Origin of the sequence: Variovorax sp. J31P179, from assembly GCF_030316985.1 — a bacterium.
GTDB lineage: Bacteria > Pseudomonadota > Gammaproteobacteria > Burkholderiales > Burkholderiaceae_C > Variovorax > Variovorax ginsengisoli_B.
The window spans coordinates 1-57,429 of the sequence record NZ_JASZYL010000005.1; the positions used below are offsets into that span (position 1 = coordinate 1).

48 protein-coding genes and 2 pseudogenes (1 of these 50 only partly in view) are annotated in these 57,429 nt (G+C 64.8%); 31 read left to right on the forward strand and 19 right to left on the reverse strand.

All coding sequences use genetic code 11. The features are described from left to right. The first annotated feature begins 96 nt into the window (after positions 1-96). From QTI17_RS13915 to QTI17_RS35225, 9 genes are all read left to right on the forward strand, one after another. Positions 97-1,035, forward strand: coding sequence for an AI-2E family transporter (locus tag QTI17_RS13915; protein WP_286533834.1), 939 nt, complete (start codon positions 97-99; stop codon positions 1,033-1,035). Positions 1,036-1,054: 19 nt separating this feature from the next. After that, entirely contained in the window at positions 1,055-2,605 is a 1,551-nt protein-coding gene (locus tag QTI17_RS13920; RefSeq protein WP_286533835.1) for an efflux transporter outer membrane subunit, read from the forward strand. Next, a complete protein-coding gene (locus tag QTI17_RS13925; RefSeq protein ID WP_286533836.1) occupies positions 2,602-3,753 on the forward strand; it encodes an HlyD family secretion protein in 1,152 nt (383 codons plus the stop codon). Before QTI17_RS13920 ends, QTI17_RS13925 begins: the two co-directional genes overlap by 4 nt. Positions 3,754-3,761: 8 nt before the next feature. Beyond that, the gene (locus QTI17_RS13930; RefSeq protein WP_286533837.1) at positions 3,762-4,814 is read left to right on the forward strand and encodes a DUF2955 domain-containing protein; all 1,053 of its coding nucleotides are present in this window, start codon (positions 3,762-3,764) and stop codon (positions 4,812-4,814) included. 809 nt (positions 4,815-5,623) lie between these two features. Further along, positions 5,624-6,409 (forward strand): TnsA endonuclease N-terminal domain-containing protein, encoded by a 786-nt coding sequence (locus tag QTI17_RS13935; protein ID WP_286533838.1) that lies wholly within the window; start codon positions 5,624-5,626, stop codon positions 6,407-6,409. Continuing rightward, a complete protein-coding gene (locus tag QTI17_RS13940) occupies positions 6,406-8,616 on the forward strand; it encodes a TnsB C-terminal domain-containing protein (protein ID WP_286533839.1) in 2,211 nt (736 codons plus the stop codon). The genes QTI17_RS13935 and QTI17_RS13940 overlap by 4 nt, the downstream gene beginning before the upstream one ends. After that, positions 8,613-10,109 carry an ATP-binding protein gene (locus QTI17_RS13945; protein ID WP_286533841.1) on the forward strand — a complete coding sequence of 499 codons (1,497 nt, stop codon included), beginning with the start codon at positions 8,613-8,615 and terminating at the stop codon, positions 10,107-10,109. Before QTI17_RS13940 ends, QTI17_RS13945 begins: the two co-directional genes overlap by 4 nt. A 12-nt stretch (positions 10,110-10,121) precedes the next feature. After that, the gene (locus tag QTI17_RS13950; RefSeq protein ID WP_286533843.1) at positions 10,122-11,942 is read left to right on the forward strand and encodes a TnsD family Tn7-like transposition protein; all 1,821 of its coding nucleotides are present in this window, start codon (positions 10,122-10,124) and stop codon (positions 11,940-11,942) included. Between the two features lie 22 nt (positions 11,943-11,964). Beyond that, the gene (locus QTI17_RS35225; protein ID WP_503011058.1) at positions 11,965-13,581 is read left to right on the forward strand and encodes a TniQ family protein; all 1,617 of its coding nucleotides are present in this window, start codon (positions 11,965-11,967) and stop codon (positions 13,579-13,581) included. 157 nt (positions 13,582-13,738) lie between these two features. On the opposite strand, the pseudogene QTI17_RS35050 reads toward QTI17_RS35225, so the two are convergent. The 5 genes and pseudogenes from QTI17_RS35050 to QTI17_RS13975 all read right to left on the reverse strand — a co-directional run. Beyond that, positions 13,739-13,840 (reverse strand): annotated as a pseudogene (locus QTI17_RS35050) (metallophosphoesterase); the annotation flags it as partial. A gap of 12 nt (positions 13,841-13,852) precedes the next feature. Then, positions 13,853-14,773: a metallophosphoesterase gene (locus tag QTI17_RS13960; protein ID WP_286533845.1), complete on the reverse strand. Its 921-nt coding sequence runs from the start codon at positions 14,771-14,773 to the stop codon at positions 13,853-13,855. Between the two features lie 10 nt (positions 14,774-14,783). Beyond that, a complete protein-coding gene (locus QTI17_RS13965) occupies positions 14,784-15,101 on the reverse strand; it encodes a hypothetical protein (RefSeq protein WP_286533846.1) in 318 nt (105 codons plus the stop codon). A gap of 131 nt (positions 15,102-15,232) precedes the next feature. Next, positions 15,233-16,531 (reverse strand): AAA family ATPase, encoded by a 1,299-nt coding sequence (locus tag QTI17_RS13970; RefSeq protein ID WP_286533847.1) that lies wholly within the window; start codon positions 16,529-16,531, stop codon positions 15,233-15,235. Beyond that, positions 16,528-17,028 carry a hypothetical protein gene (locus tag QTI17_RS13975; protein WP_286533848.1) on the reverse strand — a complete coding sequence of 167 codons (501 nt, stop codon included), beginning with the start codon at positions 17,026-17,028 and terminating at the stop codon, positions 16,528-16,530. Before QTI17_RS13975 ends, QTI17_RS13970 begins: the two co-directional genes overlap by 4 nt. 366 nt (positions 17,029-17,394) lie before the next feature. Between QTI17_RS13975 and QTI17_RS13980 the strand changes: the two genes are divergently transcribed. Next, positions 17,395-17,682 carry a helix-turn-helix domain-containing protein gene (locus QTI17_RS13980; protein WP_286533849.1) on the forward strand — a complete coding sequence of 96 codons (288 nt, stop codon included), beginning with the start codon at positions 17,395-17,397 and terminating at the stop codon, positions 17,680-17,682. 301 nt (positions 17,683-17,983) lie between these two features. Here QTI17_RS13980 and QTI17_RS13985 read toward each other — a convergent pair whose 3' ends face one another. Further along, complete coding sequence (locus tag QTI17_RS13985; protein WP_286533850.1) at positions 17,984-18,733, reverse strand: PIN domain-containing protein; 750 nt, start codon at positions 18,731-18,733, stop codon at positions 17,984-17,986. Between the two features lie 2 nt (positions 18,734-18,735). After that, complete coding sequence (locus QTI17_RS13990; protein ID WP_286534391.1) at positions 18,736-19,599, reverse strand: restriction endonuclease; 864 nt, start codon at positions 19,597-19,599, stop codon at positions 18,736-18,738. A gap of 576 nt (positions 19,600-20,175) precedes the next feature. Between QTI17_RS13990 and QTI17_RS13995 the strand changes: the two genes are divergently transcribed. From QTI17_RS13995 to QTI17_RS14020, 6 genes and pseudogenes are all read left to right on the forward strand, one after another. Then, complete coding sequence (locus QTI17_RS13995; protein WP_286533852.1) at positions 20,176-21,882, forward strand: ATP-dependent nuclease; 1,707 nt, start codon at positions 20,176-20,178, stop codon at positions 21,880-21,882. Continuing rightward, complete coding sequence (locus tag QTI17_RS14000; protein ID WP_286533853.1) at positions 21,875-23,308, forward strand: UvrD-helicase domain-containing protein; 1,434 nt, start codon at positions 21,875-21,877, stop codon at positions 23,306-23,308. The genes QTI17_RS13995 and QTI17_RS14000 overlap by 8 nt, the downstream gene beginning before the upstream one ends. Positions 23,309-23,350: 42 nt before the next feature. Then, positions 23,351-24,036: pseudogene (locus QTI17_RS14005) on the forward strand (restriction endonuclease). A gap of 98 nt (positions 24,037-24,134) precedes the next feature. Next, a complete protein-coding gene (locus QTI17_RS14010; RefSeq protein WP_286533854.1) occupies positions 24,135-25,010 on the forward strand; it encodes a glycosyltransferase family 32 protein in 876 nt (291 codons plus the stop codon). 17 nt (positions 25,011-25,027) lie between these two features. Then, the gene (locus QTI17_RS14015) at positions 25,028-27,235 is read left to right on the forward strand and encodes a family 16 glycosylhydrolase (protein ID WP_286533855.1); all 2,208 of its coding nucleotides are present in this window, start codon (positions 25,028-25,030) and stop codon (positions 27,233-27,235) included. Further along, positions 27,232-28,857, forward strand: a complete 1,626-nt coding sequence (locus tag QTI17_RS14020) for a carbamoyltransferase C-terminal domain-containing protein (protein ID WP_286533856.1) — start codon at positions 27,232-27,234, stop codon at positions 28,855-28,857. Before QTI17_RS14015 ends, QTI17_RS14020 begins: the two co-directional genes overlap by 4 nt. A gap of 692 nt (positions 28,858-29,549) precedes the next feature. Here the strand turns inward: QTI17_RS14020 and glmS are convergent. Further along, positions 29,550-31,430 carry a glutamine--fructose-6-phosphate transaminase (isomerizing) gene (gene glmS, locus QTI17_RS14025; RefSeq protein ID WP_286533857.1) on the reverse strand — a complete coding sequence of 627 codons (1,881 nt, stop codon included), beginning with the start codon at positions 31,428-31,430 and terminating at the stop codon, positions 29,550-29,552. 134 nt (positions 31,431-31,564) lie between these two features. Between glmS and QTI17_RS14030 the strand changes: the two genes are divergently transcribed. Beyond that, positions 31,565-32,044 carry an Lrp/AsnC family transcriptional regulator gene (locus QTI17_RS14030; RefSeq protein WP_286533858.1) on the forward strand — a complete coding sequence of 160 codons (480 nt, stop codon included), beginning with the start codon at positions 31,565-31,567 and terminating at the stop codon, positions 32,042-32,044. Between the two features lie 13 nt (positions 32,045-32,057). Here the strand turns inward: QTI17_RS14030 and glmU are convergent, their stop codons facing one another. Then, positions 32,058-33,494, reverse strand: a complete 1,437-nt coding sequence (glmU, locus tag QTI17_RS14035; protein ID WP_286533859.1) for a bifunctional UDP-N-acetylglucosamine diphosphorylase/glucosamine-1-phosphate N-acetyltransferase GlmU — start codon at positions 33,492-33,494, stop codon at positions 32,058-32,060. Positions 33,495-33,519: 25 nt separating this feature from the next. On the opposite strand from glmU, the gene QTI17_RS14040 reads away from it, so the two are divergent. Beyond that, a complete protein-coding gene (locus QTI17_RS14040) occupies positions 33,520-34,395 on the forward strand; it encodes a DUF6279 family lipoprotein (RefSeq protein WP_286533860.1) in 876 nt (291 codons plus the stop codon). After that, positions 34,367-35,392: a hypothetical protein gene (locus QTI17_RS14045; RefSeq protein WP_286533861.1), complete on the forward strand. Its 1,026-nt coding sequence runs from the start codon at positions 34,367-34,369 to the stop codon at positions 35,390-35,392. Before QTI17_RS14040 ends, QTI17_RS14045 begins: the two co-directional genes overlap by 29 nt. Before the next feature lie 19 nt (positions 35,393-35,411). Here QTI17_RS14045 and QTI17_RS14050 read toward each other — a convergent pair whose 3' ends face one another. From QTI17_RS14050 to QTI17_RS14080, 7 genes are all read right to left on the reverse strand, one after another. Continuing rightward, positions 35,412-36,503 (reverse strand): NAD-dependent epimerase/dehydratase family protein, encoded by a 1,092-nt coding sequence (locus QTI17_RS14050; protein WP_286534393.1) that lies wholly within the window; start codon positions 36,501-36,503, stop codon positions 35,412-35,414. A 2-nt stretch (positions 36,504-36,505) separates the two neighbouring features. Next, on the reverse strand, positions 36,506-37,606 hold the full coding sequence (locus QTI17_RS14055) for a Gfo/Idh/MocA family protein (protein WP_286533862.1): 1,101 nt from the start codon (positions 37,604-37,606) through the stop codon (positions 36,506-36,508). Continuing rightward, on the reverse strand, positions 37,603-38,475 hold the full coding sequence (locus QTI17_RS14060; protein WP_286533863.1) for a glycosyltransferase: 873 nt from the start codon (positions 38,473-38,475) through the stop codon (positions 37,603-37,605). Before QTI17_RS14060 ends, QTI17_RS14055 begins: the two co-directional genes overlap by 4 nt. Beyond that, a complete protein-coding gene (locus QTI17_RS14065) occupies positions 38,475-39,368 on the reverse strand; it encodes a glycosyltransferase (RefSeq protein ID WP_286533864.1) in 894 nt (297 codons plus the stop codon). Before QTI17_RS14065 ends, QTI17_RS14060 begins: the two co-directional genes overlap by 1 nt. A gap of 3 nt (positions 39,369-39,371) precedes the next feature. Next, the gene (locus QTI17_RS14070) at positions 39,372-40,607 is read right to left on the reverse strand and encodes an ABC transporter ATP-binding protein (RefSeq protein WP_286533865.1); all 1,236 of its coding nucleotides are present in this window, start codon (positions 40,605-40,607) and stop codon (positions 39,372-39,374) included. Then, a complete protein-coding gene (locus tag QTI17_RS14075) occupies positions 40,597-41,364 on the reverse strand; it encodes an ABC transporter permease (protein WP_286533866.1) in 768 nt (255 codons plus the stop codon). The genes QTI17_RS14070 and QTI17_RS14075 overlap by 11 nt, the downstream gene beginning before the upstream one ends. Before the next feature lie 281 nt (positions 41,365-41,645). Beyond that, a complete protein-coding gene (locus QTI17_RS14080; RefSeq protein ID WP_286533867.1) occupies positions 41,646-42,416 on the reverse strand; it encodes a Crp/Fnr family transcriptional regulator in 771 nt (256 codons plus the stop codon). A gap of 91 nt (positions 42,417-42,507) precedes the next feature. Between QTI17_RS14080 and QTI17_RS14085 the strand changes: the two genes are divergently transcribed. After that, complete coding sequence (locus QTI17_RS14085) at positions 42,508-42,903, forward strand: BLUF domain-containing protein (RefSeq protein ID WP_286533868.1); 396 nt, start codon at positions 42,508-42,510, stop codon at positions 42,901-42,903. 18 nt (positions 42,904-42,921) lie between these two features. Here QTI17_RS14085 and QTI17_RS14090 read toward each other — a convergent pair whose 3' ends face one another. Next, the gene (locus QTI17_RS14090; RefSeq protein WP_286523751.1) at positions 42,922-43,233 is read right to left on the reverse strand and encodes a DUF2917 domain-containing protein; all 312 of its coding nucleotides are present in this window, start codon (positions 43,231-43,233) and stop codon (positions 42,922-42,924) included. Between the two features lie 141 nt (positions 43,234-43,374). Between QTI17_RS14090 and QTI17_RS14095 the strand changes: the two genes are divergently transcribed. Continuing rightward, on the forward strand, positions 43,375-44,358 hold the full coding sequence (locus QTI17_RS14095) for a LysR substrate-binding domain-containing protein (RefSeq protein ID WP_286533869.1): 984 nt from the start codon (positions 43,375-43,377) through the stop codon (positions 44,356-44,358). Between the two features lie 21 nt (positions 44,359-44,379). Here the strand turns inward: QTI17_RS14095 and QTI17_RS14100 are convergent, their stop codons facing one another. Then, complete coding sequence (locus QTI17_RS14100; protein WP_286533870.1) at positions 44,380-44,997, reverse strand: 5-formyltetrahydrofolate cyclo-ligase; 618 nt, start codon at positions 44,995-44,997, stop codon at positions 44,380-44,382. Positions 44,998-45,006: 9 nt separating this feature from the next. Here QTI17_RS14100 and QTI17_RS14105 point away from each other — a divergent pair, with 9 nt between their 5' ends. From QTI17_RS14105 to otsA, 8 genes are all read left to right on the forward strand, one after another. Continuing rightward, entirely contained in the window at positions 45,007-47,028 is a 2,022-nt protein-coding gene (locus tag QTI17_RS14105) for a lytic transglycosylase domain-containing protein (RefSeq protein WP_286533872.1), read from the forward strand. A 19-nt stretch (positions 47,029-47,047) separates the two neighbouring features. Further along, the gene (locus QTI17_RS14110) at positions 47,048-47,680 is read left to right on the forward strand and encodes a mechanosensitive ion channel family protein (RefSeq protein ID WP_286533874.1); all 633 of its coding nucleotides are present in this window, start codon (positions 47,048-47,050) and stop codon (positions 47,678-47,680) included. 81 nt (positions 47,681-47,761) lie between these two features. Beyond that, positions 47,762-48,325, forward strand: coding sequence for an MgtC/SapB family protein (locus QTI17_RS14115; RefSeq protein ID WP_286533875.1), 564 nt, complete (start codon positions 47,762-47,764; stop codon positions 48,323-48,325). 32 nt (positions 48,326-48,357) lie between these two features. Further along, on the forward strand, positions 48,358-49,041 hold the full coding sequence (locus QTI17_RS14120; RefSeq protein ID WP_286533876.1) for a glutathione S-transferase family protein: 684 nt from the start codon (positions 48,358-48,360) through the stop codon (positions 49,039-49,041). A 28-nt stretch (positions 49,042-49,069) separates the two neighbouring features. After that, positions 49,070-50,335, forward strand: coding sequence for a multifunctional CCA addition/repair protein (locus QTI17_RS14125; RefSeq protein ID WP_286533877.1), 1,266 nt, complete (start codon positions 49,070-49,072; stop codon positions 50,333-50,335). Positions 50,336-50,397: 62 nt separating this feature from the next. Next, positions 50,398-51,165 carry a trehalose-phosphatase gene (otsB, locus tag QTI17_RS14130; protein WP_286533878.1) on the forward strand — a complete coding sequence of 256 codons (768 nt, stop codon included), beginning with the start codon at positions 50,398-50,400 and terminating at the stop codon, positions 51,163-51,165. Continuing rightward, on the forward strand, positions 51,162-53,030 hold the full coding sequence (locus QTI17_RS14135) for a glycoside hydrolase family 15 protein (protein ID WP_286533879.1): 1,869 nt from the start codon (positions 51,162-51,164) through the stop codon (positions 53,028-53,030). The genes otsB and QTI17_RS14135 overlap by 4 nt, the downstream gene beginning before the upstream one ends. 82 nt (positions 53,031-53,112) lie before the next feature. Continuing rightward, positions 53,113-54,498 (forward strand): alpha,alpha-trehalose-phosphate synthase (UDP-forming), encoded by a 1,386-nt coding sequence (otsA, locus tag QTI17_RS14140; protein ID WP_286533880.1) that lies wholly within the window; start codon positions 53,113-53,115, stop codon positions 54,496-54,498. A gap of 12 nt (positions 54,499-54,510) precedes the next feature. Here the strand turns inward: otsA and QTI17_RS14145 are convergent, their stop codons facing one another. Further along, on the reverse strand, positions 54,511-54,840 hold the full coding sequence (locus QTI17_RS14145; protein WP_286533881.1) for a hypothetical protein: 330 nt from the start codon (positions 54,838-54,840) through the stop codon (positions 54,511-54,513). Between the two features lie 177 nt (positions 54,841-55,017). Between QTI17_RS14145 and QTI17_RS14150 the strand changes: the two genes are divergently transcribed. Next, positions 55,018-56,472: an aminotransferase-like domain-containing protein gene (locus tag QTI17_RS14150; protein ID WP_286533883.1), complete on the forward strand. Its 1,455-nt coding sequence runs from the start codon at positions 55,018-55,020 to the stop codon at positions 56,470-56,472. 44 nt (positions 56,473-56,516) lie between these two features. Then, positions 56,517-57,429 carry the 5' portion of a Cj0069 family protein gene (locus tag QTI17_RS14155; protein WP_286533884.1) on the forward strand. 131 nt of this gene lie beyond the right edge of the window, so 913 of the gene's 1,044 nt are visible here — the first part of the coding sequence; it begins with the start codon at positions 56,517-56,519; its stop codon lies off the right edge, out of view.

Sequence of the window (57,429 nt, forward strand, 5' to 3'; positions counted from 1 at the left end):
GCGCAAAACGCCCGGCGGGCAGACCTCACGGCGCGACGTTGACCGAAATCGCGACCCATCGCGTCGTGATGTCTTCAGATCCGACGACGTCGTTCATTGATCAGCATCTCCCTAGGGGGGAGACAAGGACTCGCGGCCACATTGCTCGTGCTCGCTGGCATCGTGCTGGTCGTTGCACCCACAGGCGTGCTGCTGGCGTCCACCGGCGACTCGGTCCATGACTTCGTCGCCAGCCTGCACAACGACACCCTGCGGATTCCTCCGCCCTCGTCCAGCGTGGCCGAGTGGCCCGTTGTAGGCAAGCGGATTCACGACCTCTGGTCGCAGGCCCACAATGATCTTCCGAGCGTCGTCCGACGGTTGCAGCCGCAGATCGGAGATCTCGCCCGTCACGCACTCGGGATGGTGGCCGGTATCGCCGGCACGGTGCTGCTGTTCCTGGCCTCATTCATCATCGCCGGAATCATCATGGCCTTTGGTCAGTCGGGCACCGCGAGCACCCGGGGCATCTTCGCCCGCATCGTGGGGCCGCTGCGCGGTGAAGAGTTCGCGAGACTCTCGACAGCCACAATTCGCGCGGTGGCGCTCGGTGTCCTCGGGGTCGCCTTCATCCAGGCCATCGTGGTCGGCCTGGTCATGATCGTCGCCGGGGTTCCGTTCGCAGGCGTGCTCGCCATGGTCGTGCTCGTATTGGGCGTCGCGCAGGCGCCCGCGGTCATCGTCACCCTGCCGGTGATCGCGTGGATCTGGATGAGCGGCGAGTACGGCACGGCGTCGGCGGTCCTTTTCAGCGTGCTGCTGTTCGTGGCGGGGATGCTCGACAACGTGCTGAAGCCGCTGCTGCTGGGCCGTGGTGTGGATGCGCCGATGCCCGTGATCCTGTTGGGTGCGCTGGGGGGACTGGCCAGCGCCGGCATCGTGGGTATGTTCGTCGGTGCGACCCTGTTGGCGCTCGGCTACCAGATCTTCATGTGGTGGGTCGCGACCTCGCCGGATTCCGAGCAACCGGAAAGCGCCCCGCGACGTGCCGACTGAGGCCGCAAGCGGCCGGTCGATGGGCAGGTCCGGCCTGTTGGGGTTGGCACTGACGGGCGCTTTCCTGCTCGGAGCCTGCACGACCGTGGGCCCCGATTTCCAGCGGCCCGCGGTGCCCTGGCTTCCCGATTGGAAGGGCGGCTCCCTCGAGGCGGTGGCCGACGGCCCGCGGCCGACAAGCGCCGGACAACTGCAGGCTTGGTGGCGGACCTTCAACGACCCCGTGCTCGACCAGCTCGTCGCCGAGGCGCAGCGCGTGAACCCGAACGTGCGCACTGCCGGCATGCGCATCATGGAAGCGCGGGCGCAGCTCGGCATTGCGGGCAGCACGCTGTACCCCCAGGTCCAGCAGGCCACGGGCGAGCTGCTGAATGTCGGTACGCGCCGGGCGGGCGGGCCGGACAGCAGCGCTGCATCGTTCGGCGTCGGTGCGCGCATCGGCTGGGAACTCGACTTCTGGGGCAAGTTCAGGCGCAGCATCGAGGCCGCGGACGCGGGCTACTTTGCCAGCATCGCGCAATACGACGACGTGCAAGTGCTGATGGCGGCGCAGGTGGCGGGGCTGTACGCCTCGATTCGCACCACGGAGGCACGCCTGCGGATCGCCCGCGAGAACGCCGCGCTCCAGAAGCGCAGCCTGGACATCACGGAACTGCTGTTCAAGAGCGGCAGCGATTCTGAACTCGACGTACAGCAGGCCAGGGCCCAGTACCTGGGCACGCTCGCCACCATTCCTCAGCTGCAGATCGTCCTGCGACAGGCCCAGAACGCGATGAGCACATTGCTGGCCCGTCCTCCCGGTCCGCTGCCAGAGATGGAAGCCGGCCGGGATGTCATCCCGCAAGCCGAACTGGGGGTCATCGTGGACCTGCCGGCTGACCTGCTGCGCCGCCGGCCCGATGTCCGGGCCGTCGAGATGCAACTGGCCGCCCAGTCCGCCTTGATCGGGGTGAGCGCCGCCGACCTGTATCCCGCGATCTCGCTGGTAGGTTCGCTGGGCCTGTCGGCCACGTCCGTGAGCGGCTCGCCCAATGTCCTGAGCTGGGCCGTCGGGCCGAGCCTGGTCTGGAACGTCTTCGATCATGGCCGGCTTACGGACACCGTGCTGGTCCAGGATGCGCGTTTCCAGCAAATCTACGAGCAGTATCAGGGAGTGATCCTGGGCGCGGCGCGCGAAGTCGACGACGCGGCCGTCTCCTTCGCCCGGACGAAGGAGCAGATCGCGCTCCTCGTGGAATCGGTCAAGGCCGCGCGGCGCTCGCTCGACATCGCGACGCTCCAGTATCGCGAAGGACTGACCGACTTCCAGCGCGTCCTCGACTCACAGCGGACCTTCTTCAGCCAGCAGGAGTTGCTCGTGGCCAACCAAGGCAGCCTGACGCAGAGCCTGATCGCCCTCTACAAGGCCATGGGCGGTGGCTGGGAAGAGGCGCGCAGCCGGCCCGTGCTGGACGACGCTACCCGCGAGACCATGGGCCAGCGCAGCGATTGGAAGAGCCTGCTGGCGGCCCCGCTGCCCGCGCCCGCCACCGACACCATTTCCCCCTCTCCTGGAACCCGCCGACCATGAGTTCACAACCCACCTCGCCGGCGCCATCACCTGCCCCGATCGCCGATGCGCCGGCCTCGCCACCGCCGCCCGAAGCCGGCAAGGGGGCCCGTCTTGGTGCCGTGGTCGTGCTGGCGCTGATCCTCCTCAGCCTGGTCTGGTACTTCGTCTCGGACCGACTGACGCCGTACAGCAACCAGGCCCGGGTGCAGGCTTTCGTGGTGCCGGTGGCGACGGAGGTGGCGGGCAAGGTTCTGAAGGTGCACGTGAAGAACAACGACGAGGTTCAAGGCGGCGCACCCCTGTTCGACATCGATCCGACCCAGTATCGGATTGCGCTCCAACGCAGCCGCTCGGACTACGAAACGGTGCGGCGTTCGGTCACGGGCTCCACATCGAGCGTGGAGGCGGCCCGTGCCGGCCTGCAGGCCGCCGTGGCGGGCCATGTCTATGCCCGCCAAGATGCTGCCCGGCTGGAGCAGATCTTCAAGGAGGATCCTGGCGCCATTTCCATCCGACGCGTACAGAGTGCGCGCGCCAGCCTGATTCAGGCCGAGGCAAAGGAAAAGTCGGCCGAGGCCGACCTGCGCCGCGCGCAGGAAGCAGCCGGCGAGAGCGGAGAGAACAACGCGCAACTGATCAGTGCCCGCTCGGCGATCGAGAAGGCCGAGCTCGACCTAAAGCGCACCAGCGTGGTCGCACCGGCCCGCGGCCGCGTGACCGACCTGCGCACGGACGTCGGCCAGTTCGCGCAGGCCGGGACGCCCGCGATGACCCTGATCGCCATGCACGACCTTTGGATCAGCGCCGACATGACCGAGAACAATCTCGGCAACATCAACCCGGGCGACCCCGTAGCGATCGTGCTCGACGTAATGCCGGGTCAGGTGCTGAAGGGGCGCGTCCGCAGCTTGGGCAGCGGCGTGGGCTCGGGCAAGCAGGCCCAGCCTGGCACCCTCCCCACGATCGACAACAGTCGCGACTGGCTGCGCCAGGCCCAGCGCTTCCCGGTGGCGATCGAGTTCGATCAGGCGGAGATCGAGCGATTGCGTGGGGTGCGGATCGGCGGCCAGGCCGAGGTCTTGGTCTACACCGGGGACCATCCCTTCATGAACTGGCTCGCGTCCCTCTACATCCGGCTGATGAGCTACCTGTCCTACCTCTACTGACCGCGACCATGAACCGGGCTGACAAGGCGGTGCTGCGCTTGGCTATCGGCCTCGGCCTGGCCGTTCTGATCGCTTACGGGATGGCGCTGCCGGCACCCTTCGTTGTCTGCGTGATGACGGTGCTGCTGCTGTGCAAGCCCGGGCCGCCGATCCCCTTCGTCAAGGGTGCAGTGCTGGCCATCGTCATCGGCGCATTGCTGTTGGCCGGCGTGCTCATGGTGCCGATCCTCGAGCACTATGCCCTCGCGGGCATATTGCTCACGGGCGTGTTGCTTTACGCCGTCTTCTGCGCCGGCGCGCGCCGGGCCAGCCCGATGACGATCATTCTGGTGATCGCTTTCACCCTTATTCCCGTGGCGGGCGTGGCGGATCAGGCCCTGGTCTCGATCCTCAGTGTCGCCCTGGCGGTGGGGCTCGGTACCGGAGTCTTCGTGGCCGGCATGTCGCACGCGCTCTTTCCGGATGCTCCGCTTCCCTCCCCTATGCAGCCGGCGCCGGCCCCCGTCAGTCCCGAAACCGCGAACTGGACAGCCTTGCGCGCCACGCTGGTGGTCATGCCCGTGTTCGTACTGGCCCTGAGCAACCCGAGCTTCTACCTCGCGGCCATCATCAAGACGGTGACACTGGGTCAGCAGGCAAGTTCGGCGAACGCCCGCACGGCCGGGCGGGAACTGGTGGGATCGACGCTCATGGGCGCGGCAATGGCAGCGGTTCTCTGGATCGGCCTGACGCTGCGTCCGAATCTTTGGATGCTGATGCTGTGGATGGCCGCCGCCGCGCTCTGGGCTGGTGCGCGACTGTTCGGCCTCAAGGCGACATCGTTTTCGCCATCCTTCTGGAGCAATGCCCTCGTGACTATGCTGATCTTGCTGGGCCCCGCCATCGAGGACAGCGCCAGCGGCAAGGACGTCTACAGCGCTTCCGCTATTCGCGTGGGCCTGTTCATCGCGGTGGCGCTTTATGCCTGCGCCACGGTGTGGGCGCTCGAGCGCTGGCGCAACCTCTGGTACGGGCCCTGCGGCGCACGTGGCGATCCTGCAGCAGTTGATGAAACATTCTGAAGAAAAATCCCACGTGTGCTTCATCGTCGTTCTCAGGTCGGTCTGGCCCATCGGCGTCGCCACGACCGGGCTAGGTAGCCACTCGCCGCTGCGCACTACCGCGACGAAAACCAAGAGATCTCATTGAGCCCTACCCACCTTCGCCAACGACCGAGGGAACTGGAGTCGCTGCGGGACCTGTGTCGGCTTTTCCTATCCAGATCACACCGGGACCCATCCAGGGTCAGTCCGTCTCGTTCGAAGAGGTGATCGGTGCCATCAAGGCACCTCAGGACTGGAAAGTTTTCAATCGCACATTGATTGGGGGCTGGCGACTACTTGCTGGAAAGGGGAAGTCCGCGTTTGGGCGACGTGCGGCTCTCTTGCGGCGAGATGGTTCGAGCACCCGATGGAAAGGGTAGGCGATCTGTTCTTCGCTGAATCTCGATCTGTTCATCAGTTCTACTTCCTGCCCTCACGGGCGGTGTCGAAAAAAAACCACCTTACGTCTAGTTCTGAAGAATCCGGAATTCGGGGAGGCGTCACAACAGCAAGACACGTCGATCCACTTGAAACTTGAAGTTCGGGAGCTAAGCTAGGACCATGGACCCGGTGAGGGTGCACCCGACGACTCGATCTGCGAGTTCGCCGAGACACACACCGTCCGGGCCGCTGCATTGCGTCGAGCTGAACGGCTCTGGCTTGCAGCAGTGATGTTGGACCGCATGACTGAGGCCGGCAAACTCGGCTCCACTGGGAGAACTTGTCCCGCAGGTTCGACCGGCTAACTGTGCTCAACCTCCGAGGCAAGGCGCGCCCAGGGTGCGGCTATGGACTGGCCCCACGATCCTTCTTTGTATCCGCCCTACTTGCAGGCCGCCATCCGCAAGGGTATCGGCTTGGGCGAAGGCGCTGCATATGTACCGTGGGTCAAAGTCCCCGACTTCGGTTCACGAGGCACTTGCTCGAACTTCGAAGGGATCAGGATAGATCGACCGTATCACTTCTTGTCGTCCAAAGAGGCAACTTACTTCCTGTTGGAAGAACGCAATCCCGAAAACTCGGATATCCAGGAGCAGTATCCAATCTTGGACATCCAAAGCACGATGCGCCTATGTGCCCAGCTAGGGGTGTCACACCCCTATAATGGAAGGGCCCCAAGGCCATTTACCATTGACTTCGTCATTAGCAGGCGCAATGGCCGAAAGACCACTCCTCTGGCGCGGAGCATCAAGACGCCAAGCGACTTGGCCGACCCGGAAACGGTGCAGCGCCTCAAGGTCGAGCATCAGTGGTGCTCGCAGGTCGGCATCGACTGGGCGAGCGTAGACACCCAACATTTTACCCGGGAACTCCTCAGCAGTCTGCGATTCATCCGTCAATGGTTCGTAGATCGATACACGCCGAGAGAAGAATCTGCGAAACGTTTTGCCGAAGCATTTCAATGCGGCTTCGAGATGGCAACGCCTCTTGAAGAACTCATCCAAAAGGCAGCGCGCAGAAGTCGCCAACGTGACGGAGTAAGCCTGTTCCGGTACTGCGCCTGGTCCAACCTGGTCAAACTGGACCTTCGGCGCCCAGTCAGCTTGGATCATTCCGTGATCCTTCTGCCATGAAACTAGACGGCTTGATCCCTGCAGGCACAAGCACCCTCGCCGAAGGCCTGCTGGTGCGGTACAAGGGCCGCGACGCAGGGCCGCCCCTTCGCATCACCCAAGTCTTCAAGGCTAGCGTCTACGCGATGGCGTATACGACTCCCTCCGGAGCGCGAAACGCCAGGAAGCCACATCATCTGAGTCGACGTGATGTCGAAGCAGACTTGAAGGCTGGCAAGGCCGGGCTCTTCAAGATCGAGCTCCCTGGCGAGTTGCACCGAACGCACCCAACCCCGAACAGTTCGGAGGACCCACGAAGCAGGCATCGGGAAGTTCCTGAACAGACAATCGACGTCGTGTCAGGGTGGATCGCGCCGCTCGTTAGGAAGTTCGACGTCGAAAGCAATCTAGAACGCGTTCAGTTCAAGGCACTGATTCAGAAACGAGCTGACGAGCTCGGGATGAGCTTCACGACGTTGCGTCGGATGCTGCTGCGCTTTTACTACTTCGGAAGGGTTCCCGCGGGGCTGGCACCGCTGGTCTCTGGTCCCGATCCTGGAACGGGAACAACCCGCGGAACGAAGGCCAAATCTCTGCCCCGACGGCGGGGCCGCCAAGAGGTACTGACAGCGCGGCTTGGCAAGAATACTTTTGTCGTCGATGAGGCAGACGTGGACGACATGATCAAGGCCGTCAAGAGGTGCGCCCGGAAGAAGTCGGATCTCGTCTACGCACACGACGAATATATGAAGAGTGAGTTCGCGAAGCGGCATCCAGAAGCCTACGAGGACTACATCAACAAGCGGTGCGTGTTGCCAGTGACTGAGCGTCAGTTCTCCATGTACGCCAAGGCACACGCCGCGTACGAGAAAGAAGTGTCAAACAACATTCCTGCATTGGCAGCGAACGACCCTGGGACATCCGTCCACGCGAGCGGCCCCGGTGAGATCTCCGAAATCGACGCCACCGGAGGACGGGTCGACATCGTCGGAAAAGATGCATCTGGCGAGCCCGTTCTCCTCTACCGGCCATGGATCTACCTCATGATCGATCGATGGAGTCGGTTCATCATGAGCGTGTACGTTACTCTGGGCGCGCCGTCGTGGGAAGAACTCAAGTATGTCCTGCTCCTCGCATTCACCCCCCGGATTGCGCGATTTCGATGTCTGGGGATCGAGGTTGATGAGATCCGTTGGCCCCGCGGCCGCATACCTTTCGCGATCGCGCATGACAGGGGAAGCGACTTTCAATCGATTGCTAACCTGAAAGCCTCGGTAGAGCAGCTGCGCATCGAGTCTCTCACCATGCCGCCGCTGACTCCGAACGCAAGATTGATTGAGCGGGCCATCCGTGAACTCAAGAGGAATATGGCCAGGAGCGGCTTGAGTGGTGTCTTTGCCGAACGTCCTATAGACCCCAAGTCGAAGCGCACGGCCAAAACTGCTCGGAGGGCTGCCGCCAGTTGCCTCCGAGACGTCTACAGGTGCGTGCTAAAGGTCGTAGATGCAGAAAACAACAAGCCCCATACGGCTCTTAAAGACAATCTTCAATTGATCCAAGCCGGCGTTCCGCCCATACCTGTCAAGGCCTATCTGTGGGGGTCCGAACATATCACCGGTGCTCGCGTCTCATCGCTCTCTGAGAAGGATCTGATGCGCATGTTACTTTCCGTCGGAAGGGGATCGATCGCCAAGAGCCGACTGAAGTTTGAGAAGCGCATGTACCAGCCTGTCGATCGAGAGGCACTCGCTCTCGCTAGCAACTCCACAGCTCGGCCAAGAGGCGTAGAGGTTCGATACGACAAGACCTTCTGGGATGAGATCTACGTCGTTACCACGACTGGACAGTGGTCGCTGTGGCGAATGGTTGATGCCGACAGACAGCAGACCAAAGGGGTCCTGAAGGAGGAGGTAGAGGCGCTGGATAAGCAAGGCGCGTTGCTGTGGGCGACGGCCAAGAACGACAGCAAGATCGAACGAGTTTCAGCACGGCCGACGAGAACCGCACCTGCTCGGCATCCCGCGCGACATGGGAGTCGGGAGGAGACCCAGGCGCGACGACGCAGTCAGACACGCGAGATGAAGGAATCCTTGACTGGCCGAGAAACGGCCGAGCTCGAGAGTCCGCATCCCTCGAGGGGGAAGTCATCCAAGCCGAGTTGGAGAGATCTAGAAAAGGCGGAGCGCCTCAAGATCATTGCCAGGACAAGCAGCCGGAGAGCGTCATGATTATCTATCAGTCTACCCCTGCCGAATACAAACCAACAGGCGTGCGAAAGTATGACGGTAACGCCTACATAGAGGCACTTCCATTGTTGGAGGAGACGAAGGACGAGATCTTGGACCGCATCGCGTACTACCCGCCCGAGTTCACGGAGGCGGACAGGAGGAAAGGTGATCTGGTCCGGATCGCCGAACTGGCACGGATTGGATCGTTAATCTATGCCTTCGCCGAGTACCGCCGTGCGGCTACCGCCGCGACGATCAGTATCCGTGACGCATATTTGTGCCGGAATCCATTTACCGTCGAAGGTCAGCGACGCCGCACGATGATCGCGACCCTGAACGGTCCAGATGCATTCGATGCGATGGCCTTCAAGTCGAGTGCGAAGGGCCAGTTGATCATGGCCGTTACCGGAAGCGGAAAAACGACGCTCGGCGGAGGAATCTTTGCACCTTACTGCCACGTGATCGAGCACGCGGAGTATAGAGGACACCCGTTCAGATGCAGGCAAATTCCCGTCATCCCGATGGCGGTGATGCACGACGCATCGCTGCTGAGCTTTTGCGTTCAATTCTTCGAGACGATCGACAGAATCCTTGGAAACACCCATTACGCAAAGGAAGCCAAGGCCGTTCGCACGATTGCATTGATGGCTCTCCTGATCCACAAGGTCGCCAATGCCGTATCTCTTGGATTGATCTTCATCGATGACGTCCATCACCTCAGGGCCGCTAAGGGGAAGCAGGCAGATATGGTCCTCAATCTACTTAGTCAGATTCTTGAGATCGCCGGCGTTTCGCTGATGCTATCTGCAACTCCAGCGCTCGAACCGGTGATCGCCCAAAGCGTAAGGAACATCAGGAAGCTTGCCTCGGGCGGTACGAGCAAGTTTCCTGTCATGCGTCGCAACGATCCGCAATGGATCGCGCTAGCCACCGCCCTGTGGAGATACCTGATTGTGCGACGTCCTGGTCCGCTCACGGAAGACATCCTCGATGCATGGCACAACTGCAGCGGCGGCAACCCGGCTTTCACTGCGATGAGCTTCACGTTTGCACAGATACAAGAGATCGGAGACCGGGAGTTCATCGACGAGCTTTCTTTCCAAAGGGTAGCTGAAACAGAGATGATCCTCCTGAAGCCCGCGATCAAGGCGCTGCTTTCGGGAAAGGCCGAGGATCTGCAGAGGTTCGACGACCTGGTTCCCAAGAGCGGTCTATTGGAGCTGCAGGATCAGCTCGGATGGGCACACGAAGCTCCGGAGACCGCTGAAAATGAACCTGAGTTCCCAGAATTGGATGAAGCGGAAGGACCGCCTGCTGCACGGAAGTCGAAGGCGCGCACGACGCAGTCAAAGGCAAAGGCAAAGGCAAAGGCGAAGCCGAGGACGAAGGGGAAAGCCATAGCGAAGCCCGGCGCCAAGACAGAGCCAGGTTCGAAGTCAAGACGTAGGCCGCCCAATTCCGGAGGCCTCCCAACAGTCCAGCCTTCGTTCTGACAGCCACCGACCATGAACTCGCCGAACCCCCTGCCCTATGCGACCCAGCATATGGATGACGAGACCCTCTATGGCTACCTGGGCCGCGTCAACGCGTACAACTGCGCGGGTTCCAGTGGACGGTTTTTGCGGGCCATCTTTGGAGACTCAAAGGCCGTCTCCAGTGCGGATCTTCCTTCAAGGCTCATCGCGATGTTGGAACGCTGGCCCGAAGTCAGCCCCTACCCGTCGGTTGCCGAGGTCATCGAAAACGCGACCCAGTATCCGTACCATCGTCCGTTCATTCCCACCGAGCGTTGGAATGAGTTGGTTCGACGCGCGACGGACGGGCCCGGAAGCTCACTGAAAACCTGGCTCGGGCTGGTGGCTCAACGGTTCTCCGCCACGACGACTTTTCGCTCTTGCGTTGAATGCGACCGGCTATCCTGGGACGCCGAAGGCGTCCTTTACTGGCACCGCTCCCACTTACTGCCGGGCGTGGTCATCTGCCCCGTCCATCACACCCCGCTCGTGGAGCATTTCATCCAAAGCAAGGACAGTGCACGCAGCGCGCTTCGACTTCCGCCGTTGTCCGGATCGCCCGTTGTGATTGCTCGTTCGGCGCTCGGCCCTTTGACCAACTTCGCCGTTACGTCCTACGATGTTCTGCGCTCATCATCAGAGCCCATGGGAGACCAATGCACCCCGACCTATCTCGCAAAGCTGAGGGATATGGGGCTTTGCAACGGCGCAGGACGCATAAGGTGGCCGGAGCTTTCATCACTTGTCGTGGAAGCGAATCGCGGCTTCCACACCTGGGCCCTAGGAGGACGAATCACAGAGCGCACGGGCACTGTCCTGAGATGGATCTACGCGCTTCTTCGAGGCCGGCCGGAGAAGCTATCTCATCCGGCGACGCACATTGTTCTCATCAACCTTCTCTTCGGGTCGTTCGACGCCTATCAGGCGGCCGCGGGCGTTGTCGCCGCTGAAGCCGTCGATGACCCGCCGAGGCGACCGCTTGGCCCCGGTCCTGTCGCCCGTCTTGACAGCGGCGACTGCAACGTAAGTTGTCGGAAGGCGGCGACCGCACTCGGTGTTTCTGTGACCACGGTAGTCAAACGCCGACGCGCCCTCGGCCTTCCGATTGCGGAACGTCGCAAAACACTGACACCTGATCGGATCGCGTTCGTCCGGCGGCAACTCGGCTCCGGAGCCCTTCCTGCGATAGTTGCTCAGGAAGCGCATCTTTCCCCGAGCTCGGTGTACCGGATTCGCTCTTCGATGGTTCTAAACCCTCCGGCAGGCGCGAGGTTCCCCCGTGCCGAGATGGTTCGCGTGTATCGCAAGAGGTGGACAAACACGGGGCTGATGTCGTCGGCCGTCAAGCAGCGCCGCATGATTGACGGCGCGGCCTATGCGTGGCTCTATCGTCACGACCACGAGTGGCTTACGGTCGGACCGGGACATCCACCGCCGCCACCTAGCCGCAATGTGCGGCGCTTCAGGATTGACTGGGAAGAGCGCGACGAGAGTTACGCGCGGCGTATCGCCGCTGTATCGGGGGAGGAGCGCGCCCGGGAACCCAGGATCAGACTATCCGTTTCGGCGCTGATTCGGGTGACGGGGCCACAGAGCTCGATACGAGCCCACTTGTGTCTCCTTCCGCGCACCAAGGAAGCGCTCCGAATCAATTCGGAAAGCATTCGCGACTTCCAGAAGCTTCGCTATTTCCGAGCCGCAGCGAGTCTGGCCAATCATGACGGCGCATTCCCGCAATGGAAGGCTCTGAAGTTGGCCGGCCTGCACCAGCCGCCGCCAGCCGACGACGTCAAGCCTGAAAGGACGGGGTAGATGCATGCTAGCCTTCCCGCAGATGCCCGAGTCGGATACGGATGAACTTGCGGGCAGCTACTTTTCTCGCATAGCAAATGAGAACGCCGTGCGATCCAGGCTCGCGTTTCTGAGGTGGCTCGGGTGCGCAAAAAACCTCAGCGAGGCCCAGATCATGGACGTCAGCGACTTGACTCCGACTTGGATCGCGCTAGCGGAAACGTTGGAGATCGGCCTTGACGACCTCGTTCGGCGGTTCAGCACAAAGCCTTACTGGGCTTGCTTCTATAGAAGAAATCCCCACCCAAGGTCAGATATCGGGATCCTGTCGCGGCCGCCCACGGACCAATCTCTTCTCCTAGCGATATCGCACACACGATTGCATCTCAGAATCTGCCCTGAGTGTCTTGTCAAGGATTGGGAGAGCCCCAGGGGCGTACCGATTCTTCGTCGAAGTCACCAGCTTCCAAGCTCGCTGGTTTGTTGCATACACGGCGCGAGACTTCTCCATCAATGTCCTGGCTGCAGGAAAGTACTCGTCCCAAGGTTGGAGCTAGTCCATCTTCCGCAGCGTTGCGAGAGCTGTGGATACGACCTACGGAGCCACCGCGAGCAGCGGCTGGGTGACCTCTCGCCCTTCCTCAGGCTAGCGCTCTTTGAGCGGGAATGCCTGCACTCGACGTTCGCACCCAGACTTGCAAGCGATGCCGCGGCGTTTATTACGATGGTCTGTCATGAACGAAACCTCACTCCGATCGATATGCTCCGTGAGAACTTCGGAACCCAGATCAGTTCTTGGCGGCGCAGATCTGAGATAGCCGAATTGAGACGAATAAACCTCTGGGAGGCAACCATGCCGACTCTCTGCGCCTGCCTAGTAGCTCTCGGATTCACTCACGAATCCGCACAGAAGGCGATCAACCAATCTGCACCCGAAACGCTCGCGCCGAGCAAAGCGACCGGCAGAATCGAGAGCATCTCACAGGCGCGCAATATCGTGCTCGCAAAGATTCGTTCCGGAGGACGCGTTACCTGGACCAGCCTCCAGCACGGATCGCGGTATCTTTTTTGGTTTCTTTTGTTGGCCGATCGTGCATGGATAGAAGGGAAGCTCGGACCGCGCCCTCGCGCGGGTCGGCGAGTGCCGTCGGTGCGCAAGGACCGAAAAGAAATCCTCAGTTCCTCTTCGGAAGAGAGGCGTCGAGCAGCATCTGCGAGAGCAAGCTATCGAGATCGAGAGTGGTTGCAAGCCATCCTTGCGAACCGTCGCGACGAGCAGAGCAAACAGCGCCCTCTTGCTCGGGACGCGGTGCTCAGGGCTTCGATCAGTAAGGCAATGACTGAACTATTCGCAAGATCAGGTCGCCCGATCAAGTTCACTATCCAACGGGCGGCCGCGGCAGTCGGCATGAACAGAAACAGTATCAGGACCCTGAATCGGCGAGACCCGCAACCTCGCGACACGCTATTTGAGTCACCCAGCCACTATCGTCTGCGCGTCCTGTTGTGGATGATGAACGAACTGGCCCAACTGGAACGGCACGTGATGCCTAATCGCCTCCTCAAAAAGGCGCGGGTGAACGCCGGTCCGACAGAACGCTTCTGGGCTGCAAGCATTGTCTACCTCTTCGGCCCCCCAAGCAGCAGCGAGACGACGTAGCCAGTCGTTCTCCAAATTTCGCCGACGGCGTGGGAGAGGATTGCGTCTACTATGAGGCACGACACACCTGCGGATCAACTTCGAGCATCTCAGCCGGGGGATCGCTTTCGAACACGGTCCTCTCACACGGGCGGAGCCTGCTCAGTGGCAGCTCGCGTCATACAAGGCCTCCATGCTTGATTGATCGAAGAATGTTCTGCACTCGTTCTAGGCCACCGGCACTGGTAAACTCTGCCGGCGTTTGACCTCCCAGGAGGACATGCGGCTTGCGTTACCAAGCGTCGGCTCCGTTTCCGAAGACCTCTCTGGCGAGATCGAGCAGCTCCTTATTGCCATGACCTCCCCCGACGCCCGACGACGAGTCGACCTCGACCAACAGTCTTGGGTTGAAGGCCTTGTTCTCGAACTCTCCGTGCCAGTTCAAATAGCCACGCGGGTTTGAGATCACCCGGCAGTTCCCCACCTGGTAATCGAAGCTGTCGTGCGTATGCCCGTGCACCCACAGCAAGGGCACCTCAAAAAACTCCGACCGCATCTCGCTGACGAAGCCGCCGGAGCACCAATCCTCAGCATACCGCGCTGCCAGCGAATTGCGATGGGGTGCATGGTGTGTCACCACCACCGTTGGCCCTTCGAACGGCTCGGCGAGCTTCCTGCGAAGCCACGAGCGATGCCGCCGATGAATCAGCAAGGTATCCGTCGGCACCAGACGCCGGGACCCACGCGAGTTTGATGCGTGCAGGTCATCAATTCGGATCGCTGAATAGTCGGCCAGGTAGCGCAGGCTTTCCATCATCGAGCGATGCCGATCAGACAGCAACCGCACTGGTTGTCCCGGAAAGCCCGGGCTATCGATCCGCAAGCGAAAGTCGGTCCACAACGTGCAGCCCAGGAAGCGGACGCCTGCGATCACCACCTCGTCGCAGTCGAGGAAATGAATGCCCTGCGCTTTCGCTTGGCGCCGCATCTCCGCTGCCTCTTGAGCGAGCACGGACTCGTAGTACTCATGATTACCGGCGATCTGCACGACAGGCTTGTCACCAAAACGCGCCGGGTCTCGCAGCCAACGCGCGACCGCCCGACCAGGCGCGACGATGTCTCCCGCCAATATGGCCACGTCGTAGTCCAGACCCTTCGGTGCCTCGAATGTCTCGAATTCGGCGTGAAGGTCAGACAGGATGAGCAGCTTCATGTCCGTTACCTCAATGAGCATGGGTGACAGCAGCCGCCAGCACTCGCCCCGTAAGCAGGCCGCGCTCCAAGGCAGTACGCGGCGTCAGTCCTGCGAGAGATTCGGCGGGGCTTTCCAGAAAGGAGAGGAGCTGCCAGCTGTCTGTGGTGCCAAGTGCTTCCAGAAGATCTTCGAGGACAAGCCATATTTCCGGCTGAAACTGCCACTTCGGCAATCGGAGCACGCCCTTGGCGTCTACCACCCCGATGCACTGACTGCGCCTAGACCAACTTAGAACGTCCAAAGGATTGACATCCAGCAGCTTCGCAGCCTGGTCTACCGTTAGCATGTCCGCCGCTGCTAGCCGGACAGCTCGGGCCTGAGCTCCAGCTTTCAGGAGGTCCTTTGTCGTACGAACCGCTGCATAGGGGCCGTATGGCCTGCCTCGGGATCCAGGTGGTTTCATGGCGCCTCCCCGGCTCAGTGCAACACCACCTTCGGCCCGTCTTCGTCGAGGACGTCCGCAGGCAAATCCGAGGTCTTCAGATACCTCCGGTCGTTGACGATGGCGCGCGCCACGGCGCCCTGTACCGCCTTTCGGATGGCGCGAGGCGTGAGGTGAGCGAGCCGATACGCCAACCGCGGCTCCGGCGGAAGGAAACCCGGCACCGAGAGCTTTTCGACAGTTCGCGCGGCCACGACCTGCGCAATCTGGATGGCGTGTGCTCCGCGGGGAAGTGGGATCTCGAACTCCGTGAACCTTGATCGCAGCGATTCCGGGATCCTATTTGGATCGTTCGAGGCCGCAATGTAGATGGCCAAGCTGGCATCAAACGTGATGTCCAGCGCGGCATCGCGAGCGGTCGCCGCTGTGAACGGCTCCAACAGGGAGTGGAGCGGTTTGAGCGGGTCATACGCCGAGTTCGCCGGAGCTTTGTCCAGTTCGTCGATCAGAAAGACCGGGTTCGCGTACCTCCCCAGGACGATTTCCTCGAACACCGCGCCTGGGCATGCGGTACTCCAATGACGTTCAGTGCCGAGGAGCAAGGATGTCGTTTGGGCGTTCTCCATGGTTTGGCGCCGCAGCGAAGTCCCCAAGGCAAGCGCCAGATCGTTTGCATAGTGGGATTTCCCGATCCCAGGCGGCCCCCATAAATGAAGCGGAGGGATCCAGAGAGGCCCCTTACTGCTCATCGAAAGCGCCACGTGTTCGACAACGAAGTCGGTGACAACCAGAAAGTGTGGGTGGCATGCACGCAAGTTCGCTACCGCCCGGGCCCACCGATCTGGATTACGAGCGGGATTGGCAACCTCTCTGAGCGCGCCGAGCGACTTCACCCTCTCCATGAGCTCAAGCTCGCGCTTGTGTTCGTCTCTGTTTCGCACGGTGGCCGTCTTGGCGAGCACACGCAGGACCTCTTCAGCTTTCAGTACGGGGTGGCGTCGCGTCCGGTCGCGGCGCGCCATCCCGCGCTCAAACTGCTTGATGAAGGAGAGTTGGTCGCCTGGTCCTGCAGGCAACTGGGCGGTACGTGCGACAGCGGCCCTCGTTGCGTCCCGGTCGGCCCGCAATCGTTCCAGGGTCGGGACGCGCCTATCCTCCTCGCGAGCTCGGGCCAGTCTTCGACGCTCCTCGAGCAGGCGCCATTGCAGCGCGATAGGGAGCAAGAGCTCCACGCCCTGATACGAGTCCTCAAATGCCTCGGTGCGATACAAGGCGAAGCCCTCCGGATTGTCGGAATCGCCCCCTCCGGACGTTCTTCGGCGAATCGTGTTCACGATGGATTCGCCTCCCACTCGATCGCCTCCCTCCAAAAGCCTTCGAGGCCTTCTTCACCACAGCGCGCCAGGGCCCTCGGCCCGTGCAGGCTGCACAACGTGAGCTCAGTTCCAAAATAGTTGGCGGCTTCGGCGCGCCGCCCGCATACCATGCAAGCAGTGCTCGTCACACGTTCGGCCTCGAGTACGACGCGATCCACCTCGGGCGCTAGGTCGGCGGCAACATCGTAGGCTGCAAACAGCATGGCTCGGCGGGAATCGCCCTCGAGGTTGACCACGAACGTTCGAAATTCGCCCAACACATACAAGAAGAGCCCGCAGCCTTGGTCGGCTCGAAGCTGGACCCAGCGAAAGCCAAGTTTGCCGGGAGGTAGGAGCCGGTCGATCTGCTCGCACGCGCGGCCCAGAATCGGCGTCCAGCCGCGATAGAAGGTCAGGCCTACGTGGTCGCCTTCGAACATGTACGGAAAGCGCGCTTTCAAAAGAGCACCGTTCATGCTGGTCACTCCTTCGCGGCCGTGCAGGCGATCAAACCTCCGACGACGCCGTGAGCCCGACAGCTCGGGGGACGTCGTCGTTGCTCCAATACTCAGGCGCGTCGGTCCGCGTTGCGTCGCGCGAGACTCGAAACCCCGCTGCGATCTGCCGATGTCGTCGACTACGACGCGTTTGTCCCTCGCACCGACCGCCATGCACCTTGTATCTTATACGCTGGTGCCTAAAAGCTCAAGAATTTGTGGTAACGGACTGGGCTTCAACAGCATCCGGTTCACCGACCATGCCCAAGCATCTGCACACGTGCCCTAGCATTTTGAACCCGATAGGCTGGTGCGCAAAAGCACGCAAGAGGCGAGATTCGTCTCATGCGTTCCGACCAGGATCCGGCGTTGCTCCGGGCATTTGCAGCCGAGCTGAAAGCTCGCAGGTTGGCGCTCGGACTCAGCCAGGACAAATTCGCTCTCATGGCGGAGATCCATCGGACCTTTGTGGCGAAAGTGGAGCGAGCTGTGGCGATGCCCTCGCTGTCGAGCGTCTATCGCATCGCCGAGGGGCTCGATGTCGATCCGGCCGAGTTGATCACCGCCGTTTCAAAAAGGTACATGAAGGAACTTCGCAGCGCCGCATCGGTGGTACCCACTCGTACATCGTAGGAAGGGTCGCGCGAGATAACGCTGCGAGAGGCCGGATTACAGGTCGCTGGGCCCGCATCACCATGGCGGCTCCCCCATGGATTCGTCCAATCCACCGAGGCGGTGCCTCACGAAACTCGCTACGTCTCGAGCAAGCTGAAGCGGCTCTCGGTTCGCGCTCCTACGCAACATCGGTAAGCGAACGATCATCGCCGCCTTCAATCCGCGCCAATAGTCCGTTACGAAATCAGCCTTTCGTCAAATTGTTCAGGAATTTGCCGCACAGGCAAGGCGGGACGACGTAGCGGACCACCGACTTGCATCAAGCTTGCGGGCTCCCGTAGCGCAGCTTTCCATCTACCACGCTGATCACGTCGCTGGTTTGCAGTCGGTCTATGAGCAACTGCACTTTTTGAGGCACGGGCGCGGGGCCGAACTTCGTTTGAATATGGCGCTTCAAGGCCGTCAAGCTCTTGGGCCGGTTTGGAGCCTTGAAGTCTTTGAGAAGGGCTCGATACATTGCGATCGGGAGCTTCTCCGCAGACTTTACGCTCGCGGGCAACCGCTGTGCGCCGGGCCCTTGGTGCGTTGCCGAAGAATTCTGACTTTGCGTGGCCTGGGCGTTCGCGATGACCTTCTTCTTAGGAGCCGCTGTAGATTTCGGCTTCTTCCCTGGTCCAGGCACATTCTCCTTTGAGAAGCTGCTGACCAGCTTGGTCACAACCGGCAGTGAGTTCATGCGGCGCACAGAAAATGCAAGCGTTCGTGCATGGGCAATCGGCGGGTCGTAGCCGGTGTCCTTGGCAAGAACGACAAAGCGGCACGATGGGTGTTTGGCCGCCAGATAGCCGAGGTAGAACACCAAGTGGAAATCCAGTGAGTTCGAGCCTGTGCGTGAGATTGGGATGAGCGTCGATCGCGGGCTGTCGACTTCGAAGCCCGCCTTGCGTTTGAGCTGGTTCGGGCCATAGAAGACCCATGCTTCTCCGGCATCACCGAGCCAGGCCTCAACCTCCTTTGGGGAAGGCTGGACGTTTTCCAGATCTACCAGCAAGTGGACGCCGGTCGCCATGCCTATGCCGTGCCGCGACAGCGGGGGTAATCCGAACAACCCCAGAATTCCTGTCCGGCGTTGGCGCCCTTCTTCGCGGTACGTCGAACCATCGACTGGGCGCACCTTGGGCACATCGGAGCGACTAGCTTCGCCGCGTTGGGCCGCGGGTCGACAGGTACTCCTGCGGGGTGTTCCCCAGACTGACCAGCGACACCACCACCCTTAGCCTGCCGGAGCAACTGGTGCAGTTTGGGGCCATCGACGAGTCGAACGTTGCGCCCGCGCGCAAACTCCTCCGCCTCGGCGGTGAACCGGCCTGAGGTAACGACGAACCCACCTGCGGCACCTTTCGCTGCCATGACGCCATACAGCTCTCGCACCACGGGTACGCCGACCTTGAAGGCGCGCCATTGCTTGCACTGCACGAGGTACAACTCACCGCCTTGGCGAAGGACCAGATCGATGCCGTCGTCGGGGCCTGGCTTGTGGTTTTCCGCAACGGTGTAGCCCTGCAGGCGGAACCCCTCGCCCACGAGCATCTCGAATTCACGCCAACTCATTCCATCCAAGCCGCCAGCGGCATCGGAACGCGTCGCGCTATCCATCAAAGATTGACGTTTTGCCCGCCGCCAGATCGAAAGCGCAGAACCTGCGATGCAGATGAGTGGCACGATGAATTGCCCGGCCGAGGCAAGGCCGCGCCAAACGGCCCCGACCATGGCACTGCTCACGTCACCCGGCTTGAGCGCAACCAACGGCGCTGCCGCTATGTGGCGAAGCACTATGTAGCTGACGATAGCGAGGAACACCCCGGCGTACCAAGGCATCAGCGCGACTAGGTCGATCAGGTTTTCAGCGGGGCCGGCTTTTCTTCGACGGGGCATCGGCAATTCTTTGAGCCATTCGGCCCGCAAGCTGCGGGGAGACATATCCGGCTCCGCAATTTTGAGGAGGACTGCACAGTTGGTTGTTGGCTATTTGCCACGACACATACTTTCGCCTTAGTCGGAGATCCGATGCATGGAGGCTGGCGTTCAACCATTGAGTACGGCACCGGCGGCTGCTACGCAGCGAAGGCGGCCGATCAGCGAGTCGGCTCCCTGAGGCAGGTGACCTCCAGATTGCGGAAGTCCAGCGGCCGGCGACGGCCGATGCAGTGCCTGTCATGCCGCAGCTTGCATGGGACCTTGAAGGAGGGCGCTGAGGGAACAACACTCCACGCGCCAGCTGAATCTTGGTCCGTCCGACACGGACGCATGCGTCTGCACCACTTGACTGTCAGGTTAGGAACTGCGACTCCGCAACATTGATGACCTCCCATGCTTCACCTCACCTCGCCGTGACAATTTGTATCTATGATGGTCGTCGCGCAGATGGCTTATTTCGTCGGTTGAACCTGCCGAAAAAATGTAGGCAGAATCGCCTGTGGTGCTGAGTAATGGTCTAAGGAATATTGTTCGGTGAAGATCAGAAAAATAAAGATTACAAACTTCCGCGGTGTTAGAGAGCTCAATTGGAATCTCCCGGCTGCAGAGATCTTCTGCTTAATTGGCAAGGGCGACTCCTCAAAGTCGACCATTCTGGATGCGATCAGAATAGCCTTCCATCCGCAATGGAACCTTGCCCTGAGCGACTCCGACTTCTACCAAGGCAAGGCGGAGAACTCGATCGCCATTGAGATCACCATTGGCGAGCTGATCGAGGATTTCTGCTCGCTCACCAAGTACGGGAGCATCCTCAGGGGTTGGGACGCCGCGGCCCAAAAGCTCGTCGACGAACCCGAAGACAACCTGGAGCGTGTTCTGACCGTGCGGCTCACGGTCGAGAAGGATCTGGAACCAAAGTGGGTTGCAGTTTGTGATCGGACCCCTGAGGGCGTGCTATTCAAGACGGCCGACAGGAACAAGGTCAGCGTGGGCCTCATCGGTATCTACAGCGAGAAGCAACTGTCCTGGGCGACCGGCACGGCGCTGGCGAAGCTCACCGAGGCCCAGAGCCTCACGGAGCTTCTTGCCAACGCCTCCAGGACGGCCCGGGCCTCGCTGGACGCCGACAGGCTAGTTTCGCTCAAGAACTTCGATGCGGCGGCAGGCAAGTCGCAGGAAGCCGCAAAGATCCTGGGGGTGCCGGTCGCGGACGGCTATAAGGCCCACCTCGATCTGAACGCCATCAACCTGAAAGTGGGTGGTCTCGCCCTGCACGACGGCGAGATTCCTTTGCGCCAGCTAGGCCTCGGGTCACGCCGGATGCTGCTGTGCGGTATCCAGCGGATGGGACTGGAGGAGGGACACATCACCCTGTTTGACGAGGTCGAGATCGGCCTGGAACCCCATCGCATAACCCGGCTGATCAAACATGTCCGTGAAGACCGGCGCGGGCAGTACTTCCTCACGACGCACTCCCCCATGGTGCTGCGTGAACTGACGGTCAATGAGCTCTATGTCGTTCACAACAAAGCCGGCGTGGTCGAGATCATCTCAGCGGCCAAAGACGGTTTGCAGGAGCACGAACTGCAGGGCAAGATCCGCTCGAGTGCCGAGGCCTTCTTGGCGAAGAAGGTGGTGGTGTGCGAAGGCGCAACCGAAGTCGGTTTTCTGAGGGGATTCGACGACCACCAAGTACAGACAGGAAAGGATTCGCTCTCCTACCACGGCGTGGCACTTGTCAACGCCGGCAGTGGAAGCCAGGTGAAGCGAATGGCGAAGGCTTTCAAGTCGCTTTGCTACGAGGTTTCGGTGCTCGCCGATGCGGATGCGCCGGACCAGTTCTCCGACGCCGATGCTACCGATCTCGTGAAGCACGGCATTCCAGTGCATGCCTGGAGCGAGAAGCTGTCGCTGGAGGAAAGGGCATTCCGGGACCTACCGTGGGAGATAGCACTTGCTAGCGTGAAGCTCGCTCAGGAGAAGCTCGGCTACCCAACGCGCGATCAAGTGCACACCCAGTTCAAGGACGCGCTGGACCAGGACATCAGTACTTGGCCGGAAAGCGTCAAGCTGCGGGTGGCCATTGGCGTGGCCGCGAAGAAGGCTGGCTGGTTCAAGGACATCACGCGGGGCGATCTCTGGTTTAAGGCAATTAGCCCGAGCTATGGCAGTGCGGATTTCCTGAAGAAGGATCTGGCCGTCAAGCTGGAGGTGCTCTGGGCTTGGGCGGCCCATGTCTGAGGAATTGGCGCTCAAGCTCAACAGCTTCGGGGACAAGGGCTATGTGATTGCGCCTGCCGGATACGGAAAGACCTACCTGATCGCGCTCGCCGTCAAGGCTAGCGCCAAACGGCAGCTCGTCCTGACCCACACCTTCGCGGGCGTGACCTCGATCAAGACCAAGATGACGGCTCTCGGCGTACCCGCCGGCAACTACCAGATCGACACAATAGCAAGCTGGTCGCTTCGGCTTTGTCTGGCCTACCCAAAGAGTTCGGGCTGGAACGCGCAACACCCGACGGGCAAGCAATGGAGCAAGCTCTACGCGTCATGCTCCGGTCTTCTCGGCAAACAGTTCATCCGTCATGTCGTCAAGGCAAGCTACGCCGGCGTCTATGTGGACGAGTACCAAGACTGCTCCGAGCAGCAGCATGCGCTGGTGTGCGCATTGGGCGAGTTTTTGCCCTGTCGGATCTTGGGTGACCCCATGCAGGCCATCTTCGACTTCGATGAGGGCAAGCCTGTCGAATGGGCGACAAGTGTCTATCCCGCCTTCGCACTGCTCGGGAAGCTGGAGATTCCACGGCGCTGGGAGAAGTCGGGCGTTCCGGAGCTTGGGGCTTGGCTGAAGACGGCCAGAGAGACGTTAGAGCAGGGGCGCAAGATCGATCTGTCGAAGGAATTGCCGGTTTGCGTGCAGCGGCTCCGGACGGAACCGCAGTACCTCTCGGCGAAGCAGTATTCCGCGTTGTGCAAACTGCTGGACCACAACGAGAGCGTGATCGCGCTGCACGGAGGCGACCAACCGTCCAAGAACAAGACCCACCTGTTGGCGCGGACCATGTCTGGCCGTTTTTCTTCGATCGAGGAAGTCGAGGGCAAGGCGCTCCACTCGTTCGTCAAGAAGCTCGTCGCGGCAAAGACGGTCCAGGCAGGCTTCCTTCTCGTGCTCGAGTTTTCCAAGAACTGCTTCACGGGCGTCCCCGATGTCTTGACGGCAGGAACCAAGAGGGGCGAGGTGGCCAAGCAAAGCAAGGGCACCAAACACCCCTTGGTCTTGCACGCCGCGAATGCCTATCTCAACAAGCCCACGAGTTCGCACTTGCGATCGTTCCTCGTGACGCTGAAAGCGACCAAGGGCGTCTCAGCCTACCGGCGCGACCTGCTATACCGCTTCCTCAACGTGTTGAGGATGCACATCGATGGCGACGGCCCGAGCCTTGCAGACGCCGCAAATCTGTACCAGCGCGACATGCGGCATACGGGTCGGCCCCTCAAACACCAAAAACTGATTGGGACGACATTGCTCGTGAAGGGACTGGAGTATGACCATGCGGTAATCCTCGACGCCGATGCGCTCGACGCCAAGGACCTGTATGTCGCCATGACCCGCGGTTCGAAGTCCCTCACCATCATTAGCAGTCTCGCAAGCTTGCCAGGGCGATAGGCGAACATGAAGAAACGGGCATCGGCCGAAGCGCTCAGTGGGATGAACTGGCGCGAGTTCGAGTTGCTGGTCGGCGAGGGCTTTAGACAGGAGGGCTTCCAGGTAGAAGAGCTTGGCGGGCGCGGCGCTGATGGTGGCGTGGATCTCGTGGTGCGTAAGAACCGGGAAAAGTTCCTCGTCCAGTGCAAGCATGGCGCGCACAGCGAGTCGGCATGACTGTTGTTCGCGAGCTGTATGGCGTCATGGCTGCAACCGGCGCTGTCGGTGGCTTTGTCGTCACCTCAGGGCGCTTCACCGAAGAAGCACAAGCCTTTGCGAAGGGGCGCAATGTCCAGTTGCTGGACGGGAAGGCACTGTTTCAGCTGCTGCGTGCCGCCCGCGATCGCGCCTCAACGGCTCCGGCCCCAACACGCTCTTCCCGGTTGCCGCAACTTCGACGTCAACGCTCGCCCCGCCCTCTCCGCGGTGCGCTGGACCCATGGTGCGGCGAGAGGCTAAGAAGGGAGCGAATGCGGGCATCGCATTCTGGGGCTGCGGTTCCTTCCAAAGTGCCGCGATGTCGCGTAGATGTTGTTGTCTTGCGATACAGCGACAGTCTACGGCGCCCCAGTGAGTTTGCTGCGTGGCGAGCGCCAGTCACCTCAAGAGCGTCGCGACGTATCAGCTTCAGGCGACCGAGCAAGTACCTCACTGCCCCGCACCGCGATGCGCTGCGGTCTGCTCAATAGTGGCATGCCTGCGGCTTCGAAGGCCGCGACCAGTCCGCAGCGGCCAATCCCAAATATCGACTACAACAATTTTCACAATCCAAGGGGCTAACGCAAAGATGCTCGAAGCAAAAGTCATCAACGACACCGTCCAAGTCGATTCACTCGGGTCTGCCGAGCGCGCGCGATCCAAATTCGTGCGCGACATGGTGCAGCGACCTCATGACTCAACACCAGCCTCAAAGGCGTGGTCCACCCCGACTCCCCGGCGCATCGTCCAGTTCTGGAACGACCTGGACCGATTGCCCGAGGACGTCAAAGCCTGCATGGACTCATGGAAGCAACTCAAACAGATCGGATTCGAAATCGAGGTGTTCGACGAGAGCTCAGCGAGAACGTTCATCCGAAACCGCTTGGGGGCCCGCCATGAGAGCGCTTTCGACAAGTGCTACCACCCTTCGATGATGTCGGACTACTTTCGATACTCGTACGTGCTCGTGGAAGGAGGCTTCTATATCGATGCCGACGACGTCTACCACGGCACACCGATCGAGCAATTGTTCGCGGACGGGCGGCTGAAGCTCCAGCCGTTCTGCTACGACATTGCAACGTCTCAGATGGTTGCACCACCCCTATTCACTGAGCCGGGCGCCAACCAGCCGGGGTGGATCTTCTACTTCAACACGACGCCCCTGATCGCGTCGCCCGGTCACCCCATCGTTGAAAGAGCATTGCTCAACGCCACTCGATCCCTTGAAGCGAATCTCGCGAGCGGGTTGCCCGAGGTCCAAGCGACTACGGGTCCTGGCAACCTCACCCGCTCGGTGTTCGAAGTACTGAACGAAGGATGCTCGCCCGACGCGCTGATGGTTGCGCACGATTGGGAACTGACATCCACCAGCCAGTGGCCCCTCAGCTACAGAAACGACTCGCGGAACTGGAGACTGTCCAATCAGCGGGCGTACCGTGCATCTTCGCTTTCGGACGCGCTGTGAATCCGGCACGTTCCCCCATGGCCGCACTTCGCCTGGCGTTTCGTCTGGGACACGGCCTTCGCAAGATGCTTCCGATTCAGACCTCGCGTGCCTTCGGCGTTCATCGCGCGTCACACGGCCAGAGTATTGAAAGAATCTACGTCATCAATCTCGACCGCCAGCCAACCCGTTGGTCGCGCATCAAGCAGGAGCTTCGACGCATACGGGATAGATACGGGAACGATCTTCTCAGCCTCGCGGAACGGCATGCCGCTGTGGATGCGAGGGGGTTCTCTCAGGATCCTCCCAAAGATGCAGACGTCGATCCCTACTACACCTTGGCAGATCAACTTTTTGTTGAACCTCAACCGCGGGCACTTCCGACTCGCTTTGAGCTTGACGCGCCGATCCGAATGAGCAGGGCGGAGGTGGCGGTGGCCAGGTCACACATTGAGGTTTGGAGGCGAGTTGCGCAGGGTGCCCAGGGGCATGCTCTCATCCTTGAGGACGACGTGTGGTTTCATCCCAGCTTTGCCCGTCATCTGGACCAGGCTTGGAAAGACGTCGCGAGCGAAAGCGCAAAGCATAAGGGATTTGACATCCTCTACGTTTCGTTTATGGAGGCGACGCATGGCGCTCCGAAAACGTTCGTATCGAGCCATGTGTTCCGGCCGGTGCGCGGGCTGTGGTTCTTGTCAGGCTACATCCTGTCCCGACAAGGCGCAGAAAAGCTTCTTGGTCTACTACCTTGTCGCGGCCCGGTCGATCTTTGGATCAATCACCAGTTCAACGTTCTGAACGTACGAGCGACCAGGCACTCACTTGTCCGCCAAAGAAGGGACACGGCCTCCACCAATTCGTACTCGATCCTACCCAGCCTCTCCAAGATTGGGGCGATCAACAGCGAGGGTGCAGCCCTGTTCAACATTCGTCCGACTCAGCTGCCTGTCTTTGCGTTTGGCCCGCCGAACTCAGGTCAGACTTCCCTGGCGATGGCGTTGTCAATGCTTGGGTACCGATGCTGCAGCGATCTGGAGGAACTGCCATTGCTGGAGATGTCGCGGCTTCGTCAAGGCAGTGTTCAACGGGTGTTCGACGCGTACGCCAATATCGGGTGTCTGGAATCAATGATCGGTGACCTGCGACGCGCCTATCCACAAGCCAAGTTCATCGTGACGGTTCCCACAGCGCAAGCTGCTGTCCAAACTGCTTGGCATATTCCATCCGGCCTCGAAGGCGCAGATGTCGTCGAGCTTGATTCAGGCGACCCCAACGCTTGGCGGACGCTTTGCGAGCACCTCAGGTGTGCACCTCCTTCGTGTTCGTTCCCAAAGCTGGACGACTCGGGGCAACGGTCCATCCTCGATGCACACGGCCAGCCTGAGCTTGCTCGCCGACGCACAACGCCTCAGCGAGATCGGTCGCCGTGGGTCATTGAGTCTGAGAACCGCGGCTGGTCAGGCATTCGGCTCGCACCCACGAGCCACGCGGGCGAAGGCAAGTGGGTCGATGTCGAGGATGGCTTGGAGCGCCTGGACTCGCTGCGCTGGTCTGCAAGGTCCGACACCTTCACTGGCAATCTGGCGTTGTTCCGTCCACTGAACGTTGAATTCGACGGCGGCGACGGCGCGATGTTTCACGTGCGACGGGAAGAGTTGGGGGTTCGACAGTACAGCGCAGGCGCCCTCAGCAGCCGCGCCAGCTACCTTTACGGGAGATTCGAGTCAACCTTCCGGGCGTCCAACGTGCCAGGGGTGATCACTGGATTTTTTCTTCACCGTAACTCACCGCATCAGGAGATCGACATCGAGATTGCCGGCAACATGCCAAGCCGCCTCCTTGTCAACGTGTTCTACAACCCGGGAGGAGAAGGTGCTCAGTTCGACTACGGCTACCGAGGTGCCCCAAGCCACATTGAGCTGGGCTTCGATGCATCGAAGGGAATGCATCGCTATGCCATCGAATGGACCCCGTGCGAGATCCGGTGGTGGGTGGATGACCGGCTTGTCCATCGACGTGTGCTTTGGGATCCAACCCCGATTCCCCATCTGCCCATGAAACTGCATGCCAACACCTGGCCGACTCGATCCGCTGACCTCGCGGGTCGACTTCGTACCCGTCGGCTTCCGGCCATCACCCACGTGCAGTCGATTCGCGCGAAACCGCAGGACCCATCCTCGCACGAGACTCGCGCTGCGATTGAGCCCATCCCGGCCGTACCCGATACCAACGAAGTTGCCACATGAAGATACTCTCTTATAACCCTGGGCACGACGGCGCATTTGCGTATGTCGAGGACGGCCGTTTGATATTCTCCGTCGAGGCCGAGAAGGGCTCGAAGTACAGACATTCGCCGCTGTCGGTCCCAGATGTCTTCGACGTCCTGTCCGAACTCCAGAGCGTTCCCGACGTGCTATGCAAAGGGGGCTGGTGGCCCGGTGACTCTCCACGCAATCAGGACGTCATGGCCGGCTACCGCGGAAGCCACCATGACCAGGTAGTTGTGACCCAGCAGCGATTGTTGGGCAAGAGCGTGCACTACTTTTCATCGTCTCACGAACGCTCCCACCTTCTGTGCGCGTTCGCAATGTCTGAGATGCCAAAGGGAACCCCCTGCTACGCGCTGCTTTGGGAAGGCGTCATCGGGGCGTTCTACGAGATCGATGCAGAGTTGAATGTGACGAAGATTGGTGATGTGATGCCCGAGCCTGGCCATCGCTACGCCATGCTCTATGCACTGGCAGATCCGACCTTCGACAAAAGCACGGCCGAATTCTCCCGACTTTCTGATGCCGGAAAACTGATGGCCCTCGCTTCATTCTCCAGAAGAAGCCAAGCCTCGGACGAGGAGGAGAAAATCACGGCGTTCCTCTTGCAGGATTGCCAGCACCTCAAGCCCCAGCAGTGTGAAGCCTTGAAGGAGTTTCGCCACTACAACGTGGGCCTGGACGATCCGCAGTTCAGAGACTTCGCCGGAATCTTCAGTGACCGCCTGTTCGATCGCTTTCATCGGTTTGCTACCGCAAAGCTGAGACGGGACATGCCGCTGTTGATCGCTGGCGGGTGTGGACTCAACTGCGACTGGAACACGAAGTGGACACAGACAGGGTTATTTAGCGACGTCTTCGTTCCTCCGGTCGCCAACGATTCGGGTTCTGCGATTGGCACCGCCGTCGACGCGCAGTTCCATTTCACCGGAGATCCCAAGCTCGCGTGGAATGTCTATTCGGGGCTGGATTTTGTGGCGGACGAAGCGGTCGATCCCGCTCACTTCGACGAGTGGGAGCCGAGCGTTCAAAGCGTCGCTGCGATGTTGGCTGGTGGCTTGATCTTGGGGTGGGCGAACGGCCGGTACGAGATCGGACCGCGCGCGCTTGGCAACCGATCCATCTTGGCTGCCCCATTTGAAGCTAGCACCAGACAGAGGCTGAACGTCATCAAGCAGCGAGAGCAGTTCCGCCCGATTGCACCCGTGTGTTTGGAGGAGGATGCAGCAAAGTGGTTTGGGTGCGATCACCCAAGCCCATTCATGCTGTACACCCATCGCGCTTGCACAGACACGCTGGCGGCGGTGACCCACGTCAACCGGACCGCGCGTATTCAAACGGTGTCCGCGTTTAGCAACCGTGCGTTGTTTGAGTTGCTCTCGGCGTTCAAAGCGCTCACCGGCTATGGGGTGCTGTGCAATACATCGCTGAACTTCAAGACCAAGGGCTTCATTAACACAACGTCCGACCTTTCGGCCTACACCTTGGCGCATCAACTGGACGGGTTCGTGGTCGAGGGGCGCATCTACATGTCGAGATCGTCCCAAAGGTACCAACAGTACCTGCATGACGGCAAGCAACCCGTGACAAAGAGATGTTGATCAGTACCGACGTTATCAGTACCGACGTTGCCCTGCCCGAAGCCAACTGGAGTTGCGAATGCCTGTCATCTAAAAAATCAGAGCGGGCAGGAGCGGGGGCTGGAGCGACGAGGGGCAAAGTTTCTTCATGTAGCGCCAGGACGTGGCGGAATTCGAGCTCGGTAGCGGGCCGCTCGGTGCTGTTCGCCAGCTGGCCGGTGCCAGCCGCCTATGCCCTACGTACTCGGCGCACAACTATGAGTCCGTCAGGCATGGACGCCACAGGTCATCGGCGGCAAGGGGGCGCCAAAGCCGACTCCCAGCGCTGCTCGTTCGAGTGAATGCAACCTGTCTGCGGCAGACATAGGCGAAACTCGGTCCGCAACCTGGTGTGGAGCGGTCCTAGTTTTCGAGCAGATCGAAGGACCGCAACCAGTCTAGAGTAGTCAGACGCTGCCCGGACGGCCACGAGGGTTCATTGCCAGGGGGACAACCGACGGAGGGCGGGCTTCACCCAATGGCCGCGTCCGAAGACGACTGAGGGGGACGCCATCTTAGAACGCTGGTGCTCTTCGCCGCATGAGGTTGTTCTCCCCTCCGGCTTTTAGTCGAAAATTCCCGCAACTGGTTTTTTGAGCAAATGAGGCCGCTTGCCTAGGGAAAATTCCCACAACCTTAGTAAACCAAAGCGCGCCGACCAGCACAGCGGGCCTCTATTCCACCGTCACGCTCTTCGCCAGGTTGCGCGGCTTGTCCACGTCGGTCCCGCGCGCGCATGCCGTGTGATAGGCCAGCAGCTGCAGCGGCACGACGTGCAGCAGCGGCGACAGCGCACCGTAGTGCTCCGGCATGCGGATCACGTGGACCCCCTCGCTGTTCTCGATCCGCGTGTCGCCATCGGCCAGCACGTAGAGCACGCCGCCGCGGGCGCGCACTTCCTGCAGGTTGCTCTTGAGCTTCTCGAGCAGCGCGTCGTTCGGCGCCACCGTCACGACCGGCATCTCGCTGGTCACCAGCGCCAGCGGCCCGTGCTTGAGTTCGCCGGCGGCGTAGGCCTCGGCGTGGATGTAGGTCACTTCCTTGAGCTTGAGCGCGCCTTCGAGCGCGATCGGATAGTGCAGGCCGCGGCCGAGGAAGAGCGCGTTCTCCTTGCGGGCGAAATCCTCCGACCAGCTGATGATCTGCGGCTCGAGCGCCAGCACCGACTGCAGCGCCACCGGCAGGTGCCGCATCTCCTTGAGGTAGCGCGCCTCGTCGGCATCGCCGAGCCGGCCCTTGGCCTGCGCCAGCGCCAGCGTGAGCAGGAACAGCCCCGCCAGCTGCGTCGTGAATGCCTTGGTGGATGCGACGCCGATCTCGACCCCGGCACGGGTGATGTAGGCCAGCTTGCATTCGCGCACCATCGCGCTGGTGGCCACGTTGCAGATGGTCAGCGTCTGCTCCATGCCCAGCGACCGCGCATGCCGCAGCGCCGCCAGCGTGTCGGCGGTCTCGCCCGACTGGCTGATGGTCACGACCAGCGTCTTCGGATCGGGCACCGAGTCGCGATAGCGGTATTCGCTGGCGATCTCGACCTGGGTCGGGATCTTCGCGATGCCCTCGAGCCAGTACTTGGCGGTGCAGCCGCTGTAGTAGCTGGTGCCGCAGGCCAGGATCAGCACGCTGTCGATTTCCTTGAAGACGCGCCATGCCGCCGCGCCCGGAGCACCATCGACGCCGACGCCGTCGAACAGCTCGGGCACGATGCCCTCGACGCCTTCGAGCGTGTCGGCGATCGCGCGCGGCTGCTCGAAGATCTCCTTCTGCATGTAGTGCCGGTAGGGGCCGAGCTCGGCGGCGCCGCTGTGGGCGTGCACGGTGCGCACGGTGCGGGTCACCGGCTTGTGCGCCCCGTCCACGATCCAGTATTTGCCGGGCTGGATGTCGACCACGTCGCCCTCCTCGAGGTAGACGATCTGGTCGGTCACGCCGGCCAGGGCCATCGCATCGCTGGCCAGGAAGTTCTCTCCGCCATCCTGGCCGACGCCGAGGATCAGCGGCGAGCCGGCGCGGGCGCCGACCACCCGCTGCGGCTCGTCGCGGCAGATGGCCGCGATCGCATAGGCGCCGTGCAGCTGCTTCACGCTGGTCTTCACGGCCTCGAACAGGTCGCCGTCGTAGTGGCTGTCGATCAGGTGGACGATGACCTCGGTGTCGGTCTGGCTCGCGAACACGTAGCCCTTGGCCTGCAGCGCGGCGCGCAGCGCCTCGTGGTTCTCGATGATGCCGTTGTGCACCAGGGCCACGCGGCCGGGTCGGCCGGTCTCGGCATCGGCGCCCGGGCCGTGGCTGAAATGCGGGTGCGCGTTGTGCACCGCCGGCGCGCCGTGCGTGGCCCAGCGCGTGTGGGCGATGCCGGTGCTGCCCTCGATCTGGTCGTCGCGCACATGGGCCAGCAGGTCGGCGACCCGCGAAGTGGTGCGCGCGCGCTGCAGGCCGTTGGCGTTGACGGCCACGCCGCACGAGTCGTAGCCGCGGTATTCGAGCCGCTGCAGGCCCTGAACCAGGACCGGGACGATATTGCGACCGGAAACGGCGCCGACGATGCCACACATGTGATCTGCTCCTGAGGTTGGAGCCCAGATGCTAGGCTTCGCCGATTGAAATTTGAGATCGAATTATTGGATTTTTTGTTTAAATATTTCATCAATCCAATGACATCAGGTTTTATTTCATAATTCACATTGAAATGAAATCAGAAGACCTGGACGACATCGACCTTCGCCTGCTCGACGCCTTGCAGCGCGACACCTCCGCCAGCAACCAGTCGCTGGCGGAGCGCCTGAACATCTCGCCCCCGACCTGCCTGCGTCGGGTGCGGCGCCTGCGGGCGGGCGGATGGATCGCCAGCGAGGTCGCGATCCTCGACCCGGTGCGGCTCGGCCCGCTGCTCACCGCGGTCATCGAGGTCTCGCTCGACCGGCAGGATGCGGACTCGCTGGAGGCCTTCGAGCGGCGAGTCGCGCCGGACGACGCGGTGCAGCAGTGCTACCGCGTCTCGCCGGGGCCGGACTTCGTGCTGATCGTGACCGTGCGCGACATGCCCACCTACCAGGCGCTCGCGCAGCGGCTTTTCACCAGTGACGCCAACGTGCGCAACGTCAAGGCCTTCTTCAGCCTGCACCGGGCCAAGTTCGCGCCGCGGCTGCCGCTGCCCGCCCCGGCCTGAGGCGCGACGCGGCTCAGGACTTCGGGGCCTTCTGCGGCCGCTGCCAGCCGGCGTAGCTGGCCTGCTTGGCGCGCGAGATCGTCAGGGCGCCGGGCTCGGTGCTCTTGGTGATGGTCGAGCCGCCCCCGATGGTGCCGCCGGCGCCGATCGTGATCGGCGCCACCAGCACGCAGTTGCTGCCCACGTGGACGTCGTCGCCGATGATCGTGCGGTGCTTGTTGGCGCCGTCGTAGTTGGCCGTGATGCTGCCGGCACCGTAGTTGACGCGCTGGCCGACCGTGGCGTCGCCCAGGTAGGCCAGGTGGTTGGCCTTGGCCCCGGCCGCGAGCGTGGAGTTCTTGACCTCCACGAAATTGCCGATATGCACCTCGGCGCCCAGCCGGGCTCCGGGCCGCAGCCGCGCGAACGGCCCGACCAGGGCACCGGCGCCCACCGTCACGCCGGCCTTCTCGCCGTCGATGTGGGTGAACGGATGGATCACGGCGCCGGTCTCGATGCGCGCGTTGGCGATCACGCAGTTGGCGCCGATGCGCACGTCCGCACCGAGCGAAACCGCGCCCTCGAAGACGCAGTTGACGTCGATCTCGACGTCGGATTCGCAGACCAGCGTCCCGCGCAGGTCGAAGCGCGCCGGATCGGCCAGCCGGACGCCCTGCGCCATCAGGGCGTGGGCCTGGCGCAGCTGGTGGGCGCGCTCCAGCGCCGCCAGCTGCGCCGGGCTGTTGACGCCGGCCACCTGCAGGGCATCGTCGGTGCGGTGCGCGACCACCGGGACGCCGTCCACGGCGGCGAAGCCGACGATGTCGGTCAGGTAGTACTCGCCTTGCGCGTTCCTGTTGTCCAGTCGCGCCAGCCAGGTCTTGAGCAGCCGGGCCGGCACCGCCATGACGCCGCTGTAGATCTCGCGGATGGCGCGCTGCGCCTCGGAGGCGTCCTTTTCCTCGACGATCGACTGGACCTCGCCTTCGGCGTCCTGCTGGCCCTGCACCCGGACGATGCGCCCATAGCCCTGCGGGTCGTCGACCTCGATGGTCAGCAGCGCCAGCCGGCGGCCCGCGCTCTCGGCCACCAGCGCGCGCAGTGTGTCGGCACCGATCAACGGCACGTCACCCGACAGCACCAGCACCGTCCCATCGTCGGGCAGCAGCGGCGCCGCCTGCTGCACGGCGTGCCCGGTCCCGAGCTGCGGCATCTGGCGCGCAAATTGCGGCGTCACGCCGGCCACGGTGCCCTCGAGCGCCGTCTCGACATCGGTGGCGCCATGGCCGGTCACGACCACGACATGGCGGGCGCCGATCCCGGCCGCGGTATCGATCACATGGGCGACGAGCGCGCGCCCGCCCAAACGATGCAACACTTTAGGCAGGCTGCTTTTCATGCGCGTGCCCTTTCCGGCCGCCATGATGACGACGTCGACCGGCTCCTGGTTGTCCTTCTGAATCTGATTCATGCCACTTTCCCGAATGCGTTGCGCAATGCTGGCGCGGATTATCGGCGCGCTGATGGCCGCCGCGCTGCTCGCTTCCTGCAGCGCGCTCAAGCTCGCCTACAACAACCTGCCCGAAGTCGGCTACTGGTGGCTCGACGGCTACGTCGACTTCGACGACGCGCAGACGCCGCGGGTGCGCGAAGAACTGCAGCAGCTGCTGGCCTGGCACCGGCGCAACGAGCTGCCGAAGCTTGCCGACCTGCTGCAGCAGGCCCAGTCCCTGGCGCCGGGCGAGATCACGCCGACGCAGGCCTGCGACTTGCTCGACGCCTTCCGGGCGCGCTTGCTGACGGTGGCGCAACGCGGCGCGCCGGCCGGCGCCGAACTCGCGCGCAGCCTGAGCGAGGCGCAGTTGCGGCAGATCGAGCGCAAGTACCAGAAGACCAACGCCACCTACGCCGAAGACTGGCTCGCGCGCAGCCCGGCCCAGCAGCGCGAGAAGCGCTACGACCAGTTCCTCGATCGCAGCGAAGATTTCTACGGTCGGCTCGACGCCGGCCAGCGCGAGCTGCTGCGCCAGCAGGTGGAACGTTCGGCCTTCGATCCGCTGGCGGTCGACGCCGACCGCAAGCGGCGCCAGCAGGACGTGCTGGCCCTGCTGCGCCGGGTCCAGACGCAACAGCTGCCGCCGGGCGAGACGCAGGCGCAGATCCAGGCCTACGTGCGCCAAGTGGCCGAGCCGGCGCCAGGCCCCGCCGCCGCGCGGCAGGCGGCGATGATGCAGGAGGCCTGCGACACGATGGCGGTGCTGCACAACCGCACGACCGCGGCTCAGCGCGAGAAGGCGGCGCGGCGCTTGCAAGCCTACGCCAACGACCTGCGCCAGCTGGCGGATGCGCAAGGCGGCGCCGACACACCCTGAACGCGCCCTGAACCCTACCTTTAGAACGTTTGTTTACAATCAGGCCCAAATCGTAACCAGATCCATGACCATCACGCTCTGCACTCTGTTCGAAGGCAACTACCACTACGGCGTTGCCGCCCTGTCGAATTCGCTGATCGCCTCGGGCTTCGTGGGCGACTTCTGGGTCGGTTACCGCGGTGAACTGCCGGCGTGGATCGCGGACTCCCCCGACTTTGACCGGGCCAGCGGCGAATTGCGGGTCGCGCCGACGCTGAAGCTGCACATGGTGGAAATCGACACCCCGCTGCACTTCGCGTACTACAAGCCGACCTTCCTGCGCCAGGTCTTGGAGCACCACGCACCCGAGGCGACGCGGGTCGCCTACCTGGATCCGGACATCGTCCTCAAGTGCACGTGGCCAGCATTCGCCGCCTGGTTCACGGACGACGGGATCTCGCTGTGCGAGGACGTCAACCCCAACTTTCCCGAGCGGCACCCGAAGCGCCTGCAGTGGCAGCGCTTTTTCGCGGCGCACGGCGTCACCTCGCAGCGCAGCATCGGGCGCTACTACAACTCCGGCTTCATCGCCGTCCCGCGCGCGCACATCGAGTTCCTGGGTCTGTGGGGCCACTTGTGCGACCTGGTGGTCGACCACAACAAGGGCGTCAAGCACTTGAAGGCGGGCGATGCGAACTCCATCTTCCATTCCACGGATCAGGACGCGCTCAATTTCGCCCTCACCGTGAGCGAGGTGCCGCTCAACACGGCCGGGCCCGAAGCGATGGACTTCTTGCCGGGCGGCTACTACCTGTCGCATGCCATCGGCTGGCTCAAGCCGTGGGACGGCAAACACATCCTGCAGGCACTGCGCGGACAACCGCCGCGGCTCGCGGCCAAGGCGTACTACCAGTTCGCGAATGCGCCGATCAAGGTGTGGGGGGACGGCGATCTCGCGTGGCGGCGGATCAAACTGAAGATCGCCACCGCCATCGGCCGCGTCTACCGCTCGGCCTGACCCGGCCGGACTCGCGGCCTCACCGCTTCGCCTGGGGCTCGGTGACCCACAGGCCCGCGAGCCAGCGCGCGCTGCGGTCCAGCCCTTGCGCAGCGCTCAGCGGCGGCGCATAGCCGAGCACCTCGACCGCGCGATCCATCGGCAATCGCGTCGCGCAAGTGTGCAACTGGCTGATCTCGTAGTCCGCCGATGGCGAAGGCGCCTGCGGCAGCAGGAAGCCACTCGCGATCGGGGGTGCCGTGTAGCGCTCGAGACCGGCCTTCACCGCATCCTTCAGCCGCCGGCTGAACATCGGAAGGATCATCCGTGACGCCGGCACCTGCTTGGCCCACGCCACGCGGTCGCGCAGCGAGCGCGTCGGCATGCCCGCCGCCGGCACCTCGCGGAAGTCCGACATGTCGAAGCCGAGCGCCTGCGCCAGCGGCTGGTAGAACTCGCGCCACGTCATGCAGGTGCTGTCCGCGACATAGAAGGCGCCCTCGGTCGCGCGCGCATGCGTGAGGCCCAGCTCGATCGCATGAATCAGGTTGTCGACGTAGATGTGGTTGCAGAACCCATGGCCGCCCTCGACCAGGAACGCCTGCTTCGAATGCAGCGCGCGCGGCAGGCCGCCGAACCACTGGCAGCGCGGCCCGTAGACGATACCCGGCCTCAGGATGCAGACCTCCACGCCCGAGGCTTCGCGCAGCACGCGCTCGGCCCGCACTTTGGCGTTGTTGTAGTCGTTGGGCTGGTCGTCCTTGAGCGGCGTCGCATCGTCGGTGCCTGCCGGCGGGTTCTGCCCGTGCACGGAGGCGCTGCTGAGGTAGACGAGCCGGCGTACGCCCGCGGTCTTGCAAGCCTGCACCGCGGCCTGCGCGGCGGCGACGATCTGCGCGGCATCGCCGACGATCGCATGCACCATCGCGTCGCAGCCGCGAACCGCTTCGGCCAGCGAGGCCGCGTCGAAGATGTCGGCCTGCTTCCACGACGGCAACGCAAAACGCGCCATGCGGGCGAGGCTGTAGGGGCTGCGCACGATCGCACGCACATCGTGCGTGCCGCCGAGCACCCACTTCTCCATCAGGCGGGTGCCGACGAATCCGGAACCTCCGAGCACCGCGACTTGCATGGTCACGCCGCCTCCACGAGCTGGTGGGCGCGGACGCACTCTTCCGGATCGAAATAGGGCATGTCCATCAGTCGCTTGCGGGCGTACATGGTTTCGACGAGCGACAGCGCGGCCATGGCAGTGCCGCCGCTGACGCGGGGCTTTCGGTTCTCGCGGACCGCATCCACCACGTCCTTCCACTGCGCGGTGAAGGCGCCGAGGTACCCGTGGGCCGGGGTGGAGTACGTGGCGGTGCTGCCGTATTGCAGGCGGCTCGTTGCCAGCTGCGGGACGGGCACGCCGTCGATCTCGATCAGCAGGTCGGTCGCCTGCCCGGTGCGCCACGTGACGGTCGCGCGTTCGAACTCGACGCGATAGCAGTTGGCCAGCTCCACATCCCAACTGAGGCGGATGTCGGCCTCGGTTCCGCCGGGCCAGCGCAATTTGGCGGCGCTGTTGATCTCCACGCCGCCCATGGCATCGTCGGCATAGTCCACGACCTCGGGCAGGCCGAGCCACGACACCAGGATTTCGAGCATGTGGATGCCGATGTCCAAGGTGACGCCGCCGCCGCCCTCCTGCCGGGTGAAGAAACCCGCCGTCGCGGCCGGCCAGCGGAACATGCCGCCCTCGTCGGCCACGATGCGGCGCACCGGCCCGAACACCCCGGAGGCGATCATGGTGCGGATGGTCTCGATGGCCGGGAAGAAGCGCCGGAAGTGCCCGACCGCGAGCATGAGGCCCAACCGATCCGCTTCGCTGCGCATGCTGCGCGCCTCGGCGACGGTGGCACAGATCGGCTTTTCGACCAGCAGGTTGTAGCCGCGCCCGAGCAGCGACAGCGCGAGATCCGCATGGCTGCGCGCCGGCGTCGCGATCAGCGCGATGTCGGCTTCGCGCGCATGCTCGAGGTCGTTGTAGCACTTGGCCGAGGGGAAGAGGTGCTGGCAACGCGCCAGTCGCTCTTCGCTGCGGTCCACCAGGCCGACCACTTCGAGCCACCCTTGCCGCTCTGCCGCGCGCGCCGCCGGGCCCTGGTATTCCTCCACCACCGCGCCGCAGCCGATGATGAGGACCTTGAGCGGAGCCTCCGCCTTGTTCTCGATTGCGCTCTCGCTATTCATTTCTTGATCCGAAAAACCAGTCGTAGTTGCCGGACCAACAGGACGGGATTGCGCAGCAGGATGCCGGCTGCACGCAACTTGCCGCCGGGTGTGCGGACCACGTCCCGCAGCAGCGGCCGCATCGTCAGCGAGAAGCCGGCGAAGCCGGCACGCCTCGCCTCGCGGCACGCACGGCAGTCCGCATGGGCGGGCGCATTGCGGCCGATGACCCGGCTCCCGGCGCGCCACATCACTTCCACGTTCCTGCTCATGCTGCCCGGCACGATGCGGTAGACGCTGCGCATGTCGCGTGCGAGCCCGAATTTGCCGCCACCCGCGGCGATGCGCAGCCAGAGGTCCCAGTCCTCGCAGGAGCGCAGGCTGACATCGAAGAGACCGACTTGCGAGAGGATCTCGCGGCGTATGACGAAGGTGTTCGGGGGGCCGATGCAGCTCCGCAGCAGCGTGTGCAAGGCATCGACGGAGAGGTCCCGCCCGCCGAACTCGCTGATGACCGTGTCCCCGCCTTCGTCCACCACGTCGGCATAGCCGTGCACCACATCGAGGTCCGGGGACTGCGCGAAGGCGCGCGCCGCCGCGGCGAGCATGCCGGGGCGCAGGAAGTCGTCCGAATCGAGGAACAGCAGATACCGGCCGCTCGAGCGCAGGATGCCGCGATTGCGGGCCGCGCACAGGCCCGCATTCGGCTGGCGGATCACGATCACGCCTTCATAGCGGCTCGCGACTTCGGAGGCGTTGTCGGGCGAACCGTCGTCCACCACGATCACCTCGAGATCCACGTCGCGCGCCTGCGCCAGGGCCGCCTCGATCGCCTTCGGCAGCAGATGCGCCTGCTTGTAGCACGGGATGATGACGCTGAACTCCGGCATCAATGCGACCCTTGCCGCCGCCACAGACTGGAAACACCGTCCCGCAGCACCAGCGGCCAGAAGCACACCGGCAGCCGCGCCACTTCGCGCAGCGCCTCCGAGATCGACGTGCGCGCGCGCTGGCGCAGCATCGGTGCGAAGGCCATGTTGTAGACGTAGCGCGCGCCGCCCTGCAACGCATGGCGCGCAGTGACGCGACGCAAGGTCGGCGAACCGACCGGCAGGCGAGACGCCATTCCGACCACCTGCCGGATGCCTCGCCACATGGCCTGCCCGTTCTTGCTCAGCGAGCCGCCGCGCAGGCGGTACACCGCGAGCGAGTGGTCCATGCGAACCCACTTGTCGGTCGCCGCCGCGATGCGCAGCCAGAGGTCGAGGTCCTCCGCGTGATGAAGCCCGGGCCGGAACAGGCCGGTGCGCGCCAAGACTTCGCGCCGCACGATGACGCCGTTGGTCGGCACCGGTTCTCCGCGCAGGACGCTCAGGAAGGCCGTCGGTTGCAGGCTGGGCGCGCCATGGCGGTCGACCGGACGGCCTTCGTCGTCGACTACCTGCATGCCGCAGACGAACACATCGGCATCCGGATTCGCAGCCAGCGCCGACTCGAACGCTGCGCGGTAGCCCGGCAGAAGCAGATCGTCGCTGTCGAGGAACAGCACGAATTCCGCCCGGCTTTCGAGGATCGCGCGGTTCCGCGCCACCGAAGGGCCGGCATTGCGCTGGCGGATCACGCGCACGCCTTCACAACGCTCGGCGTAGTCGGCCGAGCCGTCGCTGGAGCCGTCGTCCACCAGCAGCACCGGAACACGGTTGTCCCCCCACGCCGAGGCGAGGGTTTCCGACAGCGTCGCGGCAGAGTTGTACGAGGCCGTGAGGGCTTCCAGCGTCGCCATGGCTCACGCCTGTTGCGAAACGATGCTGTGGGCAGACAGGCGGCTCGCGAGCCTCAGCACACCATGGCGGCCTTCATAGGCGCGCGGCGCACCGGGCAGGGCGACGGGATGCACTTCGAGTTGCACGCACTCCGGCGCGGAAAACACTTCCTTGCCCGCCACGTCGTGCATATAGAAATCGATGAAGTAGCGGCCCGGCATCAGGCTCATGCGCTCCAGCGCGAGCCGGAACGTGAAGCGCCCGTCGTAGCGCTGGAAATCCACCGATTCCTCGGGTCCCCAGACTTCGGAAAGGGTGACGCCGTTGGAGTCGTGCCAGCGGAAGAACGGAATGCACAGCGGCGTCGGTTCGATCGCCTCGAGTTCGAACTCGATCTCCAGGGGCTCCAGGAAATCGATGTCGCCCACGGCCGTCTGCGCGCCGTTGATCAGCAGGTCCACCAGTTGCAGCTTCGACGACTTGCCGTACCGCGCCTGCACCGCAACCGGCGCCCGCGTCGCGTATTCGGCCAGCACCTCGTCGACCGAGCCCTGGCGCTTCAGCTTGCCGCCCTGGAGCAGCAGGCCCTTGTTGCACAGCGCCTTCACCGCGGCGATGTTGTGGCTCACGAAGAGCACCGTCTTGCCTTCCTGGCTGCTGACGTCCTTCATCTTGCCCAGGCACTTCTGCTGGAACTGCGTGTCGCCGACCGCGAGCACCTCGTCGACGATCAGGATCTCGGGGTTCAGGTGCGCGGCCACCGCGAACGCGAGGCGCACGTACATGCCGCTCGAATAGCGCTTGACCGGCGTGTCGAGAAAGCGCTCGACCTCGGCGAAATCGACGATGGCGTCGAACTGCCGGTCGATGTCGCGCTCGCGCATCCCGAGGATCGAGCCGTTGAGGTAGATGTTCTCGCGCCCGGTGAGCTCGGGATGAAAGCCCGTCCCGACCTCCAGCAGCGAGCCGACCTTGCCGTACAGGCGCACTTCGCCCGCCGTCGGCTCGGTGATTCGGCTCAGCACCTTCAGCAGCGTGCTCTTGCCCGCGCCATTGCGGCCGACGACGCCGACCACGTCGCCCTTCTTGACGTCGAACGACACGTCGTCGAGCGCCCTGAAGGTCTCGTACTCCTGGCGGCGGAAGACGTTCTTGAGCGCCGCGAATGCGGCCTCGGTGACCCGGCTGTGCTGGGCCATGTGCGCGATGCGGTACTCCTTGCTGAGTCCACGGACGGAAATCGCCAGATCAGATGACATCGGCAAATCTCCGCTCTGCGCGTTGGAAGATCATGGCGCCCACGGCGAACAGCACCACGGAAACCACGGCGCTCCAGACCACCGAGCCCCAGTTCATCGTCGGCGTGCCGAGCACGGCCCACCGGAACGATTCGAGGATGCCGACCATCGGGTTGATCGCGGCGAGCCATTGCGCCGACTGAGGAATGCTCGATGCAGCGTAGGCCACCGGACTCGCCCACAGCAGGAACTGGCTGAGAACCGGAATGACGTAGCGCACATCGCGATAGCTGACATTGAGCGCCGCGGTCCAGAAACCGAGCCCGAGCGCCAACAGGATCGCCATGAGCATCGAGACCGGCAGGAAGAGCAGCGCGAAAGTCGGCGGAATGCGGTAGATCACGAGCAGCACCGACATGACGACCGCGCCGACCCCGAAGTCCAGCAGCACGCCGCGCACCGTCGACAGCGGCAGCACGATGCGCGGGAAGTAGATCTTGCTGACCAGCCCCGAATTGCCGACCAGCGAATCGCTGGCCTTCTGGAAGATCTGAAGGAACGTGTTCCAGATCAGCAGGCCGGCAAAACCGAAGACGAAGTATGGAATGCGCGCGTCGCCGGTCGGCAGGTTGGCTACCGCCCCGAAAACGAAGGCAAACAGCGCCGCACCGATGAGCGGCTGCAGCACCACCCAGAGCACGCCGACCGCCGTCTGCCTGTAACGCAGCCGCACGTCGCGCAGCGCGAGGATGCGCAGCAGGTCGCGGTACTCCAGCACATCCCGCCAGGGGAAGAAAGCCGCACGACGCTGCGGCTTGATAACAAGGTGAGGTTCACCTGCATTCGACATTGACGAGAGACCTTCCGAGCCTGAGAGAGCACCGAGGAGTCCTGCGAGACAGCCTCAGAGACATTAGTTGCACGATGATACACGTCAAGATTAACTCTTAACTACTAACATTCGGCCGACTGTGCGAAACGACACGGTGTTATGCATCTCGCAGTATCTGCCGAAGGCGGTGTTGACTGCAGCGCGCGCCGAAACATCACGGCGACGGCTCAGATCAGCGGCAATGGCTGCATCGGCCGTTCGAAATAGTCGCCCAGCGTCTCCAGGGCGTGCGGCTCCAGGATGCGCAGCCAGCCGCTGTCGAGCTTGTAGAGCCCCAGGCGCTGCAGGCGCCGCAGCGTCTTGTTGGTGTGCACCAGCGACAGGCCCAGCGCATCGGCGATGTGCTGCTGGTTGAAGGGGAACTCGGTCCAGCCGTCGCGCACCATGCCGGCGCGCTCGGCACGCCGGTACAGGTGCATCAGCAGCATCGCGACCCTTTCGCTTGCATTGCGCCGGCCGGCCGTCACGAGGTTGTCGTCGACCAGCTTCTCTTCGCGCGCCGCCAGCCAGGTGATGTGATAGCCGAGCTTGGGACGGGCATGGAACAAGTTCCACAAAGTGTCGCGCTCGAAGCTGCACATCGTCGTATCGGTCACGGCCTCCACACCGTGCGTGTGGCCGTCGGCGAATTCGTCCTGCAGGCCGATGAAATCGCCCGGCAGCAGGAAGCCGAGGATCTGGCGCCGGCCGTCGCTCAGCGTCTTGTAGCGAAAGGCCCAACCCGAATACAGCGTGAAGAGCTGGGGCGAGGGCCGGTCCTCGCTGACGATGACGCCGCCGGCCTCGACCACCCGGGTGCCGCTGCGGAACGACTGGATGGTGCGCACCTCGTCGGAGCCGACCGCGAGAAACGTGGGGTTCGCGCGCAGCGTGCATTCCTCGCAAGGGTGGGCACACCGCGGGGGGTGGGATGGCGCGGGATAGTCCTCGAACTTCACTCGAACACTATAGGGCAGAGCGCTGTGTCTTTTGACGTTTTCTAGGGGCGGGACGACTCCTACACTTCGGGCGCCCTCCCTCGGACAAAGAATGCCGGAACTCGAAGAAATCCTCTATTGCAGCCTGTTGGCAGCCGATCAACCCACCCATGTCGTCGGCCGTATCGTGACCCAGGCCCGTTCGCGCAACGCCAGCGCGGGCATCACGGGCATCCTGGTGTTCGACGGCATGCGGTTCTGCGAGCATATCGAGGGGCCGGCGGAGCCGCTGCGCGCGCTGTGGGCGAGGCTTCAAGCCGACCCGCGCCATACCGACGTGCGCGTCCTGCACCAGGGCAGCGTGGCCGCCCGGCGCTACCAGCGTTTCGAAATGGGGCTGGCCGAGGTCGAGTTCGAGGACGACCTGGCCGGCATCGCGCAACTGCAGGGCGGTGAAGCCCTGCAGCGGTTCCTCGCGCTGCGGCCACGCTTCGACATCGGCGGCTGAGCCTCGGGCGCTCGAGGCTCAGGCGGCGTCCCAGCTGTAGGTGGCGCCGTGGCTGTCCCACGGTTCCATCACGATCCGCTCGCCGGCGGCCACCGCCAGCGACTCGCCGGGCGCCAGCACCAGGTCTTCGCTGCCGGCATGGGCGGTGGCGTCGCGGGTCACCCAGACCCGGCCCTGGCGGATGCGCAGCACGCTCGCGCCCGACGCCTTGAGGCTCATGGCGTGGCCGGCATCGAGCTGCCAGGCACCGCGGCGCACGGCCGGCGGCACGGCAGCCGGGCGGGCCAGGGTGGCGGACGAAAGCGAGGGCGAGGTGTAGACGGCGGACATGGGGGACTCCTGAGGTGACTGTGCGCAAAGGCGCGCTTCGGGAATGAATGATCTTCCTCGGCTCGTTGGCGGTCCAATGAAAACGCGGTAGCCTACTGATTCCGGTTTCGCATCAATCCACCTTCGGCCGAGGCCCGTCCCGTGCTCCATTCCCAGACCCATCTGCGTTCCAGGCCGATCTCGGCCGGCCACCTGCGCGCCTTCGAGGCGGTCGCCCGGCACCTGAACTTCCGCGCCGCCGCCGAGGAAATGGCCCTGACCCAGTCGGCCGTCAGCCGCCAGATCCAGTCGCTCGAAGAAGAGGTCGGCGTCAGCCTGTTCCTGCGCCATACGCGGGCGGTGGAGCTCACCGGCGCCGGGGCCCAGCTGCTGCTGGCGGTGCAGCAGTCGCTGCCGCGCATCGACGGCGCGGTGCGCCAGATCCGCCAGAACGCGGGCCGCAAGAGCGTCTCGCTCACCACCTTCGCCTCGTTCGCGTCGATGTGGCTGATCCCGCGCCTCGAGGCCTTCCAGCGCGACAACCCCGAGATCGACATCCGCATCGACGCCAGCGACGTCGCGCTCGACATGGACATCGCCGACGTCGACATCGCGCTGCGCTACGGGCCGCGCGAGCACATGCCGCCGGGCGCGCACCGGCTGTTCGGCGAAACCATCACGCCAGTGGCCAGCCCCTGGCTGATCAAGAGCAACCCGGCGATCAAGGCGCCGGCCGACATCGCCCGCTTCACCTTGATCGAGGCCGGCGACGCCCATCGCACGCACCTCGAATGGCTGACCTGGCGCCGCTGGTTCGAGGTCAACGACATGCTTCGGGCCCAGCCGCGGCGCTGGCTGTACTTCAACTACGCCTACCAGATGGTGCAGGCCGCGCTGACCGGCCAGGGGGTGGTGCTGGCCCGCAGTTCGCTGATCGCCGAAAGCCTGGCCAACGGCGACCTGGTCGAGGTGCTGCCGCACCACCGCATGGATTCGCCGATGGCCTACTGGCTGATCACCGGCCCGCGCAGCGCGCCCCGGCCCGAGATCCAGGCCTTTTGCGAGTGGCTGCAGGCCCAGGCCGAGACGACCCGGGAAACGATCGGCGAGGTGCCCGACCCCGACACCGTCGACCAATTGGACTGAAAAGCGTGGCCCGGCCTGAGATCAGCCGATCGGCCAGACGACGCCGTTGTCGTTCAGGATGGCGTCCAGCGGGAGATCGTGCGCTTCCGGCTCGAAATCATCCAGGAAGCCGCCGGTGTAGCCGAGCCCGACCGTGAACGGGCGCGGCTCCAGCGCGGCCAGGGTGCGGTCGTAGAAGCCGCCGCCGTAGCCCAGCCGGTAGCCGCCCGCGCTGTAGCCCAGACAGGGCACGAACAACAGCGTCGGCACGATCAGCTCGGTGTCCTTGGGCTTGGGGATGTCGAAGGCGTCGTTCTCCATCGGGCAGCCGGGATACCAGGCATGGAAAGTCAGCGTCTTGTGGACCCGGTCGACCACCGGCAGGCCGATGCGGCGGCGCTGCGGCTCGTCGAGCAGCTCGCCGTCTTCCTTCCAGCGGTGCAGCGCCGGCAGCGGATCGAATTCGCCCTTGATCGGCCAATAGGCGCCGATGACGGTGTCCGGCCGGCCCACCAGCCAGATCCGCATCACGCGCTGGAGCAGGTCGGCGCGCGCGAGGCGGTCGGGCATGGCCAGGCGCTGCTCGATCAGCGCGGCACGCAGTTGTCCCTTGAGAAAAGCGGCCGTTTCCGAGGTGTCGGCACCCTTTGACTTGTCCATAATCCCCCGATGCAGTTCGCAAGCATTTTGGCACCCGCGCGGCGCCTTCCCCGCACCTCTTTTTCCACCCTCGCTTTTTCGCTCGTCCTGGCCGCCGCCGCCCTGTGGCAGCCGGCCCGCGCGCAGAGCGGCGGCGACGACGTCCTGCTGCAAATGAAGCAGGCCTCCCAGCGCGGCGACAAGGCCCGCCTGTCGGCCCTGCTGCCGCAGGCGCGCGGCCATGCGCTCGAACCCTGGGCCGCCTATTGGGAGCTGAAGGCCCGGCTCGGCGAGAGCAGCACCCAGGAAGTACAGGATTTCCTGGCCCGCTACGCCGGCACCTACCAGGAAGACCGGATGCGCAACGACTGGCTGCTGCTGGCCGGCCAGCGCCGCGACTGGGACAGCTTCAGCAGCCTCCACCCGGCCTACCGCATGAACGACGATGCCCAGGTGAGCTGCTATGCGATCCTGGTCGAGACCCTGCGCTCGGGCACCGCCAGCCAGGCCCAGGCCGACGAGGTCCGTCGCCACTGGTTCGCCCAGCGCGATCTCGATGACGGCTGCCTGACCGCCGCCGACCGCATGATCGGCGCTCGCCTGATGTCGCCGAACGACGCCTGGAAGAAGGCCCGGCTGGCGATCGAGGCCAACCGGCCGCAAGCAGCCCGCGCCGCGGTCATGCTGGTGGCACCCGACGCCATCGCCCTGTTCGACGAAATGAACGCCAACCCGGCCAAGTTCCTGGCCGGCCGCGCCACCGCGGTCGCCAAGTCGCGTCGCGAGCTGGTGGTGCTGGCCCTGATCAAGATGACCGTCGCCGATCCGGGCGTGGCCGCCGCGCAGCTCGAGGGCAAGTGGGACACCACGCTGTCGACCGAGGAGCGCAACTGGCTCTGGGGCGCCATCGGCCGCCAGTTCGCGACCAAGCTGTCGCCGCTGGCCGGCAGCTATTTCGCCAACGTCACCAAGCTCGGCGACCTGACCGACGACATGCTGGCCTGGAAGGCCCGCGCGGCGCTGCGCACCGGCAGCTGGAAAGACGTCCAGGCCGCCGTCGACGCCATGAGCGTGGCGCAGCAGCAAGACCCGACCTGGGTCTACTGGAAGGGCCGCGCCCTGCTGGCCGGCGGCGGCGAAGAGCGCCGGGCCCAGGCCCGCATCCTGTTCGAGAGCATCGCCGGCACCCGCGGCTTCTACGAGCTGCTGGCGCTCGAGGAGCTCGGCCAGCGCGCCGCCGTGCCGACCAGGCCGGCGCCGCTCACGCCGGAAGAGAAAGCCGCCGCCCGCAGCAACCCGGCGCTCAACCGCGCGCTCTACGCGATCGCGATCGGGCTGCGCCCCGAAGGCACGCGCGAATGGAACTACGCCACCAACCTGCACGACAAGGGCGGCATGGGCGACCGCGAACTGCTGGCCGCCGCCGACCTGGCCTGCCAGCGCGAGGTCTATGACCGCTGCATCAACACCAGCGAGCGCACCAAGGGCGTGATCGACGTCGACCAGCGCTTCCCGATGCCCTTCCACGACGCCGTGCTGCGCAAGAGCCAGGAGATCGGCCTCGACCCGGCCTACGTCTACGGCCTGATCCGGCAAGAGAGCCGCTTCATCATGGACGCGCGCTCGGGCGTCGGCGCCTCCGGCCTGATGCAGGTGATGCCCGCCACCGCGCGCTGGACGGCCAAGAAGATCGGGCTGGCCGACTTCACGCCGGGCCAGATCACCGACCGCGACACCAACATCACGATCGGCACCAACTACCTCAAGCTGGCGCTGGACGACTTCGACGGCTCGATGGCGCTGGCCGCGGCGGCCTACAACGCCGGCCCGGGCCGGCCGCGCAGCTGGCGCAACGGACCGACCATGGAAGCCGCGATCTGGGCCGAGAACGTGCCCTTCAACGAAACCCGCGACTACGTCAAGAAGGTGCTCGCGAACACCACCAACTACGCCGCCGTGATCAGCGGCCAGCCGCAGTCGCTCAAGTCGCGGCTGGGCAGCGTGGGGCCGCGCAATGCGGCCGAGCCGGAGCCCAACAAGGACCTGCCCTGAGGCGCTCGCGAACCGGGCAATGAACCGAACCCTGCAGGGCCTGCGCGCCCAGCTCCCTCCCTGGGCCATCGAATGGCTCGAGGTCATCGTCCCGCTGGCGCAGGTGGCGCTGATACTGCTGGGCGCCTGGCTCCTGGTGCGCTTCGCGCGGCGCCTGATCGAGCGCGTGACCACCGGCTATGCGTTGCCGGGCAACGTCGACCTGGTCACGCGGCGCACGGTCGCCTTCCTGATCTACGGCGGCGCGCTGCTCTGGGGCCTGGAGCGGCTGGGCGTCTCGGGCACCGTGCTCTGGACCGCCTTCACCAGCTTCGCCGCCGTCGGCGCGGTGGCCTTCTTCGCCGCCTGGAGCGTGCTGTCGAACATCTTCTGCGCGCTGCTGATCTTCACCACACGGATGTTCTGGCCCGGCGACACGATCGAAGTGCTCGAGAACGGCGAGAAGCCCGGCCTCAAGGGCCGGGTGCTCGACATCAACCTGGTTTTCACCACCCTGGAAGAAAGCGGCAGCGCGCAGGGCGGAACCACGCTGAAGATCCCCAACAGCATGTTCTTCCAGCGCGCCGTGCGCCGCTGGCACGGCAGCTCCCCCGCGTTGCCGCGCACCGTCGACCTGACGCCACGGCCCTCCACCGAGGCCCCGCCCGGCTGAGCGGCGCGAAAGTGCCGCCGTCCTACAGTCGGGCGCGCGCCGCCCGGCGACACTTCGGCCACCCCGACTTCCGCCCGCAGCATGGCCGCCTCCGTCTGGGCGGCGACCACCGAGGTGCTCGCCGCCGAGTTCTCCGACGTTCCCGATCTCCCGCAGGTGCTGCGCATCGCCGTGCGCCTCACGCTGGCCTCGGTGCTCGGCTTCCTGCTCGGCTTCGAGCGCGAGCAGCACGGCAAGGCTGCCGGGGTGCGCACCCACATGCTGGTGGCGATCGGCTCGGCGATGTTCGTGCTGGTGCCGCAGCAGGCCGGCATCGAGCCGGCCGACATGAGCCGGGTGATCCAGGGCCTGGTGGCGGGCGTCGGCTTCCTGTGCGCCGGCACCATCCTCAAGCAGGGCCGGGACGAGCAGCAGGTGCAGGGCCTCACGACCGCGGCCGGCCTGTGGATGACGGCCGCGATCGGCATGGCCTGCGGCCTTGGGCGCGAAGTGACCGCCGTGCTGAGCGCCCTGCTGGCGCTGGCGGTGCTGGCGCTGGTGCCCCGGCTGGTGGCGCTGATCGAACGGGTGGTCGGGCCGCCCGCCGACAACGGCGCCAAGCCCCGCGTGATCGCTCCGCCGGACGACGCGGCCCGGCGCCGCTAGCATTGAGGGCTTTGCATCACCGGAGGCCCTTCATGACCCAGCTCTACATCGGAAACAAGAACTACTCGTCGTGGTCGATGCGGCCCTGGGTGCTCATGAAGCAGGCCGGCATCCCGTTCGAGGAAGTGATGGTGCGCTTCGACTCCTTCGACGCCGGCTCGCAATTCAAGAACGCCATCGGCGCGCTCAACCCGGTCGCCAAGGTGCCGGTGCTGGTCGACCATGGCCTCGTGGTCTGGGACACCCTGGCCATTGCCGAGTACCTGGCCGAGACCCATCCCGACAAGAAGCTGTGGCCGCAGGCGACCGCCGATCGCGCCCGGGCGCGCAGCATCTGCGCCGAGATGCACGCGGGATTCGGCGGGCTGCGCGGCCATTGCGGCATGAACATCGAGGCCTCGCTGCCCAAAGTCGGCGCCCGGCTGCTGCGCGAACAGCCGGAGGTGAAATCCGATCTCGAGCGCATCGTCCAGATGTGGGGCGACCTGCTGGCCCAGCACGGCGGTCCGATGCTGTTCGGCGAGTTCACGATCGCCGACGCCTACTTCGCGCCGGTCGGAACCCGCATCAAGACCTACGGCCTGCCGGTGCCTGCCGCCATCACGGCCTACATCGAACGCGTGCAGGCCCTGCCGGGCGTCAAGGCCTGGATCGACGACGCGCTGGCCGAGAAGGACTTCCTTCCCTTCGAGGAGCCCTATCGCAGCGGCCGCTGAGCCCGCCTGCTGCGCCTAGACTCGCGGCATGCAAACCTATCTCGTCGGCGGCGCGATCCGCGATGCCCTGCTCGGCCGCGCCGGCAGCGACCACGACTGGGTCGTGGTCGGTGCCACGCCCGAGCAGATGGCGGCGCGCGGCTTCCTGCCCGTGGGGCGCGACTTCCCGGTCTTCCTGCACCCCGAAACCCGCGAGGAATACGCCCTGGCGCGCACCGAGCGCAAAAGCGCGCCGGGCTATCGCGGCTTCGTGGTCCACGCGGCGCCCGACGTCACGCTCGAGCAGGACCTGGCGCGGCGCGACCTGACGATCAACGCGATCGCGCTGCCGGCGGACAAGCTCGCCGCCTCGGACCGGCTGGACATCGACCCGGCCGACCTGGTCGACCCCTTCCACGGCCAGCGCGACCTGCGGCGCAAGCAGCTTCGCCACGTGACCGAGGCCTTCCGCGAAGATCCGGTGCGCATCCTGCGGGTCGCGCGCTTCGCGGCCCGCTTCGCCGATTTCGACGTCGCGCCCGAGACCCTGGCCCTGATGCGCGAGATGGTCGCGGCCGGCGAGGCCGACGCCCTGGTGCCCGAGCGGGTCTGGCAGGAACTCGCGCGCGGACTGATGGAAGGCCGGCCCTCGCGCATGTTCGAGCTGCTGCGCGCCTGCGGCGCCCTCGCGGTGCTGCTGCCCGAGGTCGAACGCCTGTGGGGCGTGCCCCAGCCCGAGGCGCACCATCCCGAAGTCGACACCGGCGTTCACCTCATGATGGTGCTCGACATGTCGGCCCGGCTCGCGGCGCCGCTGGGCGTGCGCTTCGCCTGCCTGGTGCACGACCTCGGCAAGGGCACGACGCCGGCCGACGCGCTGCCGCGCCACATCGGCCACGAGCAGCGCAGCGCCCGGCTGCTGCGCGCGGTCTGCGAGCGCTGGCGGGTGCCGGTGGAGGTGCGCGAGCTGGCCGACGTGGTGGCGCGCGAGCACGGCAACATCCACCGCAGCGGCGACCTGAATGCCGCCGCCATCGTCCGCCTGCTGGAGCGCTGCGATGCATTCCGCAAGCCCGAGCGCTTCGACGAGGTGCTGCTGGCCTGCGAGTGCGACGCACGGGGGCGCCTCGGCCTGGAGGACACGCCCTATCCGCCGCGCCCCCGCCTCCTGGCCGCCCTGGCGGCGGCGCGGGGGGTGGCCACCGAGCCCATCGCCCGCGAAGCGCAGGCCAACGGGGCCGCGGGCCCGAAGATCGGCGAGGCCATCGCTCGGGCCCGGGTCGCGGCGGTCGCGGCCGCATTGCCCGCACCCTGAGTTCCGAATAGGGACATTGGCCGACGCGCCGCGGCGCGCGACTCTGCTATGGTTTTCCCTCCATGCAGAAGCCTCCCCGACTCACGCCCGACGCGGCCCTGTTCCTCGACTTCGACGGCACGCTGGTGGACCTCGCCGAAACGCCCGAGGCGATCCACGTGCCACCCGCGATGGTTGGGCTGCTCGGCGACCTCCGCGATCTGCTTGGCGGCGCGCTGGCGGTTGTCTCGGGGCGCCAGATCGACGTCCTCGACCGCTTCCTGGCCCCGCTGCGACTGCCCGCCGCCGGCGAGCACGGCGTCCAGCGCCGCGACGCCGAAGGTCGGATGCAGGAGCAGCGCGCCCCCGACCTGACGCGGGTCCTCGATGCCGCCAACGAACTGGCGCGGGTACACGAAGGCCTGCTGGTGGAGCGCAAGCACGCCGCCATCGCCCTGCACTACCGGCTCGCACCGCAGCTCGAGGCGGTCTGCCGCGACGCCATGGCGCGCATCATCTTCGACCAGCCGCAGCTGGAGCTGATGCACGGCAAGTTCGTCTTCGAGGTCAAGCCCGCGGGCATCCACAAGGGCGGCGCGATCGCCGCCTTCATGGACGAGGCGCCGTTCGCCGGCCGGGTCCCGGTGTTCGCCGGCGACGACACCACCGACGAGAACGGCTTCGCCGTGGTCCAGCCGCGCGGCGGCATCGCGATCAAGGTGGGCTCCGGTCCCAGCCAGGCACTGCACCGGCTCGACTCGCCGCGGGCGGTGTTCGAGTGGCTGATCGCGGCCCGCGACCAGCTGGCCTCGCCGCCCCTTCCAGAAACCCCGAAAAGGACCGACGAATGACATCCGCCACCGCAGAGGCCGCCGCCGCAGAAGACCACGCGGGCCCCTCCCCGGCGCCCGCGCCAGGGGGCTTCGGTCCGCCGGCGCCCGCCTCGCTGGATGTCGGCGTGATCGGCAACTGCGCCTACAGCGCCCTGGTCGACGCCCGCGGCCGCGTGGTCTGGTGCTGCCTGCCGCGCTTCGATGGCGACCCGGTCTTCAACGCGCTGCTCGACCCCGGTGCGGACGCCAGCGCCTGGGCCATCGAGATCGAGGATTTCGCCTCGTCGACGCAGTGGTACGAGCCGAACACCGCGGTGCTGCGCACCCGGCTTTACGACAGCGCCGGCCAGGGGATCGAGATCACCGACCTGGCGCCGCGCTTCCACAGTCGCTCGCGCTACTTCCGTCCGCTCACGATGGTGCGGCGGGTCAAGCCGATCAAGGGCACGCCGCGGATCCGCGTGTCGCTGGCACCGCGCTTCAACTGGGGCGCGCAGGCACCGATCATCACCCGCGGCAGCAACCACATCCGGTACGTCGGGCCCGAATTCACGCTGCGGCTCAACACCGATGCCTCGGTCTCGCACATCCTGTCGCGCCAGCCCTTCGTGCTCTCGCGCGAACACAACTTCGTGCTCGGCGCCGACGAGACGCTGACCGACGGCATCGCCGACACCGCGCGCCATTTCGAGCAGGAAACCATCGCCTACTGGCGCACCTGGAGCAAGCGGCTGGCGATCCCGTTCGAATACCAGGAGGCCGTGATCCGCGCCGCGATCACGCTCAAGCTTTCGCTGTACGAGGACACCGGCGCGATCGTCGCCGCGATGACCACCAGCATCCCCGAGGCGCCGGGCAGCCAGCGCAACTGGGACTACCGCTACTGCTGGCTGCGCGACGCCTTCTTCGTGGTGCGCGCGCTCAACAGCCTGTCCGAGGTCGGCACCATGGAGGACTACCTGCGCTGGCTGTCGAACGTGGTGATCGGCTCGCACGGCGAGCACATCCAGCCGCTCTACGGCATCGGGCTCGAGCCCGAGCTGCCCGAGTCCTTCGTCGAAGGGCTGGGCGGCTACCGCGGCATGGGGCCGGTGCGGGTCGGCAACCAGGCGCAGGAGCATTTCCAGCACGACGTCTACGGCAACATCGTGCTCGGCGCGGCCCAGTCCTTCCACGACCACCGGCTGCTGAGCCGGGCCGGGGTCAACGAGTTCCCCTACCTCGAAGCGGTCGGCGAACAGGCGATCCGGGTCTACGGCACGCCCGACGCCGGCATGTGGGAGCTGCGCACGCGGGCCCGCGTCCACACCAGCTCGGCCCTGATGAGCTGGGCCGCCTGCGACCGGCTCGCGAAGATCGCGCGCACCCTGAACCTGCCCGAGCGCGCGGCCTACTGGCACGGCCATTCGTCGCGGATGCGCGAGGAGATCCTGGAGAAATCGTGGTGCGAGGAGCGCCAGGCCTTCGCCGAGAGCTTCGGCGGCCACGAGCTCGATGCCAGCGTGCTGCTGATGGTCGAGGTCGGTTTGATCGACGCCCGCGACCCGCGCTTCATCTCGACCGTCGAGGCGATGGAGAAGTCGCTCTGCGACGGCCCCTACATGCGCCGCTACGAGGCCGCCGACGATTTCGGCAAGCCCGAGACCGCCTTCAACATCTGCACCTTCTGGCGCATCGACGCCCTGGCCAAGATCGGCCGCAAGGCCGAGGCCCGGCAGATCTTCGAGACCATGCTGGCGGCGCGCAACCCGCTCGGGCTGCTGTCCGAGGACACCCACCCGGTGACCGGCGAGATGTGGGGCAACTTTCCGCAGACCTACTCGATGGTCGGCATCATCAATGCGGCAGTGAGGCTGTCGGCGCCCTGGGATTCGTGCATATGAGCAACGCCGGGCCGCCCCAAGTTGCGAGGGCCCCCTCGGGGGGCAGAGAGGACACGCCAGTGCCGAACGTGGGGGCTCGCATATGAGTCGCCTGGTCGTCGTATCGAACCGGGTCGCCGACCCGCGCAAGCCGGCTGCCGGCGGCCTTGCCGTGGCGCTCGGCGAAAGCCTGCAGCAGAGCGGCGGCCTGTGGTTCGGCTGGAGCGGCGCGATCGTCGAGGAAGGCCCGACCGGCGAGGGAGAACTGCACAGCCAGCAGGCCGGCAAGGTCACGCTGGCCACCATCGACCTCAGCCGCGAAGACCACGACAGCTACTACCTCGGCTACAGCAACGACGTGCTCTGGCCGGTGTTCCACAACCGGCTCGACCTGGCGCACTTCGATGCCGGCTTCATCGGCGGCTACCGGCGCGTGAACCAGCTGTTCGCACGCAAGCTGATGCCGCTGCTGCTGCCCGACGACATCATCTGGGTCCACGACTACCACCTGATCCCGCTGGCGGCCGAACTGCGCGCGATGGGCTGCAAGCAGCGCATCGGCTTCTTCCTGCACATCCCGCTGCCGCCGCAGATCATCATCGCGGCCATTCCGCAGCACGAGTGGCTGATGCGCTCGCTGTTCGCCTACGACCTGATCGGCTTCCAGGCCCAGCAGGACGTGCAGCACTTCGAGCACTACGTGCGCAACGAGGCGCACGGGGAATTGCTCGGCGATCACCAGTACCGCGCCTACGGCCAGACCGTGTGCTGCAACGCCTTCCCGATCGGCATCGATGTCGACGAGTTCGCCGCGCTCACCCACGCCAAGGAATCGCGCGACATGTACGAGACCATGAAGCGCGAGTATTCGAGCCGCCGCCTGCTGCTGGGCATCGACCGGCTCGACTATTCGAAGGGCATCCCGCAGCGCGTGCGCTCGTTCCGCGAGCTGCTGGCCAACTACCCCGAGAACCGGCGCAGCGCGACCCTGATCCAGATCGCCTCGCCGACCCGCGAGACGGTCGATGCCTACGGCGACATCCGGCGCGAGCTCGAATCGCTGTGCGGCGCCATCAACGGCGACTACGGCGAGCTCGACTGGATGCCGGTGCGATACATCCACCGCATGGTCGCCCGCAAGCGCGTGCCGGGCCTGTGCCGCGCCGCCGCGGTCGGGCTCGTGACGCCGCTGCGCGACGGCATGAACCTGGTGGCCAAGGAATACATCGCGGCCCAGGACCCGGCCGATCCGGGCGTGCTGGTGCTGTCGCGCTTCGCCGGCGCGGCCGAGCAGCTCAAGGAAGCGCTGCTGGTGAACCCGTACGACACCCACGGCACCGCCGAGACCGTGCAGCAGGCGCTGCAGATGCCGCTGGAGGAGCGCCGCGAGCGGCACCAGAAGCTGCTGGCGCGCATCCGCGAGCAGGACGTGCACTGGTGGCGCGAGGGCTTCCTGAGCGCCCTGCGAACGGCAGCGAACCTGCGCTGAGCCTGCAGGCCTCTACTGGCCGCGCCAGGCGACCTGGCCGGTGAGCAACTGCACCAGCCGTGCCACCAGGGGGGCGGCCGGCGCCGGCTGCGCAGCGGGCAGGGCCCGGAACTCGGCCGGCGACAGCGCGCAGATCTCGATCCAGCCGCCGCGCTCGACCACGTGGACATCGCCCGCCTGCAGCGGCGTCTTGACGCTGAACACGGTGTCGCCGAACCATCCCGGCGGCGACACCACGTTCAAGCAGCCTTCCAGCACCCACAGCGCATGGCCGGGATCGACCGCCACTCGCAGCGCCTGGCCCGGCAGCAGCTGCGTGGTTTCGTGAAGCTCGCTTGTCATGGAACACCTCGGAAGGTTGTTGGGGATGGGGTCATCGTAGGCAGGCGGGCGCCCAGAAAACAGGCACAACCGCCGCCCTTCGAGGGCACAACAGAGCGCGACAATGGCGATCTGTTACGGCCATTCTTCTAGAATCTGCATCTGTTTAAGACCGGAAGCGTGCGCCAGCATCGAGCCATGGAACAGGCACCTCTCTACCGCCAGCTGGCCGTCCACTACCTCGACGCGATCCAGGCCGGCTCGCTCAAGGCGGGCGACAAGCTGCCCTCGCTGCGGGCGCTGATGCGGCTGCACGACATCAGCCTGTCGACCGCGCTGCAGCTGTGCCGCACCATGGAAGGCGAAGGCTGGGTCGAGGCCCGCGACCGCTCGGGCTACTTCGTGCGGCGTCCGCGCCGGCTCGCGATCGCGGCCATGGAAGAGCCCGCGGCCCATGTGGCGCCCGATCCGGCGCAGTACGTCGGCATCCATGCGAAGGTCTCGGAATTCGTCGCCCGCCGGCGCCAGGGCGAGGTGCGGATCGACTTCTCGCTGGCGCGCGGTGCGCCGGAGCTCTATCCCGCGCAGGCGCTGCAGACGATCATGATGCGGCTGCTGCGCCAGCGGCCCGCGCTGCTGACGACCGCCGCGCCCTCGCGCAGCCTCACGCCCTTGCGCGAAGCCGCGGCGCGGCGCGGACTGCGCGCGGGCATGACGCTCGCGCCCGAAGAGGTGCTGTCGACCAATGGCTGCATCGAGGCGCTCAACCTCGCGCTGCGCGCCGTGGCCCAGCCGGGCGACACGGTGGCGGTCGAGTCGCCGACCTTCTACGGCCTGCTGCAGGTGCTCGAGAGCCTGGGCATGCGCGCCGTCGAGATTCCCACCAGCCCGCAGACCGGGCTGTCGGTCGAGGCCCTGGAGATGGCGCTCCAGGCCTACGACAACATCAAGGCGGTGGTGGTGGTGCCGCATCTGCAGAACCCGCTGGGCAGCGTCATGCCCGATGCGCACAAGCAGCGCCTGGTCGCGCTCTGCGAGCAGCACGGCGTGGCGCTGATCGAGGACGACACCTACAGCGAACTGCTCGACACCGACACGCCGGCGCGGGCCATCAAGTCATGGGACCGCACGGGCAACGTGATCCACTGCGCCTCGCTGCACAAGATCCTGGCGCCGGGCATGCGGCTGGGCTGGATCTCGGCCGGACGCTGGCATGGGCGGGTCGAGATGCTCAAGTACACGCAGACCCGCAGCAACGAGGAGCTGTCGCAGTGGACGGCCGGCGAATACATGGCCACCGGTGCCTTCGACCGGCATCTGCGGCGGCTGCGCGAACGCCTGCGGGAGCAGCGCGAGCGCACGGCCGATGCCATCGCGGCGCACTTCCCCCCCGGGACACGGCTGAACCTGCCGCCGGGCGGACTGCAGCTGTGGGTCGAGCTGCCCGACCGGCTGTCGTCGATGACCGTCTTCGACCGGGCCTTGCGCGAAGGGATCCTGATGGCGCCCGGCGCGCTGTTCTCGAACTCGTCGCGCTTCGATCACTACCTGCGCATCAACTGCGGCTGGCCCTTCACCAACGCGATCGAGGACGGACTGCGGCGGCTGGGGGAGATTGCTTGCGAGTCGGGGGCGGTGCGGATGGCGGCCTGAGGGCCGGAGCGCGTACCAGCCCAGATCCGTCCAAGGAGACCGCCATGCTCACTGCACGCCCCGTTTCAGTGGCCCTGCTCTACCCAGGAGACCGCGCAGCACGCGACCGCAGCGACCCGGCCGAGAGCCGCTTTGCGGCGCTGTTCACTGCGTTCGCAGCCGCCGGCGTGGCCGCCGAGCCCGCCGTCTATCACGATGATTTCGCCGACGAGGTCGCCGCGCAGCTGCGGGGCGTCGACGCCGTGCTCGTCTGGTGCAATCCGGTCGAGGCGGGCCGCCGCCGCGACCGGCTCGACGCCGTCTTGCGCGAAGCAGCGCAGGCCGGCGTCTTCGTCAGCACGCATCCGGACACCATCCTGCGCCTGGGCACCAAGGACGTGCTGGTCGACACGCGCGACCTGCCCTTCGGCGGCGATGCGGTCCGCGTCGACAGCCTCGACGCGCTCGCGGCAGGCCTGCCCGATCGCCTGCGCCACGGCGCTCGCGTGCTCAAGCAATATCGCGGGCACAGCGGCATCGGCGTATGGCGGGTCGAGCGCGTCGAAGCCTCTCCGCTGCTGCGCGTGCAGCATGCGCTACGCGGCAGCGCGGAGGAACGAATCGACCTGTCGACGCTGCTCCAGCGCATGGCACCGTACTTCGAAGCAGCCAATGGGGGTCACATGATCGACCAGGCCTGGCAACCGCTTATGGTCGACGGCATGGTGCGCGCCTACCTGGTCGAGGACCGTGTGACCGGCTTCGGCCACCAGGCGATCAATGCCCTCTACCCGGCACGCGCGGGCGAGGCCGCGCCCACGCCCGGGCCACGTCTCTATCACGGCGCCGACCTGCCGCGCTTCCAGGCGCTGAAGCGCCTGCTGGAGACGCAGTGGATCGCGCAACTGCAACAACGCCTGGGGTTGACGCGCGCGCAGTTGCCGATGCTGTGGGACTGCGACTTCCTGCCCGGCGAAC

Bases quoted from the DNA above. Each gene is read 5' to 3' on its own strand.
- QTI17_RS14045 (WP_286533861.1), top strand. From the start codon at position 34,367: ATGCGCAAGGCGGCGCCGACACACCCTGAACGCGCCCTGAACCCTACC.
- QTI17_RS13935 (WP_286533838.1), top strand. From the start codon at position 5,624: ATGGACTGGCCCCACGATCCTTCTTTGTATCCGCCCTACTTGCAGGCC.
- QTI17_RS14000 (WP_286533853.1), top strand. From the start codon at position 21,875: ATGTCTGAGGAATTGGCGCTCAAGCTCAACAGCTTCGGGGACAAGGGC.
- QTI17_RS13980 (WP_286533849.1), top strand. From the start codon at position 17,395: ATGCGTTCCGACCAGGATCCGGCGTTGCTCCGGGCATTTGCAGCCGAG.
- QTI17_RS13925 (WP_286533836.1), top strand. From the start codon at position 2,602: ATGAGTTCACAACCCACCTCGCCGGCGCCATCACCTGCCCCGATCGCC.
- QTI17_RS14085 (WP_286533868.1), top strand. From the start codon at position 42,508: ATGCCGGAACTCGAAGAAATCCTCTATTGCAGCCTGTTGGCAGCCGAT.
- QTI17_RS14110 (WP_286533874.1), top strand. From the start codon at position 47,048: ATGAACCGAACCCTGCAGGGCCTGCGCGCCCAGCTCCCTCCCTGGGCC.
- QTI17_RS14050 (WP_286534393.1), bottom strand. From the start codon at position 36,503: ATGCAAGTCGCGGTGCTCGGAGGTTCCGGATTCGTCGGCACCCGCCTG.
- QTI17_RS14055 (WP_286533862.1), bottom strand. From the start codon at position 37,606: ATGAATAGCGAGAGCGCAATCGAGAACAAGGCGGAGGCTCCGCTCAAG.
- QTI17_RS14065 (WP_286533864.1), bottom strand. From the start codon at position 39,368: ATGGCGACGCTGGAAGCCCTCACGGCCTCGTACAACTCTGCCGCGACG.
- QTI17_RS35225 (WP_503011058.1), top strand. From the start codon at position 11,965: ATGCCCGAGTCGGATACGGATGAACTTGCGGGCAGCTACTTTTCTCGC.
- QTI17_RS14115 (WP_286533875.1), top strand. From the start codon at position 47,762: ATGGCCGCCTCCGTCTGGGCGGCGACCACCGAGGTGCTCGCCGCCGAG.
- QTI17_RS14020 (WP_286533856.1), top strand. From the start codon at position 27,232: ATGAAGATACTCTCTTATAACCCTGGGCACGACGGCGCATTTGCGTAT.
- QTI17_RS14120 (WP_286533876.1), top strand. From the start codon at position 48,358: ATGACCCAGCTCTACATCGGAAACAAGAACTACTCGTCGTGGTCGATG.
- QTI17_RS13990 (WP_286534391.1), bottom strand. From the start codon at position 19,599: ATGCCCCGTCGAAGAAAAGCCGGCCCCGCTGAAAACCTGATCGACCTA.
- glmS (WP_286533857.1), bottom strand. From the start codon at position 31,430: ATGTGTGGCATCGTCGGCGCCGTTTCCGGTCGCAATATCGTCCCGGTC.
- QTI17_RS14150 (WP_286533883.1), top strand. From the start codon at position 55,018: ATGGAACAGGCACCTCTCTACCGCCAGCTGGCCGTCCACTACCTCGAC.
- QTI17_RS14030 (WP_286533858.1), top strand. From the start codon at position 31,565: ATGAAATCAGAAGACCTGGACGACATCGACCTTCGCCTGCTCGACGCC.
- QTI17_RS13960 (WP_286533845.1), bottom strand. From the start codon at position 14,773: ATGAAGCTGCTCATCCTGTCTGACCTTCACGCCGAATTCGAGACATTC.
- QTI17_RS13950 (WP_286533843.1), top strand. From the start codon at position 10,122: ATGAACTCGCCGAACCCCCTGCCCTATGCGACCCAGCATATGGATGAC.
- QTI17_RS14145 (WP_286533881.1), bottom strand. From the start codon at position 54,840: ATGACAAGCGAGCTTCACGAAACCACGCAGCTGCTGCCGGGCCAGGCG.
- QTI17_RS13985 (WP_286533850.1), bottom strand. From the start codon at position 18,733: ATGGCGACCGGCGTCCACTTGCTGGTAGATCTGGAAAACGTCCAGCCT.
- QTI17_RS13940 (WP_286533839.1), top strand. From the start codon at position 6,406: ATGAAACTAGACGGCTTGATCCCTGCAGGCACAAGCACCCTCGCCGAA.
- QTI17_RS14040 (WP_286533860.1), top strand. From the start codon at position 33,520: ATGCTGGCGCGGATTATCGGCGCGCTGATGGCCGCCGCGCTGCTCGCT.
- QTI17_RS13930 (WP_286533837.1), top strand. From the start codon at position 3,762: ATGAACCGGGCTGACAAGGCGGTGCTGCGCTTGGCTATCGGCCTCGGC.
- QTI17_RS14070 (WP_286533865.1), bottom strand. From the start codon at position 40,607: ATGTCATCTGATCTGGCGATTTCCGTCCGTGGACTCAGCAAGGAGTAC.
- QTI17_RS13920 (WP_286533835.1), top strand. From the start codon at position 1,055: ATGGGCAGGTCCGGCCTGTTGGGGTTGGCACTGACGGGCGCTTTCCTG.
- glmU (WP_286533859.1), bottom strand. From the start codon at position 33,494: ATGAATCAGATTCAGAAGGACAACCAGGAGCCGGTCGACGTCGTCATC.
- QTI17_RS13965 (WP_286533846.1), bottom strand. From the start codon at position 15,101: ATGCTAACGGTAGACCAGGCTGCGAAGCTGCTGGATGTCAATCCTTTG.
- QTI17_RS14100 (WP_286533870.1), bottom strand. From the start codon at position 44,997: ATGGACAAGTCAAAGGGTGCCGACACCTCGGAAACGGCCGCTTTTCTC.
- otsB (WP_286533878.1), top strand. From the start codon at position 50,398: ATGCAGAAGCCTCCCCGACTCACGCCCGACGCGGCCCTGTTCCTCGAC.
- QTI17_RS14060 (WP_286533863.1), bottom strand. From the start codon at position 38,475: ATGCCGGAGTTCAGCGTCATCATCCCGTGCTACAAGCAGGCGCATCTG.
- QTI17_RS13975 (WP_286533848.1), bottom strand. From the start codon at position 17,028: ATGAACGGTGCTCTTTTGAAAGCGCGCTTTCCGTACATGTTCGAAGGC.
- QTI17_RS13945 (WP_286533841.1), top strand. From the start codon at position 8,613: ATGATTATCTATCAGTCTACCCCTGCCGAATACAAACCAACAGGCGTG.
- QTI17_RS14125 (WP_286533877.1), top strand. From the start codon at position 49,070: ATGCAAACCTATCTCGTCGGCGGCGCGATCCGCGATGCCCTGCTCGGC.
- QTI17_RS14135 (WP_286533879.1), top strand. From the start codon at position 51,162: ATGACATCCGCCACCGCAGAGGCCGCCGCCGCAGAAGACCACGCGGGC.
- QTI17_RS14105 (WP_286533872.1), top strand. From the start codon at position 45,007: ATGCAGTTCGCAAGCATTTTGGCACCCGCGCGGCGCCTTCCCCGCACC.
- QTI17_RS14010 (WP_286533854.1), top strand. From the start codon at position 24,135: ATGCTCGAAGCAAAAGTCATCAACGACACCGTCCAAGTCGATTCACTC.
- QTI17_RS14090 (WP_286523751.1), bottom strand. From the start codon at position 43,233: ATGTCCGCCGTCTACACCTCGCCCTCGCTTTCGTCCGCCACCCTGGCC.
- otsA (WP_286533880.1), top strand. From the start codon at position 53,113: ATGAGTCGCCTGGTCGTCGTATCGAACCGGGTCGCCGACCCGCGCAAG.
- QTI17_RS14015 (WP_286533855.1), top strand. From the start codon at position 25,028: ATGGCCGCACTTCGCCTGGCGTTTCGTCTGGGACACGGCCTTCGCAAG.